Raw genomic sequence first — 54,419 nt, 5'->3', positions numbered from 1 at the left:
AAAAGCTTAAAAGAGGAATTACAGAAAAAGGAAGGAGCAAAGGATAATGCCCATTCACATATATAATACACTGACGCGAAAGAAGGAAGAGTTTAAACCTCTTGAGGAAAATAAGGTAAAAATGTATGTGTGCGGTCCAACCGTTTATAACTACATCCATATCGGGAATGCACGCCCTGCTATTGTTTTTGATACCGTCCGTCGGTATTTCGAATTTAGAGGCTATGACGTCCATTATGTATCTAACTTCACAGATGTTGACGATAAATTAATCAAAGCGGCGAATGAACTAGGAGAAGAAGTGCCAACCATTGCGGAGCGTTTTATCAATGCCTATTATGACGATGTATCTGCTTTAGGATGCAAAAAGGCGGATGTTCACCCAAGGGTTACAGAAAACATGGATATTATCATTGATTTCATCCAAGCCTTGATTGATAAAGGGTTTGCCTATGAATCAGAAGGTGACGTGTACTACCGTACAAGGGAATTTAAAGAATACGGTAAGCTTTCACACCAATCCATCGATGAACTCCGCGTGGGTGCAAGAATTGAAGTTGGGGATAAGAAGCAGGATGCCCTTGATTTTGTGCTCTGGAAAAGTGCCAAGCCTGGTGAAATATACTGGGAAAGTCCGTGGGGCAATGGGCGTCCTGGCTGGCATATTGAATGCTCTGCGATGGCAAAAAAATACTTGGGTGAAACCATTGATATTCACGCAGGTGGTCAGGACTTGGCATTCCCACATCACGAAAATGAAATTGCCCAATCAGAAGCAGTAAATGAAAAGACATTCGCAAACTATTGGATGCATAACGGCTATATTAATATTGATAATGAAAAAATGTCTAAATCCCTTGGGAACTTTGTGTTAGTCCACGATATTATTAAAGACGTTGACCCACAGGTATTGCGCTTTTTCATGTTATCTGTTCATTATCGTCATCCAATCAACTACAACCTTGAATTACTGGAAAGCACGAAAAATGCTTTAGAACGTTTACGTACTTCCTATTCAAATTTAAAGCATCGTTTAGAAAGTAGTACAAATTTAACAACGAATGATGATGACTGGTTAGAAAAAGTGAAAGGCTTTCGCAACGAATTTATCGTAGCAATGGATGATGATTTTAATACAGCGAATGCCATTTCTGTTTTGTTCGATTTATCGAAACAGGCGAACTATTATTTACAGGAAAAAAATACGTCGGAAAAAGTGATCGAAGCCTTTTTACAAGAGTTCGAAGTGTTATTTGATACGCTTGGGCTTAAAGTAGAGGATGAACAATTACTTGATGAAGAGATTGAAGAGTTAATCTCAAAGAGAAACCAAGCGCGTAAAGACCGCGATTTTGCTCTATCTGACCAAATCCGTGATCAACTAAAAGCTATGAACATTATTCTTGAAGACACTCCTCAAGGGACAAGATGGAAAAGAGGATAAATGATGATGTTTTTATCAGACAATCAAATTGATAGCCATCAATTAAATAGTCTTGCTCTTGCTTATATGGGTGATGCTGTATATGAGATGTATGTACGGCATTACCTTTTGCAAAAGGGAAGTGTGAGACCTAATCAACTTCATAATCAGGCAAAACATTATGTTTCTGCTAAAGCTCAGTCGGCTGTGATTCACAAGATGCTGGAGGAAGGGTTTTTTTCAGAAGAGGAACAAGGAGTCGTTAGAAGGGGTCGCAATGCGAAGAGTGGAACCGTTCCAAAAAACACGGATGTCCAGACATACCGATACAGTACCGCGTTTGAAGCATTACTAGGTTATCATTTTTTACAAAATGATGTAGAAAGAATTCATTCCATTATTGAAGAGGCGTTTCGAATCATTGAATCTTAAGAAAGGAGGAAAAAGAAATGGCGAGTGATTATATTATTGGGAAAAACCCGGTTATTGAAGCATTAAAATCAGAACGGGATATTAATAAAATTTGGATAGCAGAAGGCTCGAATCGAGGTCAAATGAACCAGATTACATCTCTTGCAAAAGAAGGAAATGTAATGGTTCAATTTGTTCCGAAAAAAAAGATTGATCAAATGGTTGAAGGGAATCACCAAGGGGTTGTTGCGCAGGTAGCAGCGTATGAGTATGCAGAGGTGGATGATATTTTGGCATTAGCCGAGAAACGAAACGAAGCCCCATTTATCATACTATTGGACGAGTTAGAGGATCCTCATAATCTTGGTTCAATTCTTCGTACGGCAGATGCGGTTGGAGCACATGGGGTTATTATCCCAAAAAGAAGAGCGGTTGGATTAACTGCAACCGTTGCGAAGGCTTCGACGGGAGCGATTGAATATATACCAGTTGCGCGTGTAACCAATTTAGCAAGAACAATTGATGAATTAAAGGACCGTGGTGTATGGATTGTTGGAACAGATGCGAAAGGAAAAGATGATTATCGGAATGTCGATGGTAAAATGCCAATTGGCTTGGTCATTGGCAGTGAAGGCAAAGGCATGGGACGCCTTGTAAAGGAAAAGTGCGATTTTCTTTTAAGACTACCAATGCAAGGAAAGGTAACCTCTTTAAATGCTTCAGTTGCAGCAAGTCTATTAATGTATGAGGTATATCGTAAGCGGAATCCGTTAGGAGAATAAAACAAATGGATATCCTGCTGGTAGATGGCTACAACATTATTGGTGCATGGCCAGAATTACGTGTTCTAAAAACCAAGGACTTTGCAGCGGCGCGTGATTTATTAATTGAAAAGATGGCTGAATATCAGGCGTATACAGGATATAAGGTGATTGTCGTATTTGATGCACACCTCGTACCGGGAATTGAAACAAAAATGAAAAGCCGAAAGGTCGAAGTCATATTTACCCGTGAAAATGAAACGGCCGATGAACGAATCGAAAAGCTTGCGCAACAATTAAGCAATATCAAAACGCAAATCCACGTAGCCACCTCGGATTATACCGAGCAATGGCAAATTTTTGGACAAGGGGCCTTACGGAAATCAGCAAGGGAATTATTAACCGAGATGGAAGTCGTGGAATCTGGAATTCAAAAAGATGTAAAGAAAACCTATCAAGAAAAAAGCGTTTCAAAAATTCCACTTTCCGACGAAATGGCAGAAATTTTTGAAAAATGGCGTCGTGGACAGCGATGAGCGGTTGACGCTTGGAAAAGCACTCCTGTATAATATTTCTAGATAAAGAATTTTATGAACATTATGTTTTACAATTTTTTGGTAGGAAACAACTTCTAAGGTAGGTCGGAGGGATCGGTGTGAGTTCAAGCTTCGATGATTATGGCAACAGGTTATATTATGACCGACTAGAGGATGAGGAAGTCGTGGAATTGGTCCATGCTGGGGAAAGTGAGGCATTGGACTATCTAATTAATAAGTATAAAAATTTTGTGCGTGCTAAAGCCAGATCATATTTTTTAATTGGGGCAGATCGTGAGGATATTGTTCAGGAAGGCATGATCGGGTTATACAAGGCAATACGTGATTTTAAGGAGGACAAGCTTTCTTCGTTTAAAGCGTTTGCGGAACTATGTATTACACGTCAAATTATTACTGCGATTAAAACAGCGACAAGACAAAAGCATATTCCTCTAAACTCTTATGTTTCGTTGGACAAGCCGATATATGATGAAGAATCTGACCGTACATTAATGGATGTTATATCAGGAGCAAAAATCCTGGATCCTGAGGAATTAATCATCAACAGGGAAAAGTTTGATGACATTGAATTAAAAATGGCAGAGCTCTTAAGTGATTTGGAGCGTAAGGTATTGTCCTTATACTTGGACGGTAGGTCCTATCAGGAAATATCAGAGGATTTAAACCGGCATGTAAAGTCAATCGATAATGCACTCCAACGTGTAAAGCGTAAGTTAGAACGGTATTTAGAAATTCAAGAAATTAAACTATAAATAATCGTTTCAACCATTATTTACAGGTAGGGGCTGGTATTGACATACAAATCAAGCCTATGTTACATTTTTAAGGAAATTAAGACTTTTTTCATAAAATAGGATGCAAGTAGCATTTTCACATGGTAGGTGATAAAATGCGAAAAAAAGTAATTTTAGCCTGTGTGGAGTGTGGAAGTAGAAACTATTCCACTATGAAGAATAGCACTTCAGCTGAACGACTTGAAATGAAGAAGTTTTGTAAGACTTGCAATTCTCACACGAATCATCGTGAAACGAAATAGATCGCAGACTGTGTTGATAAAGTTGGAGGTTACATGGATGAAGCGCATAACCAAGTTTTTTCGTGAAGTAGTTCGAGAAATGAAGAAAACAAGCTGGCCAAAAAGAAAGGAACTTACACGTTATACAATTGTTACTTTAACAACTGTAATCTTTGTATCTGTGTTTTTTGCCGTGATTGACCTAGGAATTTCCGAATTAATTCGTTTAGTACTTGAATAAACACTGTATACTCATGGTATAATGATGGATAGAGAATAAAGAATCTTTTACGAAAAAGCCCGGGTACGGGTTTTTTTAATTGCAAAAAAATAATTATCAAAACTATGTTTAAGTCGAGGTCATTCAACTATTTGAAAAATGAATGAGAAGAGCTAGTTTCCTAACATAATTCATTGGCCGAGTCTGCAAAATAGGAATAAGGAACTTGATCGCACAAAGGGAGGGAAGGACAAGCAGTCCTAACTTATGGAAAAGAATTGGTATGTTGTTCATACGTATTCAGGGTATGAAAACAAAGTAAAAGCAAACTTAGAAAAACGTGTCGAGTCAATGGGTATGCAAGATAAAATCTTCCGTGTTGTTGTACCAGAAGACGAAGAGACAGATATTAAGAACGGTAAAAAGAAAATCATTAAAAAGAAAGTATTTCCAGGTTATGTGTTAGTCGAATTGATCATGACTGATGATTCATGGTATGTTGTACGTAATACACCTGGTGTTACAGGATTCGTTGGTTCAGCTGGCTCTGGCTCAAAACCAACACCACTTTTACCAGAAGAAGTAACGTTCATCCTTAAGAGAATGGGAATGGATGAAAGACCAATGGAAGTTGATTTCGAATTAAAAGAAACAGTTCGTGTCAAAGAAGGTCCATTTACAAACTTCACTGGTGCGATAGAGGATCTTGACGTAGATAAACAAAAGGTAAAGGTTCTTGTTAACATGTTTGGTCGTGAGACCCCAGTTGAGTTAGACTTTACACAAATTGAAAAAATCTAGAACGAAATGTTGAAGCGCCTTGAACAGCCCCGACAAGCATAAGACGAATCACGCAGGAAATCCTGATTTCTGGAGTGATTTGGCTTATGACCTCGAGGGGCTAGGCGCTGAGGCTAGACAAAAAAGTTTAAGAAAAACTTGATATTGCAAATGAAAAGTGGTAATATTGCATAGGTCAGTATGTCTCTAAATTAGAGACTGGCTATGATAAGGTTCTTTATTGATATGTAAAGAATAGATGAGTGGGAGGGTAAACCCCTATTACCACATCACGGACTTTAAGGAGGTGTGTCTCGTGGCTAAAAAAGTAATTAAAGAGGTTAAATTACAAATTCCTGCGGGGAAAGCAAACCCAGCACCACCAGTTGGACCAGCACTAGGTCAAGCGGGTGTTAATATCATGGGATTCTGTAAGGAGTTCAATGCACGTACAGCAGAACAAGCTGGTTTAATTATTCCTGTTGTAATTACAGTTTATGAAGATCGTTCATTTACATTTATTACAAAAACTCCTCCTGCTGCAGTTCTTTTAAAGAAAGCGGCTGGAATTGAGTCTGGTTCAGGTGAACCTAACCGTAATAAAGTTGCAACAGTTAAGCGTGATAAAGTACGCGAGATTGCAGAAACAAAAATGCCTGATTTAAATGCGGCTACCGTTGAATCTGCAATGCGTATGGTTGAAGGTACTGCTCGTAGCATGGGAATTGTTATCGAAGACTAATTCCTATCTGTTACATGTTTCAAGGGGTTGCGGATGGAACATCTCATTTCTTTCGTTCGCAACCTTTGTTCTGTCTAGCGTCAGTATGACAACAAATGATACTGATTGCGGGCGTGGGAGGTTATTCCGTTAAAACCACAATTGAGGAGGAAGTTATAATGGCAAAAAGAGGTAAAAAGTACGTTGAAGCTGCTAAATTAGTAGATCGTACAAAAGCTTACTCAGTTGCAGAAGCAATTGAACTAGTAAAGAAAACAAACACAGCTAAATTTGATGCGACTGTTGAAGTTGCGTTCCGTTTAGGAGTTGACCCTAAGAAAGCTGACCAACAAATTCGTGGTGCAGTTGTTCTACCAAACGGTACTGGTAAAACTCAACGTGTTTTAGTTTTCGCTAAAGGCGAAAAAGCAAAAGAAGCAGAAGCTGCTGGAGCTGACTATGTTGGCGATAGCGAATTCATCAACAAGATCAACCAAGGTTGGTTTGACTTTGATGTAATCGTAGCTACTCCTGACATGATGGGTGAAGTTGGTAAACTTGGACGTGTATTAGGACCTAAAGGTTTAATGCCAAACCCTAAAACAGGAACTGTTACTTTTGATGTAACAAAAGCTGTGAATGAAATCAAAGCTGGTAAAGTTGAATACCGCATTGATAAGTCTTCAAATATTCATGTTCCGATTGGTAAGATCTCATTTGATGATCAAAAACTAATTGAGAACTTCACTACTATTTATGAAACTATGCTTAAGGTTAAACCATCTGCAGCAAAAGGTACTTACATGAAGAACGTTGCTGTATCATCTACAATGGGACCTGGCGTAAAAGTTGACGCTTCTACATTCTAATTAGAAAAAAGTGGATATTGACTTTTGCGAAAGCATTTCATATAATAAATTTTGTTGTTAACAAATGAATAGCATTTGTACCGTAGACAGTAGGGGCTTTACGAAGCTTAATTTCCTACCGAGGTGTAGTATATAAACTTGATCATTACTACCTCTATGTCTACAGACATAGAGGTTTTTTAATCTAGATACGTGTTCATTTTGAACACCCTCTAACACCGAACGGTTTCAAGTGTCTGAAATTACTCACAGGAGGTGTAGAAGAATGAGTCATGCAGTAGAACAAAAGAAACAAATCGTAACTGAAATTGCAGACAAATTCCGTGCAAGTAAATCAACTGTAGTTGTAGACTATCGTGGTCTATCTGTTGCGGAAGTAACAGAACTACGTAAGCAACTTCGTGAGGCAGGCATTGATTTCAAAGTGTACAAAAACACATTAACTCGCCGTGCTGCAGAACAAGCTGAGCTTGCTGGATTAAATGATGCATTAACAGGACCAAACGCAATTGCTTTCAGTAATGAAGACGTAGTTGCTCCTGCTAAAATTCTTAATGACTTTGCGAAAAAGCATGAAGCATTAGAAATTAAAGCGGGTGTTATCGAAGGAAACATTGCAACTCTTGAGGAAGTTAAAGCTCTTGCTGATCTACCATCACGCGAAGGTTTACTTTCTATGTTGCTTAGCGTACTTCAAGCTCCAATCCGTAACCTTGCACTTGCTACTAAAGCAGTTGCAGATCAAAAAGAAGAGCAAGGCGCTTAATTGTAGAACAAGAACACAATTCGAATTACAAATAGGATAATTATTTAAGGAGGATTTTCTAATGACTAAAGAACAAATCATTGAAGCAGTTAAAAATATGACTGTTTTAGAACTAAACGACCTAGTAAAAGCAATCGAAGAAGAATTTGGTGTAACTGCTGCTGCTCCTGTAGCTGTAGCTGCTGGTGGCGGTGCTGAAGCTGCTGCTGAGCAAACTGAATTTGATGTTGTATTAGCAGATGCTGGTGCACAAAAAATCAAAGTTATCAAAGTTGTACGTGAAATCACTGGTCTTGGCTTAAAAGAAGCTAAAGAACTTGTTGACAACACTCCAAAGCCAATCAAAGAAGGCGTTTCTAAAGAAGAAGCTGAAGAAGTTAAAGCTAAACTTGAAGAAGTTGGAGCTGGCGTAGAAGTTAAGTAATAACTATTGAACGTAAGAAAAAGCTCGCTATGAAAGCGAGCTTTTTTTAAACTAATATTGTTTTTGGAATGAGATGGGTATACTGTACATATACTCTTATGTTGGGAGATACATAAATGACCGAACATTATTATACTAGCAAACCCACTGTATCAAGCAATCAAAAGACTCAGGCTTTTGTTTTAAAAGGACATACGTTTTCTTTTACAAGTGATAGCGGAGTTTTTTCAAAAAACGAGGTTGATTTTGGTTCAAGGCTATTAATAGAGGAATTTCATGCTCCTGAAATTGATGGTCCGTTTTTAGATGTTGGTTGTGGGTATGGGCCAATTGGTCTTGCGCTAGCAAAAGTACATAATGAACGTTCAGTTGAAATGATCGATGTGAATGAGCGAGCGATTGAGCTTGCGAAAAAGAACGCAGAAATGAATAAGATCAACAATGTGGAAATTCATCAAAGTGATTTGTTTACAGATGTAGAAAAACGAGGTTTTGCTGCGATTATTTCCAACCCGCCAATTCGTGCAGGGAAGAAAGTTGTTCATCATATTTTGGAAGAGAGTTATCAGTATCTAGTCCCAGGAGGAGAACTCTGGGTTGTGATCCAAAAGAAACAAGGAGCTCCATCTGCAATTGAGAAGCTTGAAGCGGTTTTTGACGATGTAGAAATTGTGGAAAGAAAAAAAGGCTATCACATCATTAAGGCAGTACGGATTAATTAGTTTGAAAAAATCTGCTTGACAAAAACAAAAACTTGTTGACTGCTCATTTCACGTGTGGTAGCATTATATAATGCCGATATGTAATTTTTCCATGTATAACTAAAAAATTAAATATATGTATAAATATAGTATGTATGGAAAAACTAATAAAATCAATAGTTTGTTTTTGAAAGTGTGGTTTTCTTAGTAGAAACCCTTTTTCTTTTTGTCTATAAAAAAGGTGTTTCGTACATAGTTAAAGACATTTTAACAAACAAAAAATGAGTGCATGTTAGGCTTATAAAGTCGAAGTAATTTGGAAATTGATAGGCTGCATTATGTGTCCTATCATTTTGATTTGTGGTTTACATTCTTATTAATTATAAAAGTTCCAAAGTAGACTTTAATAATTAGTAAGTATTTATAAATTAGCAAGATTAATAACGCTTGATATGAGGGGTGAATGGGTTGATAGGTCAACTAGTTCAGTATGGACGACACCGCCAACGAAGAAGTTATGCTCGTATTAGTGAAGTTTTAGAATTACCAAATCTTATTGAGATTCAAACCTCTTCTTATCAGTGGTTTCTTGATGAGGGTCTTAGGGAGATGTTTCAGGATATTTCCCCGATTGAAGATTTTACAGGTAATCTATCTCTAGAGTTCATTGATTACAGTTTAGGTGAGCCAAAATATTCTGTAGAAGAATCAAAGGAGAGAGATGTTACTTATTCAGCGCCACTTCGAGTTAAGGTGCGTTTAATTAACAAAGAAACTGGTGAAGTAAAAGATCAAGATGTATTTATGGGTGACTTCCCACTCATGACAGAAACAGGTACATTCGTTATCAATGGTGCAGAACGTGTAATTGTTTCTCAATTGGTTCGTTCACCAAGTGTTTATTTCAGTGGTAAAGTTGATAAAAATGGAAAACGAGGCTTTACTGCAACGGTAATACCAAACCGTGGTGCATGGTTAGAATATGAAACAGATGCGAAGGATGTTGTATACGTTCGTATTGATCGTACTCGAAAATTACCGGTAACGGTTCTTTTGCGCGCGCTTGGGTTTGGCTCTGATCAAGAAATCATCGATTTATTCGGTGAGAACGAATATTTACGTAACACACTTGAGAAAGACAACACAGAGAGCACAGAAAAGGCATTACTAGAAATATATGAACGTCTACGTCCGGGAGAACCACCGACTGTAGAAAATGCAAAAAGTTTATTAGAATCACGCTTTTTTGATCCAAAGCGTTACGACCTTGCAAGTGTAGGTCGTTACAAGATAAATAAAAAACTTCATATTAAGAACCGTTTGTTTAATCAACGTTTAGCGGAAACACTTGTTGATCCTGAAACAGGTGAAATTATCGTAGAAAAGGATACACTTCTCGATCGCAGAACGCTAGATCGTATCATTCCATATTTAGAGAATGGTATTGGCTTTAAATCACTTCAACCATCAGGAGGCGTAATTGATGAAGAAATCACTCTTCAATCTATTAAAATTTACGCACCGAATGATCCAGATGGCGAACAAGTCATTAACGTCATAGGTAATGCTTATGTTGAAGAAGCTGTTAAGAATATTACACAAGCGGATATTCTTTCTTCTATCAGTTATTTCTTTAACCTGTTACATCAAGTTGGAGATACTGATGATATTGACCATTTAGGTAACCGTCGTTTACGTTCAGTTGGTGAGCTTCTGCAAAACCAATTCCGTATCGGCTTATCAAGAATGGAACGTGTTGTTCGTGAGAGAATGTCAATTCAAGATACGAATACCATTACTCCACAGCAACTTATCAATATTCGTCCAGTGATTGCGTCTATTAAAGAGTTCTTTGGTAGCTCACAGCTTTCACAGTTCATGGATCAAACGAATCCATTAGCAGAATTAACACATAAACGAAGACTATCAGCATTAGGACCTGGTGGACTAACACGTGAACGTGCAGGATTTGAAGTGCGTGACGTTCACTATTCACACTATGGTCGTATGTGTCCGATTGAAACTCCGGAAGGTCCAAATATCGGACTCATCAACTCACTATCATCCTATGCAAAAGTGAATCGATTTGGATTTATCGAAACTCCATATCGAAGAGTTGATCCTGAGACTGGTAAAGTAACAGACCGAATCGATTACTTAACAGCAGACGAAGAGGATAATTATGTTACTGCTCAGGCGAATTCTCGCTTAAGTGATGATGGTCAATTTTTAGATGAAGATGTAGTTGCTCGTTTCAAGGGTGAAAACACAGTTGTTCACCGTGACCGAATTGACTACATGGACGTATCACCAAAGCAAGTTGTATCTGCAGCAACAGCTTGTATTCCATTCTTAGAAAATGACGACTCAAACCGTGCGTTAATGGGTGCGAACATGCAACGTCAAGCTGTTCCACTAATGAACCCGGAAGCTCCGCTTGTTGGTACAGGTATGGAATATGTATCTGGCAAAGACTCAGGTGCTGCTGTTATCTGTAAACACCCTGGTATTGTTGAACGCGTAGAAGCAAAACAAATTTGGGTACGTCGTTATGCAGAAGTAGATGGTCAGAAGGTAAAAGGTGATCTTGATAAATACCGCCTTCTTAAATTTATTCGTTCTAACCAAGGTACATGTTATAACCAACGTCCAATTGTTACAGAAGGGGACGAAGTTGTGAAGGGAGAAATCCTTGCAGACGGTCCTTCGATGGAAAAGGGTGAACTAGCGTTAGGACGCAACGTTCTTGTTGGTTTCATGACTTGGGATGGATATAACTATGAAGATGCCATCATTATGAGTGAAAGACTTGTAAAAGATGATGTATATACTTCAATTCATATTGAAGAATATGAATCAGAATCTCGTGATACAAAATTAGGACCTGAAGAAATCACGCGTGACATTCCAAACGTCGGGGAAGATGCGTTACGTAATCTTGACGAGCGTGGAATTATCCGCATTGGTGCTGAAGTAAAAGACGGCGATTTACTAGTAGGTAAGGTTACACCTAAAGGGGTAACTGAGCTTACAGCAGAAGAACGACTTTTACATGCAATCTTCGGTGAAAAAGCACGTGAGGTTCGTGATACTTCTCTTCGTGTACCACATGGTGGGGAAGGTATTGTCCTTGATGTTAAAGTATTTAACCGTGAAGACGGGGATGAATTACCACCTGGCGTAAACCAGCTTGTTCGTGTCTACATCGTTCAAAAACGTAAAATTCATGAAGGCGATAAGATGGCTGGTCGTCACGGAAACAAAGGGGTAATTTCAAGAATTCTTCCTGAGGAAGATATGCCATTCCTTCCAGATGGAACACCGATTGACATCATGTTAAACCCATTAGGGGTACCGTCTCGTATGAACATTGGTCAGGTACTAGAGCTACACTTAGGTATGGCTGCTAGACAGCTTGGCATTCATGTTGCATCACCAGTATTTGACGGTGCAACTGAAGAGGATGTATGGGATACGCTAGAGGAAGCTGGAATGTCTCGTGATGCGAAGACAGTCTTATACGATGGAAGAACAGGGGAACCGTTTGACAATCGTGTATCTGTTGGTGTGATGTACATGATCAAATTAGCACACATGGTTGACGACAAACTCCATGCCCGTTCAACTGGACCTTATTCTCTTGTTACACAGCAACCACTTGGTGGTAAAGCTCAGTTCGGAGGACAACGTTTCGGTGAGATGGAAGTTTGGGCACTTGAAGCTTATGGTGCTGCATATACATTGCAAGAAATTCTAACAGTTAAATCAGATGATGTTGTCGGTCGTGTGAAGACTTATGAAGCGATTGTTAAGGGTGAAAATGTACCAGAACCTGGTGTGCCTGAATCGTTCAAAGTATTGATCAAAGAACTTCAATCACTTGGATTAGATGTGAAGATCCTTTCTGGTGATGAAGAAGAGATTGAGATGCGTGATTTAGAAGATGAAGAAGAAGCAAGTCAATCAGAGGGAATTTCCCTTGATTCTGACCAACAAGTTGAATCAGAACTAGAAAAGAACGCAGTTGTAAAAGAATAACTTTATTCAGTAAAAGTTCATAACTTTTCTAAGTGGGATGAATGCAGGAATATAAAATTTCGGTTGTTGTTAAACCCCATGCTGAATAAAGTTATAGCCTCCGGCGGATGCCACGATTTTTCAAAGGAATTTTTTCGAGGCAAGGCTCGAAAAAAATCGGGCGCAAATACGCCAAGGCGCATTTGATTAGTTAACAAGCAAAGGTCAATTAGGGTAATCCTGTAGATCGAAAGGGAGGTAGGCCCCTTGCTAGATGTTAATAATTTTGAATACATGAGCATTGGTCTCGCTTCACCCGATAAAATCCGTTCATGGTCTTTCGGTGAAGTGAAAAAGCCAGAAACAATCAACTATCGTACATTAAAACCAGAAAAAGATGGGTTATTCTGTGAACGAATCTTTGGTCCTCAAAAGGACTGGGAATGTCACTGTGGTAAATACAAGCGTGTTCGCTACAAAGGTGTCGTCTGTGACCGATGCGGCGTTGAAGTGACTCGTGCAAAAGTTCGTCGTGAACGTATGGGACATATTGAACTTGCTGCACCTGTATCACATATTTGGTACTTTAAAGGAATTCCAAGCCGAATGGGACTTGTCTTAGACATGTCCCCTCGGGCTCTTGAAGAAGTGATCTATTTTGCATCCTATGTCGTAACAGAAACTGGAGATACTCCTTTAGATAAAAAGCAATTGCTTTCTGAAAAGGAATATCGTGCGTACCGTGAAAAATACGGAAACACATTCCATGCTGCAATGGGAGCTGAAGCGATTAAAAAGCTTCTTCTTGACATTGATCTAGAAAAAGAAGTAGATGGCCTTAAAGAAGAATTAAAAACTTCTCAAGGACAAAGAAGAACTCGTGCTATAAAGCGACTAGAAGTACTAGAGGCATTCCGTAACTCTGGAAATGAGCCTTCCTGGATGATCCTTGATGTACTACCAGTCATCCCTCCTGAACTACGACCAATGGTTCAGCTTGATGGTGGTCGTTTTGCAACATCAGATTTAAACGACTTATATCGTCGTGTAATTAACCGTAACAATCGTTTAAAACGTCTTTTAGATTTAGGCGCTCCAAGCATTATCGTTCAGAACGAAAAACGTATGCTTCAAGAAGCGGTTGATGCATTGATTGATAATGGGCGTCGTGGAAGACCAGTTACAGGCCCTGGTAATCGTCCATTAAAATCTCTTTCTCATATGTTAAAAGGTAAGCAAGGTCGTTTCCGTCAAAACCTATTAGGTAAGCGTGTTGACTATTCTGGTCGTTCCGTTATCGTTGTAGGACCGAATCTTAAGATGTACCAATGTGGATTACCGAAGGAAATGGCTTTGGAATTATTCAAACCGTTTGTAATGAAAGAGCTTGTTGAAAAAGGACTCGCTCATAATATAAAGAGTGCGAAGCGTAAAATCGAACGTGTACAGCCAGAGGTTTGGGATGTCCTCGAATCTGTTATTAAGGAGCACCCGGTTCTCTTAAACCGTGCGCCTACATTACACCGTTTAGGTATTCAAGCATTCGAACCAACATTAGTTGAAGGACGTGCAATTCGTCTTCACCCACTCGTATGTACTGCTTACAACGCCGACTTTGACGGTGACCAAATGGCGGTTCACGTACCACTTTCTGCTGAAGCACAGGCTGAAGCAAGATTATTAATGTTGGCAGCACAAAATATTCTTAACCCGAAAGATGGAAAACCAGTTGTTACGCCGTCACAGGACATGGTATTAGGTAACTATTACCTAACAATGGAACGTCCTGGGGCAGTTGGAGAAGGAATGGTCTTTAAGGATACAAACGAAGCTATTCTTGCGTATCAAAATGGTTATGTACACTACCACACAAGGGTTGCAGTACATGCTGGTTCACTAAATAACGAAACGTTTACTGAAGAACAAAATAATATGTTGCTTATGACAACAGTAGGTAAATTAATTTTTAACGAGATTCTTCCTAAGTCGTTCCCATATATTAATGAACCTACAAAAACAAACTTAGAAGTGAAGACACCTGAAAAGTACTTCATACCTAAGGGTGCAAATGTCAAAGAACTTATTCAAAATCAGGAACAAATTGACCCATTTAAGAAGAAAATACTCGGTAATATTATCGCTGAAGTCTTCAAGCGTTTTAAAATTACTGAAACCTCAAAAATGCTTGATCGCATGAAGGATCTTGGATTTAAGCACTCGACAAAAGCAGGTATTACCGTTGGTGTAGCTGATATTGTTGTCTTAGCTGAAAAAGAAGAAATCTTAGCTCAAGCACAAGCGAAGGTTGATAATGTTCTAAAACAATTTAGACGTGGTTTAATTACAGAAGATGAGCGTTATGATCGTGTTATCTCAATCTGGAGTGCGGCGAAAGATACAATTCAAGGTAAGCTAATGGCTTCACTTGATAAGCGTAACCCAATCTTCATGATGAGTGACTCTGGTGCCCGTGGAAATGCATCCAACTTTACACAGTTAGCTGGTATGCGTGGACTAATGGCGAACCCGGCTGGACGTATCATTGAACTTCCGATTAAATCAAGTTTCCGTGAAGGTTTAACAGTATTGGAATACTTCATTTCAACTCACGGTGCGCGTAAAGGACTTGCGGATACAGCCTTAAAGACAGCTGACTCTGGTTATCTAACAAGACGTTTAGTAGACGTTGCTCAAGACGTAATTGTTCGTGAGGACGACTGTGGAACAGACCGCGGCTTGCTTGTTGGTGCGTTAAAAGAGGGAACGGAAGTTATTGAACCTCTTGACGAACGTCTAAACGGCCGTTACGCAAGAAAGAAAGTTGTTCATCCTGAAACGAATGAAGTGTTAGTAGCAGAAAACGAATTAATTACAGAAGATATCGCAAAGGAAATTGTTGATGCTGGCATTGAGGAAGTAACAATTCGTTCTGCGTTTACATGTAATACACGCCATGGCGTATGTAAAAAATGTTATGGACGAAATCTTGCAACAGGTTCAGAGGTTGAAGTTGGTGAAGCAGTTGGTATAATCGCTGCCCAATCAATTGGTGAGCCAGGTACGCAGCTTACAATGCGTACGTTCCACACTGGTGGAGTTGCCGGAGACGACATTACACAAGGTTTACCGCGTATTCAAGAGCTATTTGAAGCGAGAAATCCGAAAGGTCAAGCCGTTATTACGGAAATTGGCGGTGTTGTAACGTCCATTAATGAAGTAAAAGATAGACAACAAGAAATTGTAATCCAAGGAGAAGTGGAATCTCGTTCTTACACTGCACCATATAGCGCTCGTTTGAAAGTTACTGAAGGAGAGCAAGTTGAAAGTGGTCAGGTACTAACAGAAGGTTCAGTTGATCCGAAGGAATTACTAAAAGTCACAAACACATCTGCTGTCCAAGAATACCTCTTAAAAGAAGTTCAAAAAGTATATCGTATGCAGGGTGTTGAAATTGGTGATAAACACGTCGAAGTAATGGTTAGACAAATGCTTCGTAAAGTAAGAGTCACTGATGCAGGTGACACAGATGTATTACCAGGTTCACTACTTGATATACATCAGTTCACTGATGCAAACACGAAGGTTTTACTAGAAGGTAAAGCACCTGCTACAGGTAGACCGGTTCTTCTAGGTATTACAAAAGCTTCACTAGAAACTGATTCATTCCTATCGGCTGCGTCATTCCAAGAGACAACACGTGTCTTAACTGATGCTGCAATTAAAGGAAAACGTGATGAGTTACTAGGATTAAAAGAGAATGTAATTATTGGTAAACTTGTTCCTGCAGGAACAGGAATGACTCGCTATCGTCGGGCAGAACCTGTAATTGTAGAGCAAGAAGACCCAGTAGGTGTTGAATAAAGGTTAGAAGAGCATATCTAAGATAGTGGATGTCTACTATGAGCAAAATAATTTTTATTTGCTTGTGGTTGACATCCTTCTCTTAGGGTGTTAATATATCTAAGGTGCTCCTTAAACCTGTTACTTTGGAGGATATTTTATATGTCTTATGAAAAAGTATCACAGGCAAAGAAGATTATTATAGGTACAAAGCAAGCAGTAAAAGCAATACAAACCTATAAAGTATCGGAAATTGTTATAGCAGAAGATGCTGATCGGCGCGTAGTAAACAAAGTTTTACAACTTGCTGAAGAACGACAAATTCCAATATCTAAGGTTGATTCGATGAAGAAGCTTGGAAAAGCTTGTGGAATCGAAGTGGGTGCTTCTGCTGTGGCGATTATTTATTAAAAACTGTTTTTGTGGAAAAAGGTTCTACAAAGACTTTGTTTTTTGCAAAAAAATGAACCACCTGGATATGTGGTCTTGACGAAAGAAGAAGGGAGGAAACAAATAATGCCTACAATTAACCAATTAATTCGTAAGGGTCGTGAAACTAAAGTTCAAAAATCCGACTCTCCTGCATTAAATAAAGGTTATAACAGCTTCAAAAAGTCACAAACTAATACTACTTCACCTCAAAAGCGTGGTGTTTGTACTCGTGTTGGTACTATGACTCCTAAGAAGCCGAACTCAGCGCTTCGTAAGTATGCTCGTGTACGTTTAACAAACGGAATTGAGGTTACTGCTTACATCCCAGGTATTGGTCACAACTTACAAGAGCACAGTGTTGTACTAATTCGTGGTGGACGTGTTAAGGACTTACCAGGGGTACGTTATCACATCGTTCGTGGTGCACTAGACACTGCTGGAGTTAATAACCGTGCGCAAAGCCGTTCTAAATATGGTACTAAGAGACCAAAAGCAGCTAAGAAATAATAGACTAACATATTTAAGTTTGAAAGGAGGAAATATCAATGCCTCGTAAAGGACCTGTCGCTAAAAGAGATGTATTACCAGATCCAATTTATAACTCAAAGCTTGTAACTCGTTTAATCAACAAAATGATGGTTGATGGAAAAAGAGGTAAATCACAAGCGATTTTATATAATGCATTTGATTTAGTTCAACAACGTTCAGGTAAGGATGCGATGGAAGTGTTTGAACAAGCACTTAAAAACATCATGCCTGTACTAGAAGTAAGAGCACGTCGTGTAGGTGGTGCAAACTATCAAGTTCCTGTTGAAGTTCGCCCTGACCGTCGTACTACTCTAGGTTTACGTTGGTTAGTAAACTACGCTCGTCTTCGTGGAGAAAAAACAATGGAAGAGCGTTTAGCTAACGAAATCCTTGATGCTGCTAACAATTCTGGTGCATCAGTTAAGAAACGTGAAGACACTCACAAAATGGCAGAAGCGAACAAAGCGTTTGCTCACTACCGCTGGTAAAATAAGAGCTCTGTTAAGTAGATTAACAGAGCCATTACTACAATAAAATCATACTTACTCATAGGAAGGAGAAAGACCCAAATGGCAAGAGAGTTCTCCTTAGAAAAGACTCGTAATATTGGTATCATGGCACACATCGATGCTGGTAAAACAACAACCACTGAACGTATCCTTTATTACACTGGTAAAATTCACAAACTTGGTGAAACTCACGAAGGTGCGTCCCAAATGGACTGGATGGAGCAAGAACAAGAACGTGGTATCACCATTACATCTGCAGCAACAACTGCATCTTGGAAAGATCACCGCGTTAACATTATTGACACTCCAGGACACGTAGATTTCACAGTAGAGGTTGAACGTTCACTTCGTGTACTTGATGGAGCTGTTACAGTTCTTGATGCGCAATCTGGAGTTGAGCCACAAACTGAAACTGTTTGGAGACAAGCTACAACTTATGGTGTTCCACGTATTGTATTCGTAAACAAAATGGATAAGATTGGTGCTGACTTCTTATATTCTGTTGGCACACTTCGTGAACGTCTACAAGCGAATGCACACCCTATCCAATTACCGATTGGTGCAGAAGATCAATTCAGAGGTATCATTGACCTTGTTGAAATGAATACAACTTTCTACGGTAATGACTTAGGAACTGATATCGAAGTAGGAGAAATTCCAGAAGAATTTCTAGATCAAGCAAACGAATACCGCGAAAAGCTTGTAGAAGCAGTAGCGGAATTAGACGAAGACTTGATGGAAAGATACCTTGGCGGAGAAGAAATCTCTAATGAGGAATTGCGTGCAGCTATCCGTACAGCTACACTTAAGGTAGAATTCTACCCAGTATTGTGTGGAACTGCATTTAAAAACAAAGGTGTTCAAAAGGTACTTGATGCTGTTATCGACTATCTTCCAGCACCAACTGATGTAGCATCCATTGAAGGTCATGATGCTGATACTGGAGAAGACATTGAACGTCATTCAGACGACAGTGAGCCATTCTCAGCACTTGCGTTCAAAGTAATGACTGATCCTTTTGTTGGTAAGTTAACATTCTTCCGTGTGTATTCAGGTACATTAAACTCTGGATCATACGTGAAAAACTCAACAAAAGGAAAGCGTGAGCGTATTGGACGTATCCTTCAAATGCACGCGAACCACCGCCAGGAAATCTCAACTGTATACGCTGGTGACATCGCTGCTGCTGTTGGATTGAAAGATACAACAACTGGAGATACGTTATGTGATGAAAAAGATAATGTAATTCTTGAATCCATGACATTCCCAGAACCGGTTATTCAGCTATCTGTTGAACCGAAATCAAAGGCTGACCAAGACAAAATGTCTACAGCTTTACAAAAGCTTCAAGAAGAAGACCCTACATTCAGAGCACATACTGATCAAGAAACGGGTCAAACGATTATCGCTGGTATGGGTGAGTTACACTTAGATGTCCTAGTGGATCGTATGAAACGTGAATTCAAAGTAGAAGCAAATGTTGGTGCTCCACAAGTTGCGTATCGTGAAACTTTCCGTCAATCTGCACAGGTTGAAGGTAAATTCGCTCGTCAATCTGGTGGACGCGGTCAATACGGACACGTTTGGATTGAATTCTCACCAAACGAAGAAGGAAAAGGCTTCGAATTTGAAAACGCGATTGTTGGTGGGGTAGTTCCACGTGAATACATCCCTGCTGTACAAGCTGGTCTAGAAGACGCTCTTGATAGAGGGGTTCTAGCTGGTTATCCGTTAGTTGATATTAAAGCTAAGCTTTATGATGGTTCTTACCATGATGTTGACTCAAGTGAAATGGCGTTTAAGATTGCTGCTTCAATGGCACTTAAGAACGCTGCTTCAAAATGTCAACCGGTTATCCTTGAGCCTGTCATGAGGGTTGAAGTTGTTATCCCTGAAGAATACATGGGTGACATTATGGGTGGTATTACTTCTCGTCGTGGACGCGTTGAAGGTATGGAAGCTCGCGGTAATGCACAAGTAGTACGTGCGATGGTTCCACTATCTGAAATGTTTGGTTATGCTACTTCATTACGTTCTAACACACAAGGACGTGGAGTATTTACAATGCATTTCGATCACTACGAAGAAGTACCAAAATCAATTTCTGAAGAAATTATCAAAAAAAATAAAGGTGAATAATTGATTTTCGCCTTTACATCAAGTATAACTACTTATGTAGGCCTTGAAAGTGGAGGTACCTCCACTTTCGGGATATCATACTTACTATTAAAATAACAAATACTTAAGGAGGCTTTTCAAATGGGAAAAGAGAAATTTGACCGTTCGAAACCACATGCTAATATTGGTACAATTGGACACGTTGACCATGGTAAAACTACTTTAACAGCTGCTATCACTACTGTTCTTGCTAAAAGAAGCGGAAAAGGTGCAGCAATGGGTTATGACCAAATTGATGGTGCGCCTGAAGAGCGTGAGCGTGGAATCACAATCTCAACTTCACACGTTGAGTACGAAACTGAAAACCGTCACTATGCACACGTTGACTGCCCAGGACACGCTGACTACGTTAAGAACATGATCACTGGTGCTGCTCAAATGGACGGCGGGATCTTAGTAGTATCTGCTGCTGACGGCCCAATGCCACAAACTCGTGAGCACATCCTTCTTTCTCGTCAAGTAGGTGTTCCTTACCTTGTTGTATTCATGAACAAATGTGACATGGTAGACGACGAAGAATTATTAGAATTAGTAGAAATGGAAGTTCGTGACCTTCTTTCTGAATACGACTTCCCTGGTGACGATGTACCAGTAATTAAAGGTTCTGCTCTTAAAGCTCTTGAAGGTGAAGCTGAGTGGGAAGAAAAAATCATTGAATTAATGGCTGCTGTTGACGAATACGTTCCAACTCCAGAGCGTGACACTGAAAAGCCATTCATGATGCCTGTTGAGGATGTATTCTCAATCACTGGCCGTGGTACTGTTGCTACAGGACGTGTTGAGCGTGGACAAGTTAAAGTTGGTGATGTAGTTGAAATCATCGGTTTAACTGAAGAGCCAAAATCAACTACTGTAACAGGTGTTGAAATGTTCCGTAAGCTTCTTGACTATGCTGAAGCTGGTGACAACATTGGTGCACTACTTCGTGGTGTTTCTCGTGAAGAAATCCAACGTGGTCAAGTACTTGCAAAGCCAGGTACAATCAAACCACACACAAAGTTCAAAGCTGAAGTTTATGTTTTATCAAAAGAAGAAGGTGGACGTCACACTCCATTCTTCTCAAACTACCGCCCACAGTTCTACTTCCGTACAACTGACGTAACTGGAATCATTCAACTTCCAGAAGGTGTTGAAATGGTTATGCCTGGTGACAACATCGAAATGACTGTTGAACTAATCGCTCCAGTAGCAATCGAAGATGGAACTAAGTTCTCAATTCGTGAAGGTGGACGTACAGTAGGCGCTGGCGTTGTTGCTACAATCACTGAGTAATAACAATATGTCTTCAAAAACAGGCGGATGATCCCGCCTGTTTTTTTGTGTGTAATTTCTTCTATAGATATAGAAAGGGAACGTCAGAATTTTATAGACAACTTTGTTTCCAAAATCTTACGCCAAAATAATATGATGCTATAGTTGAAAAGTCCTTTATAGGTGTGTATAATTGAAAAAGTGCGAAAGACATGCATAAAACGAAGAATTATGTTGCATTTCGTATGAGTTTTTTATATAATAGACAATGTTGGTCTTTGACTGCGATGATGTGGAAGGTTGCTGATACACCCGGCCGCTTTGCCATGGCGAGTGTAAGGAAATTTCCACGGAGAAGGTCTATTTTAAAAGTAGGCGAAAAAGGAGGGAAAATAATGGCAAAACAAAAAATTCGTATCCGTTTAAAAGCGTATGATCACAGAATCCTTGATCAATCTGCAGAGAAAATCGTGGAGACAGCTAAACGATCTGGAGCAGCAGTTTCTGGTCCAATCCCACTTCCAACTGAGAAGTCTGTTTATACGATTCTTCGTGCTGTTCACAAGTACAAAGATTCTCGTGAGCAGTTTGAGATGCGCACGCATAAACGCTTAATCGACATCATTAACCCAACACCACAAACTGTTGATTCATTAATGCGTTTAGATTTACCATCTGGTGTTGACATTGAAATTAAACTTTAATTTTAAAAATGAAATAAATTGTAAATTTAATAGGAGGTGTGACTAATGACCAAAGGAATCTTAGGAAGAAAAATTGGTATGACTCAAGTATTTGTAGGTAATGGTGAGCTTATCCCTGTAACTGTTATCGAAGCTGGTGCGAACGTAGTTCTTCAAAAGAAATCAGTTGAAACTGATGGATATGAGGCTGTACAAATCGGTTTTGAAGATAAGAGAGAAAAGCTTTCAAACAAACCTGAAAAGGGTCATGCTTCAAAAGCAAACACTGCACCTAAGCGCTTCGTTCGCGAATTACGCGGAGTTAACTTAGATGAGTTTGAAGTTGGTCAGGAAGTCAAAGTTGATATCTTCGCTGAAGGAGATATTGTAGATGTAACAGGAATTTCAAAAGGTAAAGGATTCCAAGGTGCGATTAAGCGCCACGGACAATCTCGCGGACCTATGTCTCACGGTTCTCGCTATCACCGTCGTCCTGGTTCTATGGGACCTGTAGCTCCAAACCGTGTATTCAAAAACAAACTTCTACCTGGTCGTATGGGTGGAGACCGTATCACAGTACAAAACTTAGAGATCGTGAAAGTAGATACAGAGCGTAATCTTCTTCTAGTAAAAGGTAATGTACCTGGTGCGAGAAAATCTGTTGTTACAGTAAAGAAAGCTGTTAAAGCAAAATAATTACTAGGAAAGGAGGACATTTGAATGCCTAAAGTATCATTGTATAACCAAACTGGTTCAGCTGTTGGAGAAATCGAATTAAACGATTCTGTATTCGGTGTTGAACCAAATCAACAAGTTTTATTCGATGCAGTAATCATGCAGAGAGCTTCCTTACGTCAAGGAACTCACAAAACAAAGATTCGTTCTGAAGTAGCAGGCGGAGGACGTAAACCATGGCGTCAAAAGGGTACTGGTCGTGCTCGTCAAGGTTCAATTCGTTCACCACAATGGCGTGGCGGTGGAACAGTATTTGGTCCAACTCCAAGAAGCTACAGCTACAAATTACCTAAAAAAGTACGCCGTTTAGCAATCAAATCAGCATTATCTACTAAGGTATTAGAGGAAAACATTCTAGTATTAGATAATCTAGTATTAGAAGCTCCTAAAACTAAAGACATGGTTGCGGTACTGAAAGGATTAAACGTAGAACGCAAAGCGTTAATCGTTACTGCAGACGTAAATGAAGCAGTAGAACTTTCAGCTCGTAATATTCCTGGAGTAACAGTTGTTGCTGCAAATGGAGTAAGTGTTCTTGATGTTCTTAACCATGATAAGCTTGTGATTACTAAAGCTGCGGTGGAAAAAGTAGAGGAGGTGCTCGCATAATGAAAGATCCTCGTGATATTATTAAGAGCCCTGTTATTACTGAACGTTCATCAGACCTAATGGCTGAAAAAAAATACACATTTGAAGTTGACGTAAAATCAAACAAAACCGAAGTTAAGGATGCTATTGAGCAAATTTTCGGCGTTAAAGTTGAAAAAGTTAACATCATGAACTACAAAGGTAAGTTCAAGCGTGTAGGACGTTACAGTGGATATACAAATCGTCGCAGAAAAGCTATCGTTAAACTAACAGAAGACAGCAAAGAAATCGAATTCTTTGAAGTATAATTTTATAGAGAAGGAGGGAAATAGAGATGGCGATTAAACATTACAAACCAACCTCTAATGGTCGTCGTGGAATGACAACTTTAGATTTCGCAGAAATCACTACGGACAGACCAGAGAAATCATTACTTGCACCTTTAAACAAAAAAGCTGGACGTAATAACCAAGGTAAAATAACAGTACGTCATCAAGCTGGCGGACATAAGCGTCAATACCGTATAATCGACTTTAAACGTGATAAAGATGGTATACCAGGACGCGTTGCTACGATCGAATACGATCCAAACCGTTCAGCAAACATTGCATTAATCAACTATGCTGATGGAGAAAAACGTTACATCATTGCTCCAAAAAACCTAAAAGTAGGTATGGAGGTAGTTTCAGGACCTGAAGCTGACATTAAAACAGGTAATGCACTTCCATTAGTAAACATCCCAGTAGGTACAGTAGTACACAACATCGAACTAAAGCCTGGTAAAGGTGGACAATTAGTTCGTTCAGCTGGTACTTCTGCACAAGTACTTGGTAAAGAAGGAAAATACGTACTTGTACGTTTAAATTCTGGTGAAGTTCGCATGATTCTTGCTACTTGCCGCGCGACTGTAGGTCAAGTAGGTAACGAGCAACATGAACTAGTTAACATTGGTAAAGCGGGACGTAACCGTTGGTTAGGTAAACGCCCAACAGTTCGTGGATCTGTTATGAACCCTAACGATCACCCACACGGTGGTGGTGAAGGTAAAGCACCTATCGGACGTAAGTCTCCAATGACTCCTTGGGGTAAACCAACCCTTGGTGCGAAAACTCGTAAGAAGAAAAACAAATCAGATAAATTTATCGTACGTCGTCGTAAAAAATAACGGGATTGTGCTACGGTTCGTTGGAACCGTAGGTCAATCACGAAGGGAGGTTCACTTATGGGACGCAGTTTGAAAAAAGGACCTTTTGTAGATGATCACTTAATGAAAAAGGTTGAAAATCAAAACGGATCTGAGAAGAAACAAGTTATTAAAACTTGGTCACGTCGTTCAACGATTTTCCCTCAATTCATCGGTAATACAATCGCGGTATATGATGGTCGTAAGCATGTACCAGTTTATGTTACTGAAGACATGGTAGGTCACAAACTTGGTGAATTTGCACCAACTCGTACTTACAAAGGCCACGCAAGTGACGATAAGAAAACAAGACGTTAATGAGAGGAGGATTATCTATGCAAGCTAAAGCTGTTGCGAGAACAGTTCGTATTGCTCCTCGTAAAGTTCGTTTAGTAGCAGATTTAATTCGAGGCAAGCAAGTAGGTGAAGCAATCGCTATCCTACGTCATACACCAAAAGCTGCTTCTCCTATTGTAGAAAAAGTATTAAATTCTGCGATTGCGAATGCAGAGCATAACTACGAAATGGACGCTAATAACCTAGTTATTACTGAAGCATATGTAAATGAAGGTCCAACATTAAAAAGATTCCGTCCAAGAGCTATGGGACGTGCAAGTCAGATTAACAAACGCACTAGCCACATTACAATCGTGGTATCAGAAAAGAAGGAGGGATAAGTAGTGGGTCAAAAAGTTAATCCAATTGGAATGCGTGTAGGCATCATTCGTGACTGGGAGTCAAAATGGTACGCAGGCAAAGATTATGCAGATTTATTACATGAAGACCTTAAAGTTCGCGAATATATCGCAAAACGTTTAAGTGATGCTTCTGTATCTAAAATTGAAATTGAACGTGCAGCTAACCGTATCAACGTTACTGTCCATACTGCTAAACCTGGTATGGTTATTGGTAAAGGTGGTACAGAAGTTGAAGCACTTCGTAAAGCATTAAACCAATTAACAGGTAAGAGAGTACACATCAACATCCTTGAAATTAAAAGAGCAGATCTTGATGCAACTCTAGTAGCTGAAAATATCGCTCGTCAATTAGAAAATCGTGTTTCTTTCCGTCGTGCGCAGAAACAAGCTATTCAACGCTCAATGCGTGCTGGAGCACAAGGTATTAAAACACAAACTTCTGGTCGCTTAGGCGGAGCGGACATTGCTCGTGCAGAACACTATAGTGAAGGAACAGTTCCACTTCACACTCTTCGTGCAGACATTGATTACGGTACTGCAGAAGCTGATACAACTTACGGAAAAATTGGCGTGAAAGTTTGGATCTATCGTGGAGAGGTCCTTCCTACAAAGAAGAAAACTGAGGAAGGAGGAAAATAATATGTTATTACCAAAACGTGTGAAATACCGCAGAGAACACCGTGGAAAAATGCGTGGTCAAGCAAAAGGTGGTACTGAAGTACATTTCGGTGAGTTCGGTTTACAAGCTCAAGATGCTTCTTGGATTACAAACCGTCAAATCGAAGCTGCTCGTATCGCAATGACACGTTATATGAAACGTGGCGGTAAAGTTTGGATTAAAATTTTCCCATCTAAGCCATATACATCAAAACCTTTAGAGGTACGTATGGGTTCCGGTAAAGGTGCTCCTGAAGGATGGGTAGCTGTAGTTAAACCCGGAAAAGTATTATTTGAAATTGCTGGAGTATCTGAAGAGATCGCTCGTGAAGCATTACGCTTAGCAGCTCATAAGCTACCAGTTAAAACTAAATTCGTAAAACGTGAAGAAATTGGTGGTGAATCAAATGAAAGCTAATGAAATCCGTGACCTTACCACTGCCGAAATTGAACAAAAAGTAAAATCATTAAAAGAAGAGTTATTTAACCTTCGCTTTCAACTAGCTACTGGTCAACTTGAGAATACTGCACGTATTCGTGAAGTTCGTAAATCGATCGCTCGTATGAAAACAGTAGTCCGCGAAAGAGAAATCGGTCGTAAATAATCGATAACCAGGAAGGAGGTCTACGATAGTGAGTGAACGTAACCAACGCAAGGTCTACCAAGGACGTGTTGTATCTGACAAAATGGATAAAACAGTTACTGTTCTTGTAGAAACTTATAAGAAACATTCTCTTTACGGTAAACGCGTAAAGTATTCAAAGAAATTTAAAGCACATGATGAAAACAATGTTGCAAAAATCGGCGACATCGTAAAAATTATGGAGACTCGCCCATTATCTGCTACTAAACGCTTCCGTCTTGTTGAAGTAGTAGAAAAAGCAGTTATTATCTAATTATATTTTGTTCGGATCAATCAATAATCCGAAGGGAGGTTTCATGAATGATTCAACAAGAAACTCGTTTGAAAGTTGCTGACAACTCAGGAGCACGTGAAGTACTAACTATTAAAGTATTAGGTGGTTCTGGTCGTAAAACAGCAAATATTGGTGATGTTATCGTTTGTACAGTAAAACAAGCAACACCAGGTGGCGTTGTTAAAAAAGGTGACGTTGTTAAAGCTGTAGTTGTACGTACGAAGCGTGGTGTACGTCGTAATGACGGAACTTACATCCGTTTTGATGAAAATGCTTGTGTTATTATCCGTGACGACAAGAGTCCACGTGGAACTCGTATCTTCGGTCCAGTAGCACGTGAATTACGTGATAGTAACTTTATGAAAATTGTTTCACTAGCTCCAGAAGTATTATAATTCGAAATCGATTGGCCTTTAAGGAGGTGCGAACTAGATGCATGTAAAAAAGGGTGACAAGGTACAGGTTATTTCAGGGAAAGATAAAGGTAAACAAGGTGTGATCCTCGAAAGCTTTCCAAAGAAAGACCGTGTCATTGTAGAAGGCGTTAATATTGTAAAGAAACACTCAAAACCGTCTCAAGCGAATCCACAAGGTGGTATCATTAGCCATGAGGCACCTATTCATGTATCAAATGTAATGCCATTAGATCCTAAATCTGGTAACCCAACTCGTGTTGGTTACAAAGAAGTTGATGGCAAAAAGGTACGTGTAGCAAAAAAATCCGGTGAAGTTTTAGATAAATAGTAAATAAAGAAAGGAGGTACTTACATGAACCGCCTAAAAGAAAAATTTCAAAAAGAAATTACACCTGCTCTAATGAGCAAGTTTAACTATAAGTCTGTTATGCAGGTTCCAAAAGTAGAAAAAATCGTGATCAACATGGGTGTTGGTGACGCAGTTCAAAACTCTAAAGTATTAGACAACGCAGTAGAGGAATTAGCTGCTCTTAGCGGTCAAAAGCCTGTTGTTACTAAAGCAAAGAAATCAATCGCTGGATTCCGTCTTCGTGAAGGGATGCCTATCGGTGCGAAAGTTACACTACGCGGAGAGCGTATGTACGATTTCTTAGATAAGCTTGTTTCTATTTCACTACCACGTGTACGTGACTTCCGTGGTGTATCAAAGAAATCATTTGATGGTCGTGGAAACTACACTTTAGGTGTAAAAGAACAATTAATTTTCCCTGAAATTGATTACGATAAAGTAAGTAAAGTTCGTGGTATGGATATCGTTATCGTAACTACTGCAAATACTGACGAAGAAGCTCGTGAGTTATTAACAGCATTCGGTATGCCGTTCCAAAAGTAAAGGAGGCGAAAACGTGGCTAAAAAATCAATGATTGCGAAACAAAAACGCACACAGAAATTTAAAGTACAAGAGTACACTCGTTGCGAACGTTGCGGCCGTCCACACTCTGTATTACGTAAATTTAAATTATGCCGTATTTGTTTCCGTGAACTAGCTTATAAGGGTCAAATTCCTGGTGTAAAAAAAGCAAGTTGGTAAACCCCGAATTGGGAAGGAGGTAAAAATACTATGGTGATGACAGATCCAATTGCAGATATGCTTACTCGCATCCGTAATGCGAACATGGTTCGTCATGAGAAGCTTGAAATCCCTGCATCAAATATCAAAAGGGAAATCGCTGAAATCTTAAAGCGTGAAGGTTTCGTTCGTGACGTTGAATATATTGAGGATGACAAACAAGGTATCATTCGTATTTTCTTAAAATACGGTGCAAACAATGAGCGCGTAATTACTGGACTTAAGCGTATCAGTAAGCCTGGTCTACGTGTTTATGCAAAATCTAACGAAGTGCCACGTGTGTTAAACGGTTTAGGTATCGCGATCGTTTCAACTTCACAAGGTGTATTAACTGATAAAGAAGCTCGTCAAAAGCAAGCCGGCGGAGAAGTATTAGCTTACGTTTGGTAATAGCTTGATAAGAATGGAGGTGTAGTACATGTCACGTATTGGTAAAAAACCAATCGAAATACCATCTGGTGTTACTGTAACTTTCAACGGTAATACTGTTACTGTAAAAGGACCAAAAGGCGAATTAACTCGTGCTTTCCATCCTGATATGCAAATCAATGTTGAAGACAACGTAATTAACGTTGTTCGTCCAACTGATAATAAAGAACACCGTGCTCTTCACGGTACAACACGTAGTCTACTTGGAAACATGGTTGAAGGTGTATCCAAAGGCTTTGAAAGAGGCTTAGAGCTAATCGGGGTCGGATACCGTGCTCAAAAAGCTGGAAATAAGCTTGTATTAAACGTTGGTTACTCTCATCCAGTAGAAATCGTTCCAGAAACTGGCGTTGAAATCGATGTACCATCTAACACTAAGATTATTGTTAAAGGTATCGATAAAGAACGTGTTGGAGCGTTAGCTGCTAATATTCGTGGTGTACGTCCGCCTGAGCCTTATAAAGGAAAAGGTATTCGCTACGAAGGTGAATTTGTTCGTCGTAAGGAAGGTAAAACTGCGAAGTAAGCCTTTTTAGGTAAAAGAAAGGAGAGACGTAAATGATTACGAAACAGGATAAAAATGCGGTTCGTAGAAAAAGACATGCTCGTGTTCGTTCTCGTGTTTCAGGAACTGCTACTCGTCCTCGCTTAAATGTGTTCCGTTCAAACAAACACATTTACGCTCAATTAATCGATGATGTTAACTCAGTAACAATCGCAAGTGCTTCTACATTAGATAAAGAGCTATCTGTTGAAGGTGCTGGTAACGTAGATGCAGCAACAAAAGTTGGCGAACTAGTTGCTAAGCGTGGTATTGAAAAAGGAATCAAAGAGGTAGTATTCGACCGCGGTGGTTACCTATATCACGGACGTGTTAAAGCATTAGCAGAAGCTGCTCGTGAAGCTGGATTACAATTTTAATAAAAAAGGAGGGACATTATAGATGCGTCGCATTGATCCAAATAAATTAGAACTTGAAGAACGCGTAGTTACCGTTAACCGTGTTGCTAAGGTTGTAAAAGGTGGACGTCGTTTCCGCTTTGCAGCATTAGTAGTAGTTGGTGATAAGAACGGTCACGTTGGTTTTGGAACTGGTAAAGCACAAGAAGTTCCAGATGCAATCCGTAAAGCAATTGAAGATGCTAAAAAGAACCTAATCTCTGTACCGATGGTTGGAACAACAATTCCTCACCAAGTAGTTGGTCAATTTGGAGCAGGAGAAGTATTACTAAAACCTGCGTCTGAAGGTACTGGAGTTATCGCTGGTGGACCAGTTCGTGCGGTATTAGAACTTGCTGGTATCGGTGATATCCTTTCTAAATCTTTAGGAACAAACACTCCAGTAAATATGATTCGTGCTACAATCGAAGGTTTAAGTCAATTAAAGCGTGCTGAAGAAGTAGCTAAGTTACGTGGTAAATCAGTAGAAGAACTGTTAGGATAGGAGGGAAAACACAATGTCAAAGAAATTAGAAATCACCCTCACTCGCAGTGTCATTGGACGTCCTGAAGACCAACGTGTAACTGTTCGTACTCTTGGATTGAAAAAATTACATCAAACTGTTGTTCATGATGATAATGCTGCGATTCGCGGTATGATTAATAAAGTTGCTCACCTAGTTACGGTTAAAGAACAATAATTGAATTTTTTCTGAAATAAGGAGGTGCCCAAATGAAACTTCATGAATTACAAGCAACTGAAGGATCTCGTAAAACACGTAATCGTGTTGGACGTGGAACTGGTTCAGGTAATGGTAAAACTGCTGGTAGAGGTCATAAAGGTCAAAACTCACGTTCAGGTGGCGGTGTACGTCCTGGTTTTGAAGGTGGTCAAATGCCTTTATTCCAACGTTTACCAAAACGTGGTTTCACAAACATCAATCGCAAAGACTTTGCAATTGTTAACCTAGAAACATTAAATCGTTTTGAAGACGGAACAGAAGTAACACCTGAACTTTTAATTGAGACTGGTGTTGTAAGTAAACTGAATGCTGGAGTAAAGATCCTTGGAAAAGGTACTCTTGATAAAAAGCTAACAGTTAGAGCTCACAAATTCTCCTCTACTGCTCAACAAGCGATTGAAGCTGCTGGCGGAAAAACTGAGGTGATTTAATGTTTCAAACAATCTCCAATTTTATGCGCGTTGGTGATATAAGAAACAAAATTATATTCACCTTACTTATGTTAGTAGTATTTCGAATCGGCACCTTTATTCCAGTACCAAATGTAAATGCCGACGTTTTAAAAGCAACTGATAGCAATACAGCGTTCGGCCTTTTAAATACATTTGGTGGTGGAGCATTGTTTAACTTCTCAATCCTTGCGATGGGTATCATGCCTTATATCACTGCTTCAATTATAATTCAGTTGTTGCAAATGGACGTTGTTCCTAAATTTACGGAATGGTCTAAGCAAGGAGAAGTTGGACGTCGTAAATTAGCACAGTTTACTCGCTATGGAACGATCGTGCTCGGGTTTATCCAAGCATTAGGTATGTCGTACGGCTTTAACAATATGTCGAATGGTATGTTGATTGAAAATCCTAGTATCGGAACGTATTTATTAATTGCTGTTGTGTTAACTGCTGGAACTGCATTTTTAATGTGGTTAGGTGAACAAATTACAGCGAAGGGCGTTGGGAACGGAATTTCAATTATCATTTTCGCTGGTATTGTTGCCGGTATTCCTACAGCTGTAAATCAAATCTATATTCAACAATTTGAAGATGCTGGGGATCAACTATTCCTAAGCATCATTACTGTTGTTTTATTGCTAATTGCTATTATAGCTGTTGTTGTAGGTGTAATATTTGTGCAACAAGCTTTACGTAAAATTCCAATTCAATATGCAAAGCGGTTAGCTGCTAATAGCCCGGTTGGAGGACACTCCACACATTTACCGTTAAAAGTAAATGCGGCTGGTGTTATTCCTGTAATTTTTGCAGTTTCCTTCATTATCACACCACCAACGATTGCATCGTTTTTTGGTCCTAATGCGGTAACTGAATGGATTCAAAAATATTTTGATTATACCCAACCAGTTGGGATGATTTTATATATCGCGCTAATCATTGCGTTCTCATATTTCTACACATTTGTTCAAGTTAATCCTGAGCAAATGGCAGATAATTTGAAAAAGCAAGGCGGCTACATTCCAGGGATTCGCCCAGGAAGAAACACGCAAGAATATGTAACAAAAATTCTGTATCGCTTAACTTTTGTTGGTTCTATTTTCTTAGCAGCAATTTCTGTTCTTCCTGTATTCTTTATAACTTTTGCGAATTTACCGCAGTCTGCACAAATTGGTGGAACTAGCTTGCTTATTGTTGTGGGTGTTGCACTTGAGACAATGAAGCAGCTTGAAAGTCAGCTTGTAAAACGTCATTATAAAGGATTTATCAAATAAGGTCTGGGAATGTTTTTTCCCAGCACCTCTAAGATAAGAGGCTGAGGGGGCAACTCACTTGAACTTAGTATTAATGGGGCTACCGGGTGCTGGTAAAGGTACTCAAGCCGAAAAAATCGTAGAAAAGTACAATATCCCTCATATCTCAACAGGAGATATGTTCCGTGCTGCAATAAAAGATGGAACAGAACTAGGACTGCAAGCAAAATCTTTTATGGATAAAGGCGAGCTTGTTCCTGATGAAGTTACGATCGGAATTGTCCGTGAACGATTAAGCAAGGACGATTGCAACCAAGGATTTTTACTTGATGGATTTCCACGTACGGTTCCGCAAGCAGAAGCGCTTGAGGCAATCCTTACTGATCTCGAGAAAAAAATCGACTATGTTATTAACATAGAAGTTGATTCTGCTATTTTACTTGAGAGATTAACAGGTCGTCGAATTTGTAAGGACTGTGGTGCTACTTACCACTTAGTATTCAACCCTCCTAGCCAGGAAGGGACTTGTGATAAATGTGGTGGAGAACTATATCAACGTGCAGATGATAATGCGGAGACAGTTGGAACTCGTCTTCAAATAAATATCGAGCAATCTAAGCCACTTCTTGACTTTTATCAGGAAAAAGGCTATCTTCGCAATATTGATGGACAACAAGAAATTAATAAAGTTTTTGGTGATGTAGAGGAGCTCCTTGGGGGATTAAAGTAGATGATTATTTGCAAGTCACCAAGAGAGATTGAAATTATGCGCGAGGCTGGTAAGATCGTCGCATTAACACACCAAGAATTACAAAAATATATTGCTCCAGGGATTTCAACGAAAGAACTGGATACAATTGCTGAAAAGTTTATTCGTGGATATGATGCAATTCCTTCTTTTAAAGGGTATAATGGTTTTCGCGGTAGTATCTGTACATCTGTTAATGAAGAGCTGGTACATGGTATACCAGGTGATCGTGTCTTACTAGATGGCGATATTATAAGTATTGATATCGGTGCTAAGTACAATGGTTATCATGGTGACTCAGCTTGGACTTATCCGGTAGGTACAAGTTCGCCAGAAAATCAACAACTTCTTGAAGTAACGAAAAATGCCCTTTATCTAGGATTAGAAGAAGCAAAACCTGGTGTGCGTCTTTCAAATATTTCTCATGCAATCCAAGTTTATGTCGAGACCCATGACTTTTCGATTGTTCGAGAGTATGTAGGTCACGGTGTAGGCAAAGAATTACATGAGGAACCACAAATTCCACATTACGGTCCTCCAAATAAAGGACCTCGTTTAAAACCAGGAATGGTACTTGCCGTTGAACCGATGGTAAATGCAGGTAGTCGATACGTGAAGACGTTAGCAGATAACTGGACTGTTGTAACAGTCGATGGCAAAACGTGTGCGCATTTTGAACATACGATTGCTATTACAGAAACAGGGTATGAGATCTTAACAAAATTGTAAGGCACAAACCCTATTCATTAGAATAACATTCATCTAATTTTTGATTACGTATCTCCGGAAGTTCAGAGCAGTATTAATAAAAACTGGTCGATGGCAAACGTAAAGGAATATGAGTGTGTGTCGATGTTTGTCAATGAGCAAGTTACTGATTTGAAGAAGGGAGAACTATTCCAATGGCGAAAGACGATGTAATTGAAGTTGAAGGTACTGTTGCAGAGACATTACCTAATGCAATGTTTAAAGTTGAATTAGAGAATGGTCATACTGTTTTGGCCCATGTTTCTGGTAAAATTCGCATGCACTTTATTCGTATTTTACCTGGAGACAAGGTTACGGTTGAATTATCACCATATGACTTGACTCGCGGTAGGATTACGTACCGTTTTAAATAAATGCGCTCCGAACTATCAAGGAGGTTTGAAAAATGAAAGTGAGACCATCAGTTAAACCTATCTGCGAAAAGTGCAAGGTTATTCGTAGAAAAGGTAAAGTAATGGTAATTTGTGAAAACCCAAAACATAAACAAAAACAAGGCTAATAAATAAGGAGGTGTACGTCTATATGGCACGTATTGCTGGTGTTGATATTCCACGTGAAAAACGTGTAGTAATATCTTTAACATATATTTTCGGAATTGGACGTCCAACTGCACAAAAAATTCTAGCAGAAGCTGGTGTTTCTGAAGATACACGAGTTCGTGATCTAACTGAAGACGAATTAAACAAAATTCGTGATATCGTTGACCGTTATAAAGTAGAAGGTGACCTTCGTCGTGAAGTTTCACTTAACATCAAACGTTTAATCGAAATCGGTTCTTACCGTGGTCTGCGTCATCGTCGTGGATTACCTGTAAGAGGCCAAAACACTAAAAATAACGCTCGTACACGTAAAGGACCTCGTCGTACTGTAGCAAACAAGAAGAAATAGTAAGGGAGGTAATGGATAAATGGCACGTAAAACGAATACTCGTAAACGTCGTGTAAAAAAGAATATTGAATCTGGTGTTGCACACATCCGTTCAACATTCAACAATACGATCGTAACAATTACAGATGCACACGGAAATGCAATCTCTTGGTCAAGTGCTGGTGCACTTGGTTTCAAAGGTTCACGTAAATCTACTCCATTCGCTGCACAAATGGCTGCTGAAACAGCTGCTAAAGCTTCAATGGAGCATGGTATGAGAACTCTTGAAGTAACTGTAAAAGGCCCTGGCGCAGGACGTGAAGCTGCAATTCGTGCTCTTCAAGCTGCTGGTCTTGAAGTTACAGCTATTAAAGATGTTACTCCAGTACCACATAATGGATGTCGCCCACCAAAACGTCGTCGTGTGTAACATTCTTACAAATACGACAGGACGTATTTCATCTTTTTCTGTATAAGATTTATGATCCATGTCTATAATGGATTAATGGGTTTTGATAAACTTTTTTATTCTTATAAGTGTAACAACGGCGTGAGTGAGATGAATTTTTACGAATCGCCATGTTTTGTTTATAAGTTCTTTACAGAATAAATTGAGTTGTTGTTGTGCACAGATAGGGAACTTAACTATTGGGAATTTCGGTTAGACGTCAATGATCATGGTCTAGCCGAGGTTTCGACGTTTTGAAGGAGGGTTTATAAATGATCGAAATTGAAAAACCAAAAATCGAAACGGTTGAAATCAGCGAAGATGCCAAATACGGTAAATTCGTCGTCGAGCCACTTGAGCGTGGATATGGAACTACTTTGGGTAACTCCTTACGTCGTATCCTATTATCTTCTCTTCCTGGTGCCGCTGTAACGTCTATCCAAATAGATGGGGTACTGCATGAGTTCTCAACAATTGAAGGCGTCGTCGAAGATGTAACATCTATTATCTTAAATGTGAAGAAATTAGCTCTTAAAATCTACTCTGATGAAGAGAAGACTCTTGAGATAGATGTTCAAGGTGAAGGTCCGGTAAAAGCTTCTGACATCACACATGACAGTGATGTTGAAATCTTAAACCCAGATCTACACATTGCAACACTTGCTAAGGACGCACATTTTCGTGTGAGATTTACTGCGAAGCGTGGGCGAGGATATACTCCAGCTGATGCAAACAAGCGTGAAGATCGACCAATTGGTGTAATTCCGATTGATTCAATCTATACTCCAGTTGAACGTGTTAATTACCAAGTGGAAAAGACACGTGTTGGACAGGTCGCGAACTTTGACAAACTGACTTTTGATGTTTGGACAGACGGCAGTACTGGTCCGAAAGAAGCGATTGCACTAGGTGCGAAAATCCTAACAGAACATTTAAATATTTTTGTAGGATTAACGGATGAAGCTCAAAATGCAGAAATTATGGTTGAAAAAGAAGAGGATCAAAAAGAGAAAGTCCTCGAGATGACAATTGAAGAATTGGATCTCTCAGTTCGTTCGTATAACTGCTTAAAGAGAGCAGGAATTAATACGGTTCAAGAGCTTGCTCATAAAACTGAAGAAGATATGATGAAGGTACGTAACCTTGGTCGTAAATCTTTAGAAGAAGTTAAGGCTAAACTAGAAGAGCTTGGTTTAGGCTTACGTAAAGATGACTGACTCGTTTTGAATTAAAGGCAATCTTTCTTATTGCGCACAGTCATACTTGTTACAAGAGCCTAGTTATCTAATGCTTTGTCTTTCATAATAATTCAACAAAGGAGGGAATACCTCATGTCATACCAAAAATTAGGACGTACAAGCGCGCAACGTAAGGCGTTATTACGTGACCTTACTACTGACTTAATCATCAACGAGCGTATCGAAACTACTGAGGCTCGTGCGAAGGAATTAAAATCAGTTGTAGAAAAAATGATTACATTAGGTAAGCGTGGAGACCTACACGCTCGTCGTCAAGCTGCATCTTACATCCGTAATGAAGTAGCAAACGAAGAGTCTGGTCAAGATGCGCTTCAAAAATTATTCAGTGACATCGCAACTCGTTATGAAGAGCGCCAAGGTGGATACACTCGTATCATGAAACTTGGACCTCGTCGTGGTGACGGTGCACCAATGGTTATCATTGAATTAGTATAATTTTTATTTATTATAGGGCGGGACAGTTTTATAAACTGGTCTAAGCCCTTTTTATTTTATGTTTATTATTTTTCGAAAAAGATAGAATTATCTACAAATAGCATTTTGCTCTCCTTATTGAATACACACAATATAACAAACTTCTCCTGAAATATTGGAATAACACGTTCTTATTCCCTTGACAGATAAGGAAGAAACGAATAATTTGGAAGGTAGTAAGTTGAGACGAGAAAAGAATTTATTTCTATGGAAATAATTTTATTCAGTACTGGTAAAATGCCAAGCGCATTTGATTTTAGTGAGGGATGAGAATGAGTGAAAACCTTTTAGTTGTTGATCAGATAAGCTATAAATATGCAGAGAGCACAAGGCTCGCTTTGGAAAATCTATCATTCTCTGTTCGAAAAGGAGAATGGCTTGCGATTGTTGGTCATAATGGCTCAGGGAAATCTACATTAGCACGAATCCTAAACGGATTATTGTTACCACAAACAGGAACTGTAACGATTGAAGGGGTACAGCTAAATGAAGAGTCTATTTGGGACATACGAAGAAAAATCGGAATGGTGTTTCAGAATCCTGATAACCAATTCGTTGGAACCACTGTAAAAGATGATATTGCTTTTGGTATGGAAAACAACGGAATTCCACGCGAAAAGATGGTGTCTCGAATAGAAAGAGTGATTGACCTAGTTAAAATGCGAGAGTTTCTTGAGCATGAGCCACATCAGCTCTCAGGTGGTCAAAAGCAAAGGGTAGCAATTGCAGGTGTTCTTGCCGTTCAGCCTGATTTAATCATCTTGGATGAAGCCACTTCGATGTTAGACCCTATCGGACGTATAGAGGTTTTAGAAACGATCAGGGAAATCAAAAGTGAAAGTCAAATTACGGTTATGTCAATTACCCATGATCTTGAGGAAGCTGCAAGGGCCGATCGAATAATTGTCATGAACCAGGGGCAGTTATTTGCAGAAGGGAAGCCTGAGGAAATTTTTGCTTTAGATGATAAACTTGTAGAAATAGGATTAGATTTACCTTTTTCTGTAAAAGTATCTAAAAAACTACGAGCGATTGGTGTTCCTCTTTCTAAGAATCATATAACAGAAGAAAGTTTGGTGAATGAGTTATGGACATTACAATCGAAAAATTAGAGCATCGCTACCAGATTCGTTCACCTTTTGAAAGACTAGCATTATATGATGTGAATGCGGAAATAAAATCCGGTTCATACACCGCGATTATTGGTCATACAGGTTCTGGCAAGTCGACTATTTTGCAGCATTTAAATGGTCTCCTGCAACCCACTTCTGGCTCAATTACCATTGGTGACCGTACAATCACCTCAAAGCAAAAAGAAAAAAATCTTAAGCCACTTCGAAAGAATGTTGGGGTAGTCTTTCAATTTCCTGAACACCAATTGTTTGAAGAAACAGTTGAAAAAGACATTTGTTTTGGCCCCTTAAACTTTGGTGTGCCATTAGAGGAAGCAAAGGAAAGAGCAAAACAGACAATTAAGATGGTAGGTCTTTCTCAGGAATATTTAGCAAAATCTCCGTTTGATCTAAGCGGTGGGCAAATGAGACGAGTTGCGATTGCTGGAATCCTAGCTATGAATCCACAGGTACTAGTTCTGGACGAGCCAACTGCAGGACTCGATCCACGAGGTCGTTTTGAAATTATGGAGATGTTTTATAAACTCCATAAAGAAAGAGGTCTAACTACAGTTCTTGTAACCCATAGTATGGAGGATGCTTCCCGTTATGCCGATCAGATTCTGGTGATGGAAAAGGGAACCATTAAATTTCAAGGAAGTCCTGTTGAGATTTTCTCCAACCCTGAGCACGTTCTGCATCTCGGATTAGACGTTCCTGAAGCAGTAAGACTCAAAGGATTGCTTGAAGATAAATTAGGAATCAATATCCCTCGTACGGCTAGTTTATCAGTAGATGAAATTGTCCGTTATGTCGGCGCAGCTATTAAAGGGGAGGGGAACCGTCAATGAATATCATTATAGGTCGCTATATACCAGGAAGCTCCCCCCTTCATAGAATGGATCCAAGGGCAAAGCTATTATTAATTTTCTTTTACGTGTGTATTGTTTTTATCGCAAATTCAGTTCTTACCTACGCATTATTAGGCATCTATACATTAACGATTGTTTTATTAACAAAGGTTCCCTTACGCTACATTCTGTCAGGATTAAAACCAATTTTGTGGGTTATCCTTTTTACATTCATTCTTCATATCTTTTTAACAAAAGAGGGAGACCTCTTATTTGATTTTGGGTGGCTTAAAGTGTATGAGGGTGGAGTGAAACAGGGGATATTTATCTCATTACGGTTATTATATTTAATTATAATGACTACCATATTAACATTAACAAGTACGCCAATTGAGATTACGGATGGCATGGAAAGTTTATTAGCACCTTTTAAAAAAATTGGCCTACCTACACATGAACTTGCGCTAATGATGTCGATTTCACTTCGATTTATTCCGACATTGATGCAAGAAACAGAGAAGATAATGAAGGCGCAGGCTGCAAGGGGTGTCGAATTTACGAGTGGTCCAATTAAAGATCGCATGAAGGCGGTTGTTCCTTTATTGATACCTTTGTTTATTAGTTCCTTTAAACGAGCAGAGGAACTCGCAATCGCGATGGAAGCAAGAGGCTACCGCGGTGGGGAAGGACGAACCAAACTGCGTCTATTACAATGGCGTGGACTTGATACACTTATGCTTGTGTTGCTATTTGTAACTGCAGCCATATTATTTTTATTACGTGGATAAAGAGGGAAAAGATGAAACGGTACAAGTGCATCATATCGTATGATGGAACCCAGTTTTCAGGATACCAGGTACAACCGAATAAACGAACTGTTCAATCGGATTTTGAACATGCGTTACAAAAAATGCATAAAGGGGATCAGGTGAAAATTGTCGCATCCGGTCGAACGGATGCAACAGTTCATGCTCTTGGTCAGGTTGTTCATTTTGATTCACCGTTATCGATTCCTGTCGAAGGGTGGAAGAAAGCTTTGAATACAATGCTCCCCGATGACATTCGTGTACGTTCGGTGGAAATTGCCGAGCCTGATTTTCATGCGCGATTTAATGTGAAAGCGAAAGAATACCGCTATCGATTGTGGATCAGTGATGAGCCTTGCGTTTTTAAACGCCAATATACTTATCATTATCCCTATCCACTTAATCTTGATGCGATGAAAGAAGCTGCAGCACTTCTTGTAGGAACACATGATTTTACGAGTTTTTGTGCATCAAAGACAGAAGTGCAGGATAAGGTTCGTTCCATTTACCAAATTAAATTGGAAAAGCATGACGATGAACTCATTCTTTCGTTCATTGGAAATGGTTTTTTGTATAATATGGTAAGAATTATTGTAGGGACTTTACTAGAGGTTGGAAGTGGGCGAAAAGAGGCCGAGATGATGCCGTCTATTTTGGCTGGAAAAGACCGATCACTAGCAGGAAAGACTGCTCCAGGTCACGGATTATACCTATGGCAGGTATTTTATGAGGGATGGCAGGAATAGGAAACAAAAAAAATACCATAACAACTAATCCTGGTGTAACATTTTCTTGACATTACACCCTGAAAGTTATATTATATTTTAGGTATGATATTTAAACCCCACGTTAAAGCCCCGGAACTTTAATCGTGATTAAATACAATATGAAACGTTAGTAAAATTAGGAGGGAAACTCATGCGTACAACATTTATGGCTAATGCTAATAATATAGAGCGCAAATGGTATGTTGTAGATGCTGCAGGCAAAACTTTAGGTCGTTTATCAACTGAAGTTGCAACACTACTTCGTGGAAAACACAAACCAACTTTCACACCACATGTTGACACTGGTGATAATGTGATCATTATCAATGCTGAAAAAATCGAATTAACAGGTAATAAATTAAACGATAAAATTTACTACCGTCATAGCCAATTCCCAGGCGGATTAAAATCAAGAACTGCATTAGAAATGCGCACAAACTATCCAACAAAAATGCTTGAACTTGCGATTAAAGGAATGCTTCCAAAAGGCTCACTTGGTCGTCAAATGTACAAAAAATTGCACGTTTATGCTGGAAGCGAACATCCACATCAAGCACAACAACCTGAAGTTTACGAACTTCGCGGTTAATTATTAAGGAGGGTATTAATTTGGCACAGGTACAATATTATGGCACTGGTCGTCGTAAAAGCTCTGTTGCACGTGTACGTTTAGTTCCTGGCGACGGACGCATTGTAATCAACGGTCGTGACATTGCAGAGTATATTCCATTCGAAGCTTTAAGAGAAGTTGTTAAACAACCTCTAGCTGCTACTGAAACTGTAGGACGTTATGACGTTCTAGTTAACGTAAATGGTGGTGGTTACACAGGTCAAGCAGGCGCAATCCGCCACGGTATCGCTCGTGCGTTACTACAAGCTGATCCTGAATTCCGTCCAACTTTAAAATCAGCTGGACTATTAACTCGTGACGCTCGTATGAAAGAACGTAAAAAATACGGTCTTAAAGGCGCTCGTCGTGCACCTCAGTTCTCAAAACGTTAATTTTGGGATTATCAAGACTCTCAACCTTTTGGTTGGGGGTCTTTTTTGTAATTGTAAGAGATAGTAGGCAATGGTAAATTGGAGCTTGCATGAAAGGTTCAATTTCATTGAGTTCGGTGTTCATTGGACAGCAGCCCTTTTTTAGTTAGATGTAGTCCCAATCAACATATCATTTGGAAGTTCTTTCATTCGCGCAATGGGTCTAATGTTAGGTATAATGGATGTTAAAAGAGAAATCCTGTAGCATAATAAGGTTTATTTGAACTGTTTTATCTGAATGTTTTTGAAACATAACAAGAAGCGGAAGTTTATCTATTTCTAAGGTATTTATCCGATGTTTTGTTTGTTCTATCATGTCTTAATGAGTTACGATGTTAAGTATGGATGGTTTTGATATGGGAGGTAAGGGAAAATGAGTGGGTTTCCTAAAGATGCAATGCGGATGCTAAAAGAAACGAGTCGTACATTTTATATTCCGATTACTTTTTTGCAGAAGGAATTAAAGTATTCAGTTGCGTCTGCTTATTTAGTATTTCGAGCAATTGATGAAATTGAAGATCATGAAGAAATAGACAATGATGCAAAATATACAATCTTAATGCAAGTTGGCGATTTATTTAAACGGCCATTTAATAATGAGGAATATTTAAGAATACTAGGACCGACAAAAGAACAACTACCAGAAGTGTCACTTCGTTTAGAGGAATGGCTACAAGCTTGTCCTAAGGATGCCCTGCCAATCGTCACGAACGCTGCATATGAAATGGCATGTGGTATGGCAAAATGGGCGAAGGCAAATTGGAGTATCCGGACACGTGAAGATTTGGATGACTATACATATTACGTTGCAGGACTTGTGGGAGTTATGCTTTCGGATCTGTGGGAACTCTATGGAGAGGAAAAAACAGATCGAGATCTTGCTATCGGTTATGGACGCGGGCTTCAAGCCGTAAATATATTACGTAACCAGAAGGAAGATTTGGATGAACGTGGAGTAAGCTTTGTTCCTGAGGGCTGGAATCGGGCGGAACTATTTAAATATGCAGAAGAAAATCTTGCTAAGGCAGATCAATATATGAAATCTCTTAATAAGAGAAGTATTATATTATTCTGTCGTCTACCTCTCGCATTAGCTCATAAAACGTTAAAAGCGTTGAAAGAGGGCCGAGAAAAAATGTCGCGTGCAGAGGTAGAACAAACGGTGGAAGAAGTGCAAACTAACTAATTCTTGTACATACAGGGGTTCAAAGTGCAGGTTCTGCCGTCCTTTACGAATTTTGATAAAAGGGCAGGTGTTGGTGATGTCCAACTCAATCGAGCAAAGAAAGTCGCAACATATTAAAATTACCTTGAATGAAAAGGTTACGGGCGAATCAATTACGACTGGATTAGAGACACTTACGTTCGTCCATAATGCACTTCCTGAAATTGATTTTGACGAGATTTCCACAAAAACGAAATTCCTAGGATTTGAATGCAAAACACCGTTTCTTATCAGTTCCATGACGGGTGGGACAGCCCTTGCTGAAACAATCAATCGAAATTTGGCTGAAGCTGCTGAAGAAAGAGGATGGGCGCTTGCCCTCGGCTCCACTCGTGCACTGCTCGACAGCGAAGGGCATGCCTCCTCCTTTCTAATGAGGAAGTATGCACCGAGTATCCCAATCATTGCTAACTTAGGTGCTGTGCAGTTCAATTACGGATTTGGCGTTGAGGAATGTAGAAAGATTATTGAAATGACTGAAGCGGATATGCTCGTTCTCCATTTGAACAGTATTCAGGAAGTGATTCAGGAAAAAGGAGATACGAATTTTAAAGGGTTATTAAAGAAGATAGAACAACTTTGCAGTTCGTTGGAGGTTCCAGTCGGAGTCAAGGAAGTCGGATGGGGAATTGATGGTGAGACGGCGAATAAATTAATCAATGCAGGAGTTGCATTTATTGATGTGGCTGGTGCAGGAGGGACTTCCTGGAGTCAGGTGGAAAAGTTCCGTGCTAAAGACAGGATAAAGCAGGTAGCTGCAGAGGCATTCAGTGAATGGGGGATTCCGACGTCAGAATCGATTAGGTTGGTACGCGAAAGAGGCGAAGCCTGTCCGTTGATTGCCAGTGGAGGAATCATGAACGGACTGGACGCAGCTAAGGCAATTGCGTTAGGCGCTGACCTAGTTGGATTTGGACGATCCATCTTAAAAGAAGCAACACAGAGTGCGGAAGATGTCCTTGAAGTGATGGATATCCGAGAAATGGAACTCCGTATGACGCTGTTCGGAATTGGAGCATTGACCATCCAGGAGCTGAAGAACACTCCACGCTTAAAGGAACTGCGATAATAACGATGAAACTTAATATCTGCGATTATCGAGAGACTCTTAACCGATTTTATGGAGCAGGTCTACTAGAAACGGAAGTAAGTGTTGAAAAGACTACAAATGTAGACGAAGCAATGATTCCAGATAAAATCGAATAATGGAGGGTTTCAGATGACAAAGGTAGTTGAAAATGCATTTTTAAGTTATGGCAGTACAGAGGCACGTGTAAAGGTTGAAGTCTTTTTAAATCTCACTCCATTCACTTTGTTTTTTACATAAGTTCTTCATAATCTCGTAAATGCGTTCTGGTTCATTGTAGTCAAAAAACAAATTAGCTAACGTACCATATAACAGCATTTCACGAGGTTTGTCATAATGTTTTATAACATATTGTACCTGGTCATTTTTAATATAAGGAGCTAGAACTTCATCCGCTATTTCAAAAAAGGTTGCACAATAGGGACATGCTAGATCAGATAGTCACTCTATTAAAAAAAGTGTTAACAGAACAGTATGGATTAAAAGAAGAACCAGATACAATTGACATTAGTTTAAAAATTACTGCTGAAGCGATTAAACGTCAGGTTAAAATGGTACCAACTGTTTTTATAAATGACAAGGAATTCCAATTCCCTGTAGAGCTTGATGCTGCGCAATTAAAGGATGAAGTTGAAAAGGCACTATCTTAAAGCTAAAAAGCATACTACAAAGACTCTCAACCATTAGTTGAGGGTCTTTTTTTCATGTTAAAAGCGGATGTAGAATTCTCTTTACATCCGCTTTTAGTCCACTAATTTATGTTTCACAGCATAAAGAGCGGCTTGCGTTCGATCAGTCAATTCAAGCTTACCCAAAAGATTAGAAACATGTGTCTTAACTGTTTTTTCGGTGATGAATAAGGAAATAGCGATCTCCTTGTTGCTTTTTCCTTTGGCAATTTCCTTTAATACATCTAACTCTCGATTCGTAAGTTCTTCTAGTGCATTTCTAGCCTGACTTCGATTTAAGCTGGCCAGTAGGTGTGAAGTTGCTTTTGGGTGAAGCTGGTTTTCACCGCCCATCATTTTTTTGATGGATATGACAAGATCATCCGGTTCAATGTCTTTTAATTGGTAGCCGGAAGCACCTGCTTCTAGAGCGGGGATGACATGGTCTTGATCTGAAAAGCTAGTAAGCATCATTATTTTTATTTCAGGTACCTCTTTTTTGATGATCCTAGTTGCTTCAATGCCGTCCATTTCCGGCATCACTAAATCCATTAAGATGAGATCTGGCTGTAACGATTTTGCTAATTCAATCGCTTCAATTCCATTAGCTGCTTCCCCGACAATTTCTAAGCCTTTTTGGGTTCGGAGAAAAAAGACAAGGCCGCGTCTGACAACATGATGGTCATCAACTACTAATATTTTTATACTCACTACTTACGCCCCCCTAAAACGGAATGTGAATCTCTATTTCTGTCCCACTTCCAGGTTTACTTTGTAAAAGAAAGGTTCCGTTCAAACTTTCTGTCCGAGTTTTCATGTTTCGTAATCCCAGTGACGGGATTTCGAGGTTTTCTTCATAGTGGAATCCGCAGCCCGTATCCTTTATCATCATTTTCACTTCAGCTTCAGAAGCTTGAAAATGCAAAACGACTTCCGTGGTTTGTGAATGCTTTTTACAATTTGCCAACGCTTCTTGCCCAATGCGCCACAACGCTTCCTCTACTTTTCCGGGAATCGTTGCAGCACCTATCACCTTGGTGTCGATAGATAGACCTAGCATTTCGGCGAAGCTTCGTAGGGCACTTACAAGTCCATTTTCTAGACCAGAAGGACGCAGCTGCCAGATGAGGGCTCTCATTTCACCAAGAGCCTCCTGAGCCATATCTTGTATAAAGGTGAAGGTTTGTTTAACTTCGGTACTATCAGTCATTTCTACGCCAGCTCTGGCAGTAAGGCTTAGGGAAAATAAAAGTTGATTAACCGAATCATGAAGATCCCGTGCCAACCGATTCCGTTCAGCAACAAGTGCAGTTTCTTGCTCGCGTTGAGTCAATTTGATACGTTTCAACGCAGTTCCAATTTGATAGGCCACGGCTTCAAGCAAGGCAAGTTCATTTTTTTCAAAATGAGTTTTATGGGGTGCTCCCACATTTAAGATCCCAAATCGCTCCTGTCCAGCACGGAGCGGGACGGTTGCGTGATGTGTCAAGCCACATGTTTCACCGGCTTTCTCGTTAAGGGCATCTTCAATTCTTTTACATTCAATAATATTGGTTGCCTTATTAAGTTGTTGGTTATTGTACTTGTTTACACACCAGCAGGTGCCATTGCACATCCGTCGCTTTTGGTCAGTTGCTAATGCAGGGGGAAGTGCTTCGTCAGCAATAAGATGGTGCTTACCGTGCTCATCTATTAAAAATATCCAACCAGTCTGCAGTCCTGTTACCTGGAGTAGCTTATTCAAAACGCATGCTAAAACTGTATTTGTGTCTGTTCCTTCATTTAACAGTTCAGCTATTTCCTTTAAAATGCTGATTTCTTCAAATCTATCTTGGGCAGACATGACTTTCCCTCCACTGTATGATCTGCTTTTATTATAGCCTATTTCTAATTTTCAGACTTTGGATTTTTTGTAGTCTGCAAAAACTCGAGTAATTCTTTACTAGGCCCTTCATAAAAGACTGTCTGCCACCCATTATCAAGTTGATAGGGGCCTTCGACTTTTCGAAGACCCGTAAGCATAGGTAAGATCCTATCAAGATTACTTACTTCAAAACAGATATGAGCACTTAACGTATGACTAGCGATTAACTCTAATCTAAAATCTCCGAGAGTTAAAAAAACCATTTCTTCTCCCATTAACACAAGACGTTTCTCTTCCTCAAATCCTACATGATTTTTATAAAAATTGACGGAATCCTCAAGATTACTAACCTCAAGCCCGTAATGATGAAGTTTCATCACTGTACCTCCCAATCAAATAATCAGATTCATGTCTCCGAATTCATGCCATAAATATCTAGCCTCAATCGCTTGGTCATAAGCCCTGAGAAGATGCCTTTCAGAAATAAACGCAGACAGCATATCAAGATGGCTCGCCTTTGGTTCATGAAATCCAGTTATAATCCCATCAGCTATTTTCAAAGGAAATTCGCGATGAATGTATAAATTTGTTACACCTGAAAGGTTACCGAATTTTACTGCGCTCTCAAGAGCTCGAACCACCGTTGTTCCAACAGCAATAACTTTCTTTCCGGCTGCTTTTGTTTCAAGTATCTTTTGCATGGTTTTTTCTGAAATGTGATATTCTTCTTCGTTCTCTTCCGGCGTCTGATGCCACTGATCATCAAGCAAGTAACTTAGACCTGTATGGAGTTGAATAAAATCGACCTGTATTCCGCTGCGCATTAAGGTAAAAAGAAGTTCCCAACTGAATGCCCTCCCAGCTGAGGGCATTTCTACTGAACCGGGATGGCTGGCAAAAACCGTTTGGTAATAATCTAATGCCCATGGGTAATCGATATATTCATAACGAACCGGCTCACCAAGTGTATAGATAATATTAAATAGGTCAGATCCTTTTTTAGTAAACTTCAACATTTTTAAAGGTGAGTTTTTTTTAACGCCAATTACTGTTGCTAATAGTTCCGGAGAAAAAATGAATCGATCACCAATCTTTACATGAGTTTCAACAATAAGTGCCTCCCATATATCATCCTCACGACGTCTGGCCAGTCTGACCTCTGTATTTGTGGCCAATTGAACCTTGTTTCTATGCCATTCGGCATGTAAAACAGCGGGGATGGTGCGGCTGTTATTTAAAATGACTAAATCTCCTGCCTGGAGATAATGTGGTAAATGGAAGAAACGGTCATGATTAATGTTACCGGAACTCCGATCAAGCACCATCATTCGGACGTGGTCTCTTCTAATCCCACGTTTTTCAGGAGGGTGGGATGCATTCAATTGATTTGGAAGATGAAAATCTAAGGCTTTTGCAACCATTCTTACACCTCCTCATGAGCTTGAGCTGAAAATCGTTTACCATTGATCCCTTTGGCCTGATCAGAAGCAAGATATAAAAAGATATCGACCACATCTTCCGGTTTTGCTAAAGGATAATCACAATCTGGAACAGCTAATTGGTGCATTTCTGTATCCATTTCTCCGGGATCAACCATATTGATTCGAATACCAGTCTCGCTTAATTCGTCCGCCCATGTTTCGGTTAGACCTTCAACTGCAAACTTTGATACGCCATATGCTCCCCAGCCTGCATAACCAATGTGACCAGCCTCTGAAGTAACATTAATAATGGAGCCTTGATTACGTTGTAGCATCCCGACAACAACTCTTCTAGTTACTAAAAATGGTGATAATGCATTTACCCTTAAGACCTCCATAAAATCTTCTTCCGGGTAATCGAGTAATAAAGGCATAGGGCTAGGTCCTAACAGGGAGGCGTTATTAATCAAGATATCAATTTTTCCATATTTCTCTTCAGTCAGAGCAACAAACCGTTCCACATCTCTCGTCTTAGAAACGTCAGCGGTTACTGCAAGAACCGTTGCCCCTAATTGTTCAGCTTCCCGTTTTACTTTTAATAAGTTATCTTCCGTCCTCGCGCAAATTGAAAGCTTAGCTCCTTCTTTGGCAAAAGCGAGTGTCAATGCCTTTCCTAATCCTTTAGATGCCCCAGTAATCATTACAACGTTATTTTTCATCATCGTAATCTCTCCTTATGTTCTTTATGACTTAAGCATACTGGCAACTGGGAGATTCTTCTTCGGGAATAAGCTTGAATTTTATCTACAACTTTTGGATGAGAATCAATAATAAAGGAGATAAATTTAGAGAGAACCATGGATATCGGACAACCTTCCGCCAAAATTCAAGTTATTTCGAGCAATTCACCCACATATGATGAATGTAGGTATGGTAACAAACCTGAAGGGGTGGGTAGAAAATGAGTCGTATCCAAAAATCAATGCTCGGTGCTTTTATTGGTGCTTCGTCGGCTGGAATGTGGTTAATCGTGGATCTTTTGCTTCCGGAACCGATTGGGGATTATCTATTATTTCTGATCATGGGTGTCGTCCATACGGTCATTGGCTGGCAGGTAGCGAGGTTAGTTGGAAAACAAAAAGAACGTTTATCACCGAAAACATCAGATAGTCTAAAGACATCGGATATATAGAAAAGGTGGGCTCTCAATCAGGGATTGAGGGCCTTTTTCATAAATTTGGTGAAGGACAAATACGTGCAATAAGTTAAGTGAAATCCTCTTCATAGTCTCGATGAAAGGTAAAACCATCCCAAAAATGAGGCGGAGTCTTCTTCATCTCCCCAATCAAGAACTAAACCTACAAATAAAAACCCCTTCATGTATGCATAGTTTTATTTGGCAATGGAGGTAGTTTGTGTTCAACGCATGTTTACACAGATGCAGTAGGAAACTATCGGCAAAGGGGGTTTCTTATTTTATGAATGTAATTACAACCTTCAAGGAAAAGCGGAAAGAGAAGCAAATTAAGTATGAACGAAAAATGCTACGTGAGCTTTCGTTAGAGGAACTTAAAAAGAGCGTCGTGGATAACTTTGGTAGCTTTTTTAGAATGGGCACCATACTAGGGAGTGCGATTGAAGAAGGATGCATTGATGTTGCGATAGAAGCATACCTACTAGGGGCGAAGTATAGCAAATTCGGGTACTACGGTGAATCTATAGAAGAAGTGAGAATGCGCTGTTATAGATTTGAAAAAAACCTGATTGATGCGTTATATGAGTTTATATGCTACTGGGGTCATATTGGCGACCAAGGCTTTGTGAATGAGTCTCTTTACTATTCATGCGAGTACTATGTTACGTATTGGTGGACGGAAGGATTCCAAAAAGGGGAAAAAAGACACCGGCTAAAATTGCATTAGAATTTTTAATCATATATACTCTCCTTGTCCCATATAGTTAAAATAGGGACATGCAGGAGGTAAATGATGAATAAGAAACTAAAAATTACGGGCATCCTTTTAGGAGCTGTTGTTTTATTTATATTTATACAATATCGATTCATGGATAAGGATGTGTGGGACCCGTGGAGTTTACCTCTTTCAGGGAAGTTTATTATTATTGACCCTGGTCATGGTGGACCTGATGGAGGAGCTGAAAGCGGTGACATCCAGGAAAAAGACATTGCCCTTGAAATATCCTATAAACTTCGCGATTACTTACAGCAGCAAGGTGCCCTTGTGCAAATGCTAAGGGAAGAAGATACAGATTTAGCGGAGGACGGAACAAAAGGGCTCAGTCGACGAAAAACAGAGGATTTGAAAAAACGTGTTCAAATCATAAATGAATCAGATGCGGATTTATTTATAAGTATTCACTTAAATGCCATACCTGCACCAAGGTGGAGAGGGGCGCAAACTTTTTACTTCAGTACTTTTAAGGAAAATGAAGAGGTAGCTAAATTTATTCAAGATGAGCTTCGAAACAATCTCGGAAATACAACACGTCAAGCAAAAGCGATTAATGGTGTGTATTTATTAAAAAGCGCAAAGAAACCCGGCGCCCTTGTAGAAGTAGGATTTCTTTCAAACCCGGAGGAAAAAGCCCTATTAATACAAGATAAATACCAAGACAAGGTCGCAGCCTCCATCTATACCGGAATTAACCGATATTTCTCCAATGAATCAAACCCACCTGATTAAGAGGTGGGTATTTTCGTGTTTTTTTTACTATGCTATGACACTCCTCACACTGTAAATTCGGACGGGTATGATATAATGAGAAAGGAGTGAAACCGAATACAGAACTTAGGTGGTGTTTTAATGTTAACTGAGCAACAAGTAAGAGAAGTATTATATCAATTGCAAGATCCCTTCTTACATAGAACATTTGAGGAAACGAATGCAATCCAAGAGATTAAAATAAAAGAAGAAAAGAAACATGTGAGTGTAAAAATTGCCCTATCTAAAACTGGTACAGGTGAGCAGCTTCAGCTTCAAACCACGATTGTAAATGCATTAAAACAAGCAGGGGCAGAATCTGTAGGTCTTCGTTTTACTGACCTATCACCAGAAGACCTAGCAAAATTTAAGACTGAATCAACAGGGGGATCGGCTCCTTTATTATCTCCGGTAAATCAAACGACCTTTATCGCTGTTGCAAGTGGTAAGGGAGGAGTTGGTAAATCAACCGTTTCCGTAAACTTAGCCGTATCATTAGCAAGACTGGGAAAAAAGGTTGGAATCATTGATGCAGATATCTATGGATTCAGCGTTCCAGACATGATGGGAATCACAAAGCGTCCTGTCGTTCGAGGTGAAAAAATTATCCCTGTAGAAAGAAAAGGGGTAAAGGTGATTTCAATGGGCTTCTTTGTAGAAGACAATTCACCAGTTATCTGGCGTGGCCCTATGCTTGGAAAAATGTTGAATAACTTCTTTAATGAGGTTGAGTGGGGAGACCTTGATTACCTAGTGCTTGACTTACCTCCAGGTACAGGCGATGTAGCGTTAGATGTTCATACGATGCTTCCACATTGTAAAGAGATTATTGTCACAACACCACATCCAACTGCTGCTTTTGTAGCAGCCAGAGCGGGTGCAATGGCGCTTCGAACCGAGCATGAAATTCTAGGTGTCATCGAGAATATGTCTTATTTTGAAAGCAAGGTAACAGGTGAGAAGGAATATGTATTTGGTAAAGGTGGTGGAGAGAAGCTTGCGGAAGAGCTTCAAACATCTTTATTAGGTAAAATTCCATTGGGACAGCCTGATTGGAATGACGACGACTTTGCACCATCTGTTTATGAAGAAGACCATCCAACAGGAAAAATCTATAATGAAATTGCGAAACGAGTCATTGATGCAATCTAATCAAAAAGACCCCCCAGAATAACCTAACGGGTTTACTTGTAAGGTGCAAACACGTTGAATCACAGACCTAATCGCACAGCGAATATCATAAATTTCACAACACAAATCACAGTATATTTCACAGTCAAAAAAGGCTTAGAGCTATTTTAAACTCTAAGCCTTTCTGTATTATATTATTTCACTAAAGCACCCGTTAACGGAACTAAAACGGCAGGCTTTGAAAAAGCGAAATGGTTACAACTGATGCCGATAAAATTCCCGCAAACAGTAAGGTTATCATTTTTCGCCAATTTATCTCTTTTGAAGGCTTTACAGCTTCTCGGGAAACCGCAATCCATATTGCAAAAGAAACTATGGCTACTATGGCAATAACTCCTTTAGGCATATCTAACACCCCTTGATTTATATTTTGTATAAATCTTAACACGTATTATTCGTTAAATGCCCTTTTTGTATTGGTAAACTATCTTCAACTAAAGCACTCTTTAGGTGAAGAAGAATAAGAGTTTTAATAATTATGTAATTTAACTACCCGTTTATATAACAAATTCAAAACCCGTTTCCTTTTGAAATGGCATTTTATATTCTTTAAAGATTAATTTATACTTAGAAATGTCGTCGGGTAAAGCAGGAGATACAATGAAAGTTTGGGTTTCATGTCCCATAGTACCTCCACCTCCTTCGTTTCGGCAATTATAATGAGTTTCTTCTCCCTTAATTGAAAGTTCAAAATGGGTATGTTCTCGCTGATGCCATTCAGACACGTCTTCAGTATAGTTGCTGTCAATATTCAAATGGACAATACTTGCATTTTCAAACTGACGCACAAATGTTACCGAATAAAATGCACCATCTTTTTCAAATGACTTTAAAATCGGTATATTTTTAAGATAACCTTTTGGCTCTACTACAGGTCTATATATATCTTCGTATAAAAAATTTGCAAAAATGCTGTTTAGAAAATCATCATAAAAATTATACTTTTTTGACCAATCCGCAATATGTTGATTAGTCGGAAAGCCAGGATTATTATTTGAAAGTTCTTTCCGTTGTTTTATTAATTGACAAATTTGTTCATCTATCGCTTCAATCCGTTCATCATAGTGATTTGTTGGTGGTTCAAATGGCATTTGCTTCATACTTTTAGCCTCCAAAATTAATAATAAGTATACTTTAACATAATCTGTTAATTCAGACATCTTGTTCCACTAATATCTTCTATTAACACAAACAGAAAAGGCGTTCCTATTTTTAAGAAACGCACCCGTTACTTGAATAAGGTTTGTTCTTCCTTTATTCATTAGATTCTTCATAAGGGCTTGCATATAAATCTATATCAAATGCTGCTTCAATATTTGATGCAAAATTAATAACAGCTCTATCCAAATAAAAACCAGGTGTATTTCCTACTTCTATTTCCACTACGATAATGAATTTACACTCAACAGAATAAATCTTTTTTATCTCATTAATTATTGATACCTTATTTCGAAGTGGGGTTATTATTTGTTGTGATTGTTCATTTACATCAAGAGATTCTTGGTAGCCAATATCTAAATCCCTGGAAGTTTCTTTTCTAAACAGAGTTACTGAACGATTGGGAATTATATCTCCTTTTCTATAAGTATTAGAAGGTGTAATCCCTAATTTTTCAGTCACATAATCTAAGGGAAATGTATTCCCAAATAGACTAAAGTAAACTCTTACTTTTGTTCTCTCCACAGTCATACCTCCGAAAACTTAGTCCTCTAACAAATATTCTTATTTTGCTAAACTGCCACGTTAGCGTAAGTACATCTTTTCACAATCTCTTCATTATCCATAATATCATGATGGCATAAATATCCAATAGCCATCGTGAGTGCAACATAATTCACTCACTAAATCACAAAGAATTCACACACCCTCCAATAATTATTTCATACCCTGTGATTTACAATGTGAATTGGGATGCAATGAGCAATTGAAATTCGCCAAAATGTTGATAAATCAATAAAAAACGCACTGTGAATTATACTGTGAATTCAAGTGCGTTTTCCTATGTGTTTTACAATGTTTGCACCTCTGAAGTAAACCCGTTACAGAATAACCTGGAGGGTCTTTAATCTATTGACTATTTCCGCTTCCTTGACCTTCATCCTTTTTTGCTTTTTCCTGTTTTTCCATGTCTTCTGCAGCCTTTATAAGAATATCTTCAATCTTCGCTTTATATAATGGGCTCTCAAGTGTTTCACTGATTACCGTTTGAAGATGCTTTCTGAATTCCTGACTTTTAAGAACATCTGTAAGTTGTTGTTCCATTTCAGGGTTTTTTAAGATATCCATCACCATTTTTTGATAATCCGGATCCTTCATTAAGTCTTTAATGAGCTTTTCGTGCTCCGTTTTCATACTTTTTGCATATTCTTCTACAAACTTCGTATCCTCGAATGTCTTTTTCCAAAATTCTACCCCGTTGTCAGAGGTAAGGGTTTCCTGGATGGCATCTTTTACGACAACTTGATCCATGACGAGGTGCTGTTTCAGCTTTTCATCCCGCATGAGTTCTTCGATCGCTTTTTTACCATCATCTGTTTTTAATATATCGACAACCATTTTTTTCGTTTCTTCATAATCCATTCGATTTTGTTCAACATTTGCTGGGGCGCACCCCACTATAACCAATAACAAACTAAAAATGAGGAGGAGCGACATCCTTTTTTTCATTCTTAAAGCTCCTTTCATAAGGGATCCTTACTTGTTAATATGCTTTTTTTGTAAAAAAATATTCACGTATTACATGGTGAGAAACTGGCATTCATCCCCTCCGTTTTGGTACAATCATATTTGAATCTATAGAGTGGGGGATTTTGTCGTGAAAAGTCGAAATTGGGTAAGGTTGTTTCTTTCTACCTTACTAGTAGGTGCGATTAGCACA

The 54,419-nt window shown here is 39.2% G+C and carries 76 protein-coding genes and 1 other annotated feature (2 of these 77 only partly in view); of the genes, 66 read left to right on the top strand and 10 right to left on the bottom strand.

Translation table 11 applies throughout. From position 1 onward, the window contains the following. The 60 genes from cysE to RGU12_RS12855 all read left to right on the top strand — a co-directional run. Window positions 1–66, top strand: partial view of a serine O-acetyltransferase gene (gene cysE, locus RGU12_RS13150; RefSeq protein ID WP_309536518.1) — the 3' portion only. 603 nt of this gene lie to the left of the window's left edge; the window shows 66 of its 669 coding nt (coding positions 604–669); its start codon lies off the left edge, out of view; the stop codon is at window positions 64–66. Continuing rightward, window positions 47–1,444, top strand: coding sequence for a cysteine--tRNA ligase (gene cysS / locus RGU12_RS13145; protein ID WP_309536517.1), 1,398 nt, complete (start codon window positions 47–49; stop codon window positions 1,442–1,444). Before cysE ends, cysS begins: the two co-directional genes overlap by 20 nt. 3 nt (window positions 1,445–1,447) lie before the next feature. Continuing rightward, on the top strand, window positions 1,448–1,855 hold the full coding sequence (locus tag RGU12_RS13140; protein ID WP_116354169.1) for a Mini-ribonuclease 3: 408 nt from the start codon (window positions 1,448–1,450) through the stop codon (window positions 1,853–1,855). Between the two features lie 17 nt (window positions 1,856–1,872). After that, the gene (gene rlmB, locus RGU12_RS13135) at window positions 1,873–2,616 is read left to right on the top strand and encodes a 23S rRNA (guanosine(2251)-2'-O)-methyltransferase RlmB (protein ID WP_309536516.1); all 744 of its coding nucleotides are present in this window, start codon (window positions 1,873–1,875) and stop codon (window positions 2,614–2,616) included. 5 nt (window positions 2,617–2,621) lie between these two features. Continuing rightward, on the top strand, window positions 2,622–3,131 hold the full coding sequence (locus tag RGU12_RS13130; RefSeq protein ID WP_116354155.1) for an NYN domain-containing protein: 510 nt from the start codon (window positions 2,622–2,624) through the stop codon (window positions 3,129–3,131). 119 nt (window positions 3,132–3,250) lie between these two features. After that, the gene (sigH, locus tag RGU12_RS13125; RefSeq protein ID WP_058000110.1) at window positions 3,251–3,904 is read left to right on the top strand and encodes an RNA polymerase sporulation sigma factor SigH; all 654 of its coding nucleotides are present in this window, start codon (window positions 3,251–3,253) and stop codon (window positions 3,902–3,904) included. 137 nt (window positions 3,905–4,041) lie between these two features. Then, on the top strand, window positions 4,042–4,188 hold the full coding sequence (gene rpmG / locus RGU12_RS13120) for a 50S ribosomal protein L33 (RefSeq protein WP_010284985.1): 147 nt from the start codon (window positions 4,042–4,044) through the stop codon (window positions 4,186–4,188). 37 nt (window positions 4,189–4,225) lie between these two features. Further along, window positions 4,226–4,408: a preprotein translocase subunit SecE gene (secE, locus tag RGU12_RS13115; protein WP_116354154.1), complete on the top strand. Its 183-nt coding sequence runs from the start codon at window positions 4,226–4,228 to the stop codon at window positions 4,406–4,408. A 246-nt stretch (window positions 4,409–4,654) separates the two neighbouring features. Continuing rightward, window positions 4,655–5,188 (top strand): transcription termination/antitermination protein NusG, encoded by a 534-nt coding sequence (gene nusG, locus RGU12_RS13110; protein WP_116354153.1) that lies wholly within the window; start codon window positions 4,655–4,657, stop codon window positions 5,186–5,188. Between the two features lie 295 nt (window positions 5,189–5,483). Next, the gene (gene rplK, locus RGU12_RS13105) at window positions 5,484–5,909 is read left to right on the top strand and encodes a 50S ribosomal protein L11 (protein ID WP_309536515.1); all 426 of its coding nucleotides are present in this window, start codon (window positions 5,484–5,486) and stop codon (window positions 5,907–5,909) included. A gap of 158 nt (window positions 5,910–6,067) precedes the next feature. Then, window positions 6,068–6,757: a 50S ribosomal protein L1 gene (gene rplA, locus RGU12_RS13100; RefSeq protein WP_116354152.1), complete on the top strand. Its 690-nt coding sequence runs from the start codon at window positions 6,068–6,070 to the stop codon at window positions 6,755–6,757. 62 nt (window positions 6,758–6,819) lie between these two features. Beyond that, window positions 6,820–6,947: a sequence feature (ribosomal protein L10 leader region), on the top strand. A 75-nt stretch (window positions 6,948–7,022) separates the two neighbouring features. After that, window positions 7,023–7,523, top strand: coding sequence for a 50S ribosomal protein L10 (gene rplJ, locus RGU12_RS13095; protein ID WP_116354151.1), 501 nt, complete (start codon window positions 7,023–7,025; stop codon window positions 7,521–7,523). Between the two features lie 61 nt (window positions 7,524–7,584). After that, window positions 7,585–7,947, top strand: a complete 363-nt coding sequence (rplL, locus tag RGU12_RS13090) for a 50S ribosomal protein L7/L12 (protein WP_116354150.1) — start codon at window positions 7,585–7,587, stop codon at window positions 7,945–7,947. Window positions 7,948–8,063: 116 nt separating this feature from the next. Further along, on the top strand, window positions 8,064–8,669 hold the full coding sequence (locus RGU12_RS13085; protein WP_309536514.1) for a class I SAM-dependent methyltransferase: 606 nt from the start codon (window positions 8,064–8,066) through the stop codon (window positions 8,667–8,669). 447 nt (window positions 8,670–9,116) lie between these two features. Beyond that, a complete protein-coding gene (gene rpoB / locus RGU12_RS13080; RefSeq protein ID WP_116354148.1) occupies window positions 9,117–12,686 on the top strand; it encodes a DNA-directed RNA polymerase subunit beta in 3,570 nt (1,189 codons plus the stop codon). A 246-nt stretch (window positions 12,687–12,932) separates the two neighbouring features. Further along, window positions 12,933–16,526 (top strand): DNA-directed RNA polymerase subunit beta', encoded by a 3,594-nt coding sequence (gene rpoC / locus RGU12_RS13075; protein WP_309536513.1) that lies wholly within the window; start codon window positions 12,933–12,935, stop codon window positions 16,524–16,526. A 141-nt stretch (window positions 16,527–16,667) separates the two neighbouring features. After that, on the top strand, window positions 16,668–16,916 hold the full coding sequence (locus RGU12_RS13070) for a 50S ribosomal protein L7ae-like protein (RefSeq protein ID WP_309536512.1): 249 nt from the start codon (window positions 16,668–16,670) through the stop codon (window positions 16,914–16,916). A gap of 105 nt (window positions 16,917–17,021) precedes the next feature. Beyond that, a complete protein-coding gene (gene rpsL, locus RGU12_RS13065; protein WP_116354145.1) occupies window positions 17,022–17,444 on the top strand; it encodes a 30S ribosomal protein S12 in 423 nt (140 codons plus the stop codon). Window positions 17,445–17,482: 38 nt separating this feature from the next. Next, window positions 17,483–17,953 carry a 30S ribosomal protein S7 gene (rpsG, locus tag RGU12_RS13060; RefSeq protein ID WP_010285031.1) on the top strand — a complete coding sequence of 157 codons (471 nt, stop codon included), beginning with the start codon at window positions 17,483–17,485 and terminating at the stop codon, window positions 17,951–17,953. An 81-nt stretch (window positions 17,954–18,034) separates the two neighbouring features. Next, complete coding sequence (gene fusA / locus RGU12_RS13055) at window positions 18,035–20,113, top strand: elongation factor G (protein WP_309536511.1); 2,079 nt, start codon at window positions 18,035–18,037, stop codon at window positions 20,111–20,113. A 120-nt stretch (window positions 20,114–20,233) separates the two neighbouring features. Beyond that, window positions 20,234–21,424 (top strand): elongation factor Tu, encoded by a 1,191-nt coding sequence (gene tuf, locus RGU12_RS13050; protein ID WP_309536510.1) that lies wholly within the window; start codon window positions 20,234–20,236, stop codon window positions 21,422–21,424. 374 nt (window positions 21,425–21,798) lie between these two features. Further along, window positions 21,799–22,107 carry a 30S ribosomal protein S10 gene (gene rpsJ, locus RGU12_RS13045; protein WP_003348621.1) on the top strand — a complete coding sequence of 103 codons (309 nt, stop codon included), beginning with the start codon at window positions 21,799–21,801 and terminating at the stop codon, window positions 22,105–22,107. Between the two features lie 45 nt (window positions 22,108–22,152). Beyond that, complete coding sequence (rplC, locus tag RGU12_RS13040; RefSeq protein ID WP_116354142.1) at window positions 22,153–22,782, top strand: 50S ribosomal protein L3; 630 nt, start codon at window positions 22,153–22,155, stop codon at window positions 22,780–22,782. Between the two features lie 24 nt (window positions 22,783–22,806). Next, a complete protein-coding gene (rplD, locus tag RGU12_RS13035; protein ID WP_136379913.1) occupies window positions 22,807–23,430 on the top strand; it encodes a 50S ribosomal protein L4 in 624 nt (207 codons plus the stop codon). Then, entirely contained in the window at window positions 23,430–23,717 is a 288-nt protein-coding gene (rplW, locus tag RGU12_RS13030) for a 50S ribosomal protein L23 (protein WP_116354140.1), read from the top strand. The genes rplD and rplW overlap by 1 nt, the downstream gene beginning before the upstream one ends. 26 nt (window positions 23,718–23,743) lie before the next feature. Next, window positions 23,744–24,574, top strand: a complete 831-nt coding sequence (gene rplB / locus RGU12_RS13025; protein ID WP_309536509.1) for a 50S ribosomal protein L2 — start codon at window positions 23,744–23,746, stop codon at window positions 24,572–24,574. A 57-nt stretch (window positions 24,575–24,631) separates the two neighbouring features. Beyond that, window positions 24,632–24,910, top strand: coding sequence for a 30S ribosomal protein S19 (gene rpsS / locus RGU12_RS13020; RefSeq protein ID WP_136379910.1), 279 nt, complete (start codon window positions 24,632–24,634; stop codon window positions 24,908–24,910). Window positions 24,911–24,927: 17 nt separating this feature from the next. Then, complete coding sequence (gene rplV, locus RGU12_RS13015; RefSeq protein WP_116354137.1) at window positions 24,928–25,269, top strand: 50S ribosomal protein L22; 342 nt, start codon at window positions 24,928–24,930, stop codon at window positions 25,267–25,269. Window positions 25,270–25,272: 3 nt separating this feature from the next. After that, on the top strand, window positions 25,273–25,929 hold the full coding sequence (gene rpsC, locus RGU12_RS13010) for a 30S ribosomal protein S3 (protein ID WP_309536508.1): 657 nt from the start codon (window positions 25,273–25,275) through the stop codon (window positions 25,927–25,929). A 1-nt stretch (window position 25,930) separates the two neighbouring features. Beyond that, window positions 25,931–26,365 carry a 50S ribosomal protein L16 gene (gene rplP / locus RGU12_RS13005; protein ID WP_309536507.1) on the top strand — a complete coding sequence of 145 codons (435 nt, stop codon included), beginning with the start codon at window positions 25,931–25,933 and terminating at the stop codon, window positions 26,363–26,365. Next, window positions 26,355–26,552 (top strand): 50S ribosomal protein L29, encoded by a 198-nt coding sequence (gene rpmC / locus RGU12_RS13000; protein WP_010285065.1) that lies wholly within the window; start codon window positions 26,355–26,357, stop codon window positions 26,550–26,552. Before rplP ends, rpmC begins: the two co-directional genes overlap by 11 nt. 28 nt (window positions 26,553–26,580) lie before the next feature. Beyond that, window positions 26,581–26,844, top strand: coding sequence for a 30S ribosomal protein S17 (gene rpsQ / locus RGU12_RS12995; RefSeq protein WP_116354134.1), 264 nt, complete (start codon window positions 26,581–26,583; stop codon window positions 26,842–26,844). Between the two features lie 47 nt (window positions 26,845–26,891). Continuing rightward, window positions 26,892–27,260 (top strand): 50S ribosomal protein L14, encoded by a 369-nt coding sequence (gene rplN / locus RGU12_RS12990; protein ID WP_116354133.1) that lies wholly within the window; start codon window positions 26,892–26,894, stop codon window positions 27,258–27,260. A gap of 37 nt (window positions 27,261–27,297) precedes the next feature. Further along, window positions 27,298–27,609 carry a 50S ribosomal protein L24 gene (gene rplX, locus RGU12_RS12985; RefSeq protein ID WP_116354132.1) on the top strand — a complete coding sequence of 104 codons (312 nt, stop codon included), beginning with the start codon at window positions 27,298–27,300 and terminating at the stop codon, window positions 27,607–27,609. 24 nt (window positions 27,610–27,633) lie between these two features. Continuing rightward, a complete protein-coding gene (gene rplE, locus RGU12_RS12980; RefSeq protein WP_116354131.1) occupies window positions 27,634–28,173 on the top strand; it encodes a 50S ribosomal protein L5 in 540 nt (179 codons plus the stop codon). A gap of 13 nt (window positions 28,174–28,186) precedes the next feature. Beyond that, window positions 28,187–28,372 (top strand): 30S ribosomal protein S14, encoded by a 186-nt coding sequence (gene rpsN / locus RGU12_RS12975; RefSeq protein WP_010285078.1) that lies wholly within the window; start codon window positions 28,187–28,189, stop codon window positions 28,370–28,372. A gap of 30 nt (window positions 28,373–28,402) precedes the next feature. Next, window positions 28,403–28,801, top strand: a complete 399-nt coding sequence (gene rpsH, locus RGU12_RS12970; protein ID WP_099352750.1) for a 30S ribosomal protein S8 — start codon at window positions 28,403–28,405, stop codon at window positions 28,799–28,801. Window positions 28,802–28,829: 28 nt separating this feature from the next. Continuing rightward, window positions 28,830–29,366 carry a 50S ribosomal protein L6 gene (gene rplF / locus RGU12_RS12965; RefSeq protein WP_309536506.1) on the top strand — a complete coding sequence of 179 codons (537 nt, stop codon included), beginning with the start codon at window positions 28,830–28,832 and terminating at the stop codon, window positions 29,364–29,366. Between the two features lie 32 nt (window positions 29,367–29,398). After that, a complete protein-coding gene (rplR, locus tag RGU12_RS12960) occupies window positions 29,399–29,761 on the top strand; it encodes a 50S ribosomal protein L18 (protein ID WP_099352752.1) in 363 nt (120 codons plus the stop codon). A gap of 22 nt (window positions 29,762–29,783) precedes the next feature. Then, entirely contained in the window at window positions 29,784–30,284 is a 501-nt protein-coding gene (gene rpsE, locus RGU12_RS12955; RefSeq protein WP_309536505.1) for a 30S ribosomal protein S5, read from the top strand. A 13-nt stretch (window positions 30,285–30,297) separates the two neighbouring features. Next, complete coding sequence (gene rpmD, locus RGU12_RS12950) at window positions 30,298–30,480, top strand: 50S ribosomal protein L30 (protein WP_010285086.1); 183 nt, start codon at window positions 30,298–30,300, stop codon at window positions 30,478–30,480. A gap of 32 nt (window positions 30,481–30,512) precedes the next feature. Next, on the top strand, window positions 30,513–30,953 hold the full coding sequence (rplO, locus tag RGU12_RS12945) for a 50S ribosomal protein L15 (RefSeq protein ID WP_116354128.1): 441 nt from the start codon (window positions 30,513–30,515) through the stop codon (window positions 30,951–30,953). Then, window positions 30,953–32,245 (top strand): preprotein translocase subunit SecY, encoded by a 1,293-nt coding sequence (gene secY, locus RGU12_RS12940; RefSeq protein ID WP_309536504.1) that lies wholly within the window; start codon window positions 30,953–30,955, stop codon window positions 32,243–32,245. Before rplO ends, secY begins: the two co-directional genes overlap by 1 nt. Before the next feature lie 58 nt (window positions 32,246–32,303). Continuing rightward, the gene (locus RGU12_RS12935) at window positions 32,304–32,954 is read left to right on the top strand and encodes an adenylate kinase (RefSeq protein ID WP_309536503.1); all 651 of its coding nucleotides are present in this window, start codon (window positions 32,304–32,306) and stop codon (window positions 32,952–32,954) included. Next, the gene (gene map, locus RGU12_RS12930; protein ID WP_309536502.1) at window positions 32,955–33,701 is read left to right on the top strand and encodes a type I methionyl aminopeptidase; all 747 of its coding nucleotides are present in this window, start codon (window positions 32,955–32,957) and stop codon (window positions 33,699–33,701) included. 173 nt (window positions 33,702–33,874) lie between these two features. Continuing rightward, window positions 33,875–34,093 (top strand): translation initiation factor IF-1, encoded by a 219-nt coding sequence (infA, locus tag RGU12_RS12925; protein WP_010285101.1) that lies wholly within the window; start codon window positions 33,875–33,877, stop codon window positions 34,091–34,093. Window positions 34,094–34,125: 32 nt separating this feature from the next. Beyond that, the gene (gene rpmJ / locus RGU12_RS12920; protein WP_003156543.1) at window positions 34,126–34,239 is read left to right on the top strand and encodes a 50S ribosomal protein L36; all 114 of its coding nucleotides are present in this window, start codon (window positions 34,126–34,128) and stop codon (window positions 34,237–34,239) included. Window positions 34,240–34,262: 23 nt separating this feature from the next. Beyond that, window positions 34,263–34,628 carry a 30S ribosomal protein S13 gene (rpsM, locus tag RGU12_RS12915; protein WP_010285107.1) on the top strand — a complete coding sequence of 122 codons (366 nt, stop codon included), beginning with the start codon at window positions 34,263–34,265 and terminating at the stop codon, window positions 34,626–34,628. A gap of 19 nt (window positions 34,629–34,647) precedes the next feature. Next, window positions 34,648–35,037 (top strand): 30S ribosomal protein S11, encoded by a 390-nt coding sequence (gene rpsK, locus RGU12_RS12910; protein ID WP_099352759.1) that lies wholly within the window; start codon window positions 34,648–34,650, stop codon window positions 35,035–35,037. Window positions 35,038–35,327: 290 nt separating this feature from the next. Then, window positions 35,328–36,272, top strand: a complete 945-nt coding sequence (locus RGU12_RS12905; RefSeq protein WP_116354124.1) for a DNA-directed RNA polymerase subunit alpha — start codon at window positions 35,328–35,330, stop codon at window positions 36,270–36,272. A 114-nt stretch (window positions 36,273–36,386) separates the two neighbouring features. Next, window positions 36,387–36,749 (top strand): 50S ribosomal protein L17, encoded by a 363-nt coding sequence (rplQ, locus tag RGU12_RS12900; RefSeq protein ID WP_116354123.1) that lies wholly within the window; start codon window positions 36,387–36,389, stop codon window positions 36,747–36,749. Between the two features lie 311 nt (window positions 36,750–37,060). Continuing rightward, on the top strand, window positions 37,061–37,900 hold the full coding sequence (locus tag RGU12_RS12895; protein ID WP_309536499.1) for an energy-coupling factor ABC transporter ATP-binding protein: 840 nt from the start codon (window positions 37,061–37,063) through the stop codon (window positions 37,898–37,900). Continuing rightward, a complete protein-coding gene (locus RGU12_RS12890; protein WP_309536498.1) occupies window positions 37,876–38,751 on the top strand; it encodes an energy-coupling factor ABC transporter ATP-binding protein in 876 nt (291 codons plus the stop codon). The genes RGU12_RS12895 and RGU12_RS12890 overlap by 25 nt, the downstream gene beginning before the upstream one ends. Then, on the top strand, window positions 38,748–39,539 hold the full coding sequence (locus RGU12_RS12885; protein ID WP_309536497.1) for an energy-coupling factor transporter transmembrane component T family protein: 792 nt from the start codon (window positions 38,748–38,750) through the stop codon (window positions 39,537–39,539). The genes RGU12_RS12890 and RGU12_RS12885 overlap by 4 nt, the downstream gene beginning before the upstream one ends. Before the next feature lie 11 nt (window positions 39,540–39,550). Beyond that, window positions 39,551–40,303, top strand: a complete 753-nt coding sequence (gene truA, locus RGU12_RS12880) for a tRNA pseudouridine(38-40) synthase TruA (protein WP_309536496.1) — start codon at window positions 39,551–39,553, stop codon at window positions 40,301–40,303. 172 nt (window positions 40,304–40,475) lie between these two features. Next, window positions 40,476–40,913, top strand: coding sequence for a 50S ribosomal protein L13 (gene rplM / locus RGU12_RS12875; RefSeq protein WP_116354118.1), 438 nt, complete (start codon window positions 40,476–40,478; stop codon window positions 40,911–40,913). Window positions 40,914–40,933: 20 nt separating this feature from the next. Then, a complete protein-coding gene (gene rpsI / locus RGU12_RS12870) occupies window positions 40,934–41,326 on the top strand; it encodes a 30S ribosomal protein S9 (protein ID WP_116354117.1) in 393 nt (130 codons plus the stop codon). Between the two features lie 412 nt (window positions 41,327–41,738). After that, window positions 41,739–42,551: a squalene/phytoene synthase family protein gene (locus tag RGU12_RS12865; RefSeq protein ID WP_309536495.1), complete on the top strand. Its 813-nt coding sequence runs from the start codon at window positions 41,739–41,741 to the stop codon at window positions 42,549–42,551. 76 nt (window positions 42,552–42,627) lie between these two features. After that, complete coding sequence (gene fni, locus RGU12_RS12860) at window positions 42,628–43,659, top strand: type 2 isopentenyl-diphosphate Delta-isomerase (RefSeq protein ID WP_309536494.1); 1,032 nt, start codon at window positions 42,628–42,630, stop codon at window positions 43,657–43,659. A 5-nt stretch (window positions 43,660–43,664) separates the two neighbouring features. Beyond that, window positions 43,665–43,796 carry a hypothetical protein gene (locus tag RGU12_RS12855; protein WP_309536493.1) on the top strand — a complete coding sequence of 44 codons (132 nt, stop codon included), beginning with the start codon at window positions 43,665–43,667 and terminating at the stop codon, window positions 43,794–43,796. 85 nt (window positions 43,797–43,881) lie between these two features. Here RGU12_RS12855 and RGU12_RS12850 read toward each other — a convergent pair whose 3' ends face one another. Next, entirely contained in the window at window positions 43,882–44,076 is a 195-nt protein-coding gene (locus RGU12_RS12850) for a hypothetical protein (protein WP_309536536.1), read from the bottom strand. A gap of 26 nt (window positions 44,077–44,102) precedes the next feature. Here RGU12_RS12850 and RGU12_RS12845 point away from each other — a divergent pair, with 26 nt between their 5' ends. Then, window positions 44,103–44,327, top strand: coding sequence for a hypothetical protein (locus RGU12_RS12845; RefSeq protein WP_309536492.1), 225 nt, complete (start codon window positions 44,103–44,105; stop codon window positions 44,325–44,327). A 93-nt stretch (window positions 44,328–44,420) separates the two neighbouring features. Here RGU12_RS12845 and RGU12_RS12840 read toward each other — a convergent pair whose 3' ends face one another. Genes RGU12_RS12840 through RGU12_RS12820 form a run of 5 tightly spaced genes read right to left on the bottom strand, consistent with a single transcriptional unit; the run spans window position 44,421 to window position 48,352 of the window. Continuing rightward, window positions 44,421–45,056, bottom strand: a complete 636-nt coding sequence (locus tag RGU12_RS12840; RefSeq protein ID WP_309536491.1) for a response regulator — start codon at window positions 45,054–45,056, stop codon at window positions 44,421–44,423. Between the two features lie 13 nt (window positions 45,057–45,069). Next, window positions 45,070–46,188, bottom strand: a complete 1,119-nt coding sequence (locus RGU12_RS12835; protein ID WP_309536490.1) for a GAF domain-containing sensor histidine kinase — start codon at window positions 46,186–46,188, stop codon at window positions 45,070–45,072. A 44-nt stretch (window positions 46,189–46,232) separates the two neighbouring features. Then, window positions 46,233–46,586, bottom strand: a complete 354-nt coding sequence (locus RGU12_RS12830; RefSeq protein ID WP_309536489.1) for a VOC family protein — start codon at window positions 46,584–46,586, stop codon at window positions 46,233–46,235. A 15-nt stretch (window positions 46,587–46,601) separates the two neighbouring features. Continuing rightward, window positions 46,602–47,630, bottom strand: a complete 1,029-nt coding sequence (locus RGU12_RS12825; protein ID WP_309536488.1) for an S-adenosylmethionine:tRNA ribosyltransferase-isomerase — start codon at window positions 47,628–47,630, stop codon at window positions 46,602–46,604. Window positions 47,631–47,632: 2 nt separating this feature from the next. Beyond that, window positions 47,633–48,352 carry an SDR family NAD(P)-dependent oxidoreductase gene (locus RGU12_RS12820; RefSeq protein ID WP_309536487.1) on the bottom strand — a complete coding sequence of 240 codons (720 nt, stop codon included), beginning with the start codon at window positions 48,350–48,352 and terminating at the stop codon, window positions 47,633–47,635. Between the two features lie 239 nt (window positions 48,353–48,591). Between RGU12_RS12820 and RGU12_RS12815 the strand changes: the two genes are divergently transcribed. The 4 genes from RGU12_RS12815 (at window position 48,592) to salA (ending at window position 51,502) form a co-directional block, all read left to right on the top strand. Beyond that, a complete protein-coding gene (locus tag RGU12_RS12815; protein WP_309536486.1) occupies window positions 48,592–48,822 on the top strand; it encodes a hypothetical protein in 231 nt (76 codons plus the stop codon). 286 nt (window positions 48,823–49,108) lie between these two features. After that, window positions 49,109–49,552, top strand: a complete 444-nt coding sequence (locus tag RGU12_RS12810) for a YbaK family protein (protein WP_116354104.1) — start codon at window positions 49,109–49,111, stop codon at window positions 49,550–49,552. Between the two features lie 66 nt (window positions 49,553–49,618). After that, on the top strand, window positions 49,619–50,332 hold the full coding sequence (cwlD, locus tag RGU12_RS12805; protein WP_309536485.1) for an N-acetylmuramoyl-L-alanine amidase CwlD: 714 nt from the start codon (window positions 49,619–49,621) through the stop codon (window positions 50,330–50,332). 120 nt (window positions 50,333–50,452) lie between these two features. Beyond that, window positions 50,453–51,502 (top strand): iron-sulfur carrier protein/transcriptional regulator SalA, encoded by a 1,050-nt coding sequence (salA, locus tag RGU12_RS12800; RefSeq protein ID WP_309536484.1) that lies wholly within the window; start codon window positions 50,453–50,455, stop codon window positions 51,500–51,502. Window positions 51,503–51,704: 202 nt separating this feature from the next. Here salA and RGU12_RS12795 read toward each other — a convergent pair whose 3' ends face one another. From RGU12_RS12795 to gerD, 4 genes are all read right to left on the bottom strand, one after another. Beyond that, window positions 51,705–51,887 (bottom strand): hypothetical protein, encoded by a 183-nt coding sequence (locus tag RGU12_RS12795; RefSeq protein ID WP_309536483.1) that lies wholly within the window; start codon window positions 51,885–51,887, stop codon window positions 51,705–51,707. Window positions 51,888–52,038: 151 nt separating this feature from the next. Then, on the bottom strand, window positions 52,039–52,641 hold the full coding sequence (locus tag RGU12_RS12790; protein ID WP_309536482.1) for a hypothetical protein: 603 nt from the start codon (window positions 52,639–52,641) through the stop codon (window positions 52,039–52,041). A gap of 154 nt (window positions 52,642–52,795) precedes the next feature. Then, the gene (locus tag RGU12_RS12785) at window positions 52,796–53,230 is read right to left on the bottom strand and encodes a DUF4279 domain-containing protein (protein ID WP_309536481.1); all 435 of its coding nucleotides are present in this window, start codon (window positions 53,228–53,230) and stop codon (window positions 52,796–52,798) included. Between the two features lie 378 nt (window positions 53,231–53,608). Continuing rightward, entirely contained in the window at window positions 53,609–54,208 is a 600-nt protein-coding gene (gerD, locus tag RGU12_RS12780) for a spore germination lipoprotein GerD (protein ID WP_309536480.1), read from the bottom strand. Between the two features lie 148 nt (window positions 54,209–54,356). On the opposite strand from gerD, the gene RGU12_RS12775 reads away from it, so the two are divergent. Beyond that, on the top strand, window positions 54,357–54,419 hold the beginning of the coding sequence (locus RGU12_RS12775; protein ID WP_309536479.1) for a KinB-signaling pathway activation protein. 534 nt of this gene lie beyond the right edge of the window; the window shows 63 of its 597 coding nt (coding positions 1–63); its start codon is at window positions 54,357–54,359; the stop codon falls past the right edge of the window.

The sequence above is a fragment of the Ferdinandcohnia sp. QZ13 genome (assembly GCF_031324165.1).
GTDB lineage: Bacteria > Bacillota > Bacilli > Bacillales > Bacillaceae_L > Ferdinandcohnia.
Note: the sequence above shows the minus strand (reverse complement) of the source record. Positions and strands in the feature narration are given on the sequence as shown.

Excerpts from the sequence above, each read along its gene's own strand:
- cysS (WP_309536517.1), top strand. The coding sequence starts at position 47 with ATGCCCATTCACATATATAATACACTGACGCGAAAGAAGGAAGAGTTT.
- RGU12_RS13140 (WP_116354169.1), top strand. The coding sequence starts at position 1,448 with ATGATGTTTTTATCAGACAATCAAATTGATAGCCATCAATTAAATAGT.
- rlmB (WP_309536516.1), top strand. The coding sequence starts at position 1,873 with ATGGCGAGTGATTATATTATTGGGAAAAACCCGGTTATTGAAGCATTA.
- RGU12_RS13130 (WP_116354155.1), top strand. The coding sequence starts at position 2,622 with ATGGATATCCTGCTGGTAGATGGCTACAACATTATTGGTGCATGGCCA.
- rpmG (WP_010284985.1), top strand. The coding sequence starts at position 4,042 with ATGCGAAAAAAAGTAATTTTAGCCTGTGTGGAGTGTGGAAGTAGAAAC.
- secE (WP_116354154.1), top strand. The coding sequence starts at position 4,226 with ATGAAGCGCATAACCAAGTTTTTTCGTGAAGTAGTTCGAGAAATGAAG.
- nusG (WP_116354153.1), top strand. The coding sequence starts at position 4,655 with ATGGAAAAGAATTGGTATGTTGTTCATACGTATTCAGGGTATGAAAAC.
- rplA (WP_116354152.1), top strand. The coding sequence starts at position 6,068 with ATGGCAAAAAGAGGTAAAAAGTACGTTGAAGCTGCTAAATTAGTAGAT.
- rplJ (WP_116354151.1), top strand. The coding sequence starts at position 7,023 with ATGAGTCATGCAGTAGAACAAAAGAAACAAATCGTAACTGAAATTGCA.
- rplL (WP_116354150.1), top strand. The coding sequence starts at position 7,585 with ATGACTAAAGAACAAATCATTGAAGCAGTTAAAAATATGACTGTTTTA.
- RGU12_RS13085 (WP_309536514.1), top strand. The coding sequence starts at position 8,064 with ATGACCGAACATTATTATACTAGCAAACCCACTGTATCAAGCAATCAA.
- RGU12_RS13070 (WP_309536512.1), top strand. The coding sequence starts at position 16,668 with ATGTCTTATGAAAAAGTATCACAGGCAAAGAAGATTATTATAGGTACA.
- rpsL (WP_116354145.1), top strand. The coding sequence starts at position 17,022 with ATGCCTACAATTAACCAATTAATTCGTAAGGGTCGTGAAACTAAAGTT.
- rpsG (WP_010285031.1), top strand. The coding sequence starts at position 17,483 with ATGCCTCGTAAAGGACCTGTCGCTAAAAGAGATGTATTACCAGATCCA.
- fusA (WP_309536511.1), top strand. The coding sequence starts at position 18,035 with ATGGCAAGAGAGTTCTCCTTAGAAAAGACTCGTAATATTGGTATCATG.
- tuf (WP_309536510.1), top strand. The coding sequence starts at position 20,234 with ATGGGAAAAGAGAAATTTGACCGTTCGAAACCACATGCTAATATTGGT.
- rpsJ (WP_003348621.1), top strand. The coding sequence starts at position 21,799 with ATGGCAAAACAAAAAATTCGTATCCGTTTAAAAGCGTATGATCACAGA.
- rplC (WP_116354142.1), top strand. The coding sequence starts at position 22,153 with ATGACCAAAGGAATCTTAGGAAGAAAAATTGGTATGACTCAAGTATTT.
- rplD (WP_136379913.1), top strand. The coding sequence starts at position 22,807 with ATGCCTAAAGTATCATTGTATAACCAAACTGGTTCAGCTGTTGGAGAA.
- rplW (WP_116354140.1), top strand. The coding sequence starts at position 23,430 with ATGAAAGATCCTCGTGATATTATTAAGAGCCCTGTTATTACTGAACGT.
- rplB (WP_309536509.1), top strand. The coding sequence starts at position 23,744 with ATGGCGATTAAACATTACAAACCAACCTCTAATGGTCGTCGTGGAATG.
- rpsS (WP_136379910.1), top strand. The coding sequence starts at position 24,632 with ATGGGACGCAGTTTGAAAAAAGGACCTTTTGTAGATGATCACTTAATG.
- rplV (WP_116354137.1), top strand. The coding sequence starts at position 24,928 with ATGCAAGCTAAAGCTGTTGCGAGAACAGTTCGTATTGCTCCTCGTAAA.
- rplP (WP_309536507.1), top strand. The coding sequence starts at position 25,931 with ATGTTATTACCAAAACGTGTGAAATACCGCAGAGAACACCGTGGAAAA.
- rpmC (WP_010285065.1), top strand. The coding sequence starts at position 26,355 with ATGAAAGCTAATGAAATCCGTGACCTTACCACTGCCGAAATTGAACAA.
- rplN (WP_116354133.1), top strand. The coding sequence starts at position 26,892 with ATGATTCAACAAGAAACTCGTTTGAAAGTTGCTGACAACTCAGGAGCA.
- rplX (WP_116354132.1), top strand. The coding sequence starts at position 27,298 with ATGCATGTAAAAAAGGGTGACAAGGTACAGGTTATTTCAGGGAAAGAT.
- rplE (WP_116354131.1), top strand. The coding sequence starts at position 27,634 with ATGAACCGCCTAAAAGAAAAATTTCAAAAAGAAATTACACCTGCTCTA.
- rpsH (WP_099352750.1), top strand. The coding sequence starts at position 28,403 with ATGGTGATGACAGATCCAATTGCAGATATGCTTACTCGCATCCGTAAT.
- rplF (WP_309536506.1), top strand. The coding sequence starts at position 28,830 with ATGTCACGTATTGGTAAAAAACCAATCGAAATACCATCTGGTGTTACT.
- rplR (WP_099352752.1), top strand. The coding sequence starts at position 29,399 with ATGATTACGAAACAGGATAAAAATGCGGTTCGTAGAAAAAGACATGCT.
- rpsE (WP_309536505.1), top strand. The coding sequence starts at position 29,784 with ATGCGTCGCATTGATCCAAATAAATTAGAACTTGAAGAACGCGTAGTT.
- rpmD (WP_010285086.1), top strand. The coding sequence starts at position 30,298 with ATGTCAAAGAAATTAGAAATCACCCTCACTCGCAGTGTCATTGGACGT.
- rplO (WP_116354128.1), top strand. The coding sequence starts at position 30,513 with ATGAAACTTCATGAATTACAAGCAACTGAAGGATCTCGTAAAACACGT.
- secY (WP_309536504.1), top strand. The coding sequence starts at position 30,953 with ATGTTTCAAACAATCTCCAATTTTATGCGCGTTGGTGATATAAGAAAC.
- map (WP_309536502.1), top strand. The coding sequence starts at position 32,955 with ATGATTATTTGCAAGTCACCAAGAGAGATTGAAATTATGCGCGAGGCT.
- infA (WP_010285101.1), top strand. The coding sequence starts at position 33,875 with ATGGCGAAAGACGATGTAATTGAAGTTGAAGGTACTGTTGCAGAGACA.
- rpmJ (WP_003156543.1), top strand. The coding sequence starts at position 34,126 with ATGAAAGTGAGACCATCAGTTAAACCTATCTGCGAAAAGTGCAAGGTT.
- rpsM (WP_010285107.1), top strand. The coding sequence starts at position 34,263 with ATGGCACGTATTGCTGGTGTTGATATTCCACGTGAAAAACGTGTAGTA.
- rpsK (WP_099352759.1), top strand. The coding sequence starts at position 34,648 with ATGGCACGTAAAACGAATACTCGTAAACGTCGTGTAAAAAAGAATATT.
- RGU12_RS12905 (WP_116354124.1), top strand. The coding sequence starts at position 35,328 with ATGATCGAAATTGAAAAACCAAAAATCGAAACGGTTGAAATCAGCGAA.
- rplQ (WP_116354123.1), top strand. The coding sequence starts at position 36,387 with ATGTCATACCAAAAATTAGGACGTACAAGCGCGCAACGTAAGGCGTTA.
- RGU12_RS12895 (WP_309536499.1), top strand. The coding sequence starts at position 37,061 with ATGAGTGAAAACCTTTTAGTTGTTGATCAGATAAGCTATAAATATGCA.
- RGU12_RS12890 (WP_309536498.1), top strand. The coding sequence starts at position 37,876 with ATGGACATTACAATCGAAAAATTAGAGCATCGCTACCAGATTCGTTCA.
- RGU12_RS12885 (WP_309536497.1), top strand. The coding sequence starts at position 38,748 with ATGAATATCATTATAGGTCGCTATATACCAGGAAGCTCCCCCCTTCAT.
- truA (WP_309536496.1), top strand. The coding sequence starts at position 39,551 with ATGAAACGGTACAAGTGCATCATATCGTATGATGGAACCCAGTTTTCA.
- rplM (WP_116354118.1), top strand. The coding sequence starts at position 40,476 with ATGCGTACAACATTTATGGCTAATGCTAATAATATAGAGCGCAAATGG.
- RGU12_RS12865 (WP_309536495.1), top strand. The coding sequence starts at position 41,739 with ATGAGTGGGTTTCCTAAAGATGCAATGCGGATGCTAAAAGAAACGAGT.
- fni (WP_309536494.1), top strand. The coding sequence starts at position 42,628 with ATGTCCAACTCAATCGAGCAAAGAAAGTCGCAACATATTAAAATTACC.
- RGU12_RS12855 (WP_309536493.1), top strand. The coding sequence starts at position 43,665 with ATGAAACTTAATATCTGCGATTATCGAGAGACTCTTAACCGATTTTAT.
- RGU12_RS12845 (WP_309536492.1), top strand. The coding sequence starts at position 44,103 with ATGCTAGATCAGATAGTCACTCTATTAAAAAAAGTGTTAACAGAACAG.
- RGU12_RS12835 (WP_309536490.1), bottom strand. The coding sequence starts at position 46,188 with ATGTCTGCCCAAGATAGATTTGAAGAAATCAGCATTTTAAAGGAAATA.
- RGU12_RS12830 (WP_309536489.1), bottom strand. The coding sequence starts at position 46,586 with ATGAAACTTCATCATTACGGGCTTGAGGTTAGTAATCTTGAGGATTCC.
- RGU12_RS12825 (WP_309536488.1), bottom strand. The coding sequence starts at position 47,630 with ATGGTTGCAAAAGCCTTAGATTTTCATCTTCCAAATCAATTGAATGCA.
- RGU12_RS12820 (WP_309536487.1), bottom strand. The coding sequence starts at position 48,352 with ATGATGAAAAATAACGTTGTAATGATTACTGGGGCATCTAAAGGATTA.
- RGU12_RS12815 (WP_309536486.1), top strand. The coding sequence starts at position 48,592 with ATGAGTCGTATCCAAAAATCAATGCTCGGTGCTTTTATTGGTGCTTCG.
- RGU12_RS12810 (WP_116354104.1), top strand. The coding sequence starts at position 49,109 with ATGAATGTAATTACAACCTTCAAGGAAAAGCGGAAAGAGAAGCAAATT.
- cwlD (WP_309536485.1), top strand. The coding sequence starts at position 49,619 with ATGAATAAGAAACTAAAAATTACGGGCATCCTTTTAGGAGCTGTTGTT.
- salA (WP_309536484.1), top strand. The coding sequence starts at position 50,453 with ATGTTAACTGAGCAACAAGTAAGAGAAGTATTATATCAATTGCAAGAT.
- RGU12_RS12795 (WP_309536483.1), bottom strand. The coding sequence starts at position 51,887 with ATGCCTAAAGGAGTTATTGCCATAGTAGCCATAGTTTCTTTTGCAATA.
- RGU12_RS12790 (WP_309536482.1), bottom strand. The coding sequence starts at position 52,641 with ATGAAGCAAATGCCATTTGAACCACCAACAAATCACTATGATGAACGG.
- RGU12_RS12785 (WP_309536481.1), bottom strand. The coding sequence starts at position 53,230 with ATGACTGTGGAGAGAACAAAAGTAAGAGTTTACTTTAGTCTATTTGGG.
- gerD (WP_309536480.1), bottom strand. The coding sequence starts at position 54,208 with ATGAAAAAAAGGATGTCGCTCCTCCTCATTTTTAGTTTGTTATTGGTT.